Raw genomic sequence first — 57,671 nt, forward strand, 5'->3', positions numbered from 1 at the left:
CGCTACCGGGGGGGGGGTGCGAGCCGCGCGCCCAACCCCCCCGGCCCCCCCCGCCCCCCCCCCACCCCCCCGCCCGGGGCCGCAAACCACTCGCCCCGGCCTGCGCCGCCCCCCCCCCCAGCCCCGTCCCATGCTGAAACGAAACCTTTCCGCACCAACGACGAGGGGAAGCGTCCATGAAGGCCGCGGTGCGCCGCGTGTGGCTGGCGTTCAATGTGCCGCTGGAAGGCCGGGTGCCCTGGATGTACCTGGATTCCGAGGGTTTCGTGAGCACCGGTGTCGGCAACAAACTCGACGACACCACACGGGTGCGCGCCGCACCGACTCCGGCCGAGCGGGCCGCCTCGCTCATCGCGGCACGCAGATTGCCATGGCGCCGCCCCGACGGCTCGGCCGCCACCGGCGCGGAGATCAACGCGGCCTGGGACGCGGTGAAGAACCGGATGGACCTCGTGGCGGGCGGCAATCGCGCGTTCGCGGATGTCACCGCGCTTCGGTTGACCGACGAGGACATCGACCGCACCGTCTTCGCCCGGCTCGACGAGTTGGAGACCTTGCTGCGCGGCCGCATGGTGCGACACGGCAGCGGCGCGGTGGTCATGCCGTTCGCCGCCTTCGATTCCTGGCCCGCCGACGCGCAACTCGCCGTGCTCAGCATGTGCTGGGCGATGGGTCCGCGATTCAGCTTCCCCACCTTCCAGGACGCCGCCTTCGCCCGCGACTGGCTGCGCTGCGCGGCCGCCTGCCGGGTCAATCCCGAGATCGGCACCGTGATCCGGCGCAACGATCGCGATCAGGAGTTGTTCCGCAACGCTTTTCGTGTCGAAGAGGAGAACCTCGATCCGGAGGTCCTGCTGTTCCGCCTTCCCGAACTACCGTCGGGCAGGTGAGTTTCGCCGAGCGCTATCCGCTGCCGCACACCCCGCCCGCTGGGACGGGGCGGCCTCGACGTCCGCTTCCCCACCGACCGATCGTGGGTGAATTCCTGGCTCACCTGACCGAAACGCTCACCGCCGCGGGGCGACCCGGATAGTCTCGGCGGTGGGTCCGAAACCCGGACCCTTGCGTCACTGCCGGGAGCGTCCGATGGAGAAGGCTCTGGTCACCGACGGGGTGTCCGCGACATCCTCGAGCCCGGGCGGCGCCCGCATGCCCGACGAATCCCCCCGGCGGGCAACGGCTTTACTGCGGCCCGGGATTCTCGCTTTCGGCGGCGCGATCCGCCCCACCGCATTGCACGCCCACCACACCGTCCAGGTGCTCGCCGCGCACACGCCGATCACGGTGATGGACGCGGGCGGGGTACGGCATCGCGGCACCAGGATCATCGTGCCCGCCGACGCGCCGCACCGGATCGAGACCGCCGCCGAGGGCGCCGCGCTCTACCTCGATCCCGACACCGCGGCAGGCGCCACCGCCGATCGGCGAGCGCACGCGGGCGGCTGGGCCGACGACCAGCAGGTCATGCCCGCGACGCTGGCCACCGCGCCGATCGCCGAGCAGGTGGCCGCGATCGTGCGCGAATTGCGCTGCGCGCCAACGGACGCCAACGGCTCGCACCGGCACGGCGCGGTGACCGAGGCGCTGCGGCTGCTGCCGAGTCTGGTGCCGGACCATTCGATGCGCGGCGCCGACGTGGCCAAGCGGGTCGGGCTCTCCCCCGCCCGGCTCTCGCACCTGTTCGCCGAACAGGTCGGGATGCCGTTGCGCCCGTATATCCTGTGGCTGCGGCTGCGCTTGGCGGTCAACCGGTTCCGCTCCGGCGACGACGTCGCCGCCGCCGCGCACGCTTCGGGTTTCGATGACAGCACCCAGCTCACCCGCACCTGCCGCCGCACCTTCGGGCTGACGCCCGCCGCGCTGCATCGCGCCGAACTATGGGATCTCGGCGACGGAGCGTGACAGCGCGCCGCCCGCACCCGGTACGCTCGATCCCATGTTCTCGCGGGTACAGCTGACGGCGTTCGCGGTCTTCGCGTGCCTGGCGCCCGCGCTCGCGCTCCTGGCCGCGCCCCTGCCCGAGCACGCGTCGCTGGCCGCGCTCGGTGTGCTCGCCGCCGCGGTGTTCGCGATGGTGGCGCTGCACGGCGCCGCGGTCGCACCGCTGGTCGTCGCCCGCGGCGGACCGCAGGCGGCGCAGCGCCGCAGGCGCGGTTCCTATCTGCGACAGAGCAATCCCGATACGGCGGGCCGTCCACGGCCGCGAGCACCGGGACTGGTCACGGGCTGATCGACGGCCCGCGCCGCGGCGCGGGTGTGGTCGGCCCGCGCCGTGACCATCTCCCGTTCGCGTGCGTGTGCGCGCACGTCTCACCGAATCAGGTGTCCCCCCATGCTCGATATCGTCTATTACCCTGTGTCCGCCGTGCTCTGGCTCTGGCACACCGTCTTCGCCGCGCTGCTCGGATCCACCAGCGGGCTGGCCTGGGTGCTCGCGGTGGTGTTCCTCGTCGCCACGCTCCGCGCCGCCATGTATCCGCTGTTCCTCGAACAGGTCCGCACTCAGGCCGTCGTCCGGCGGCTGCGACCCGAGACCGAGGCGCTGCGCAAGCGCTACCCCGACGACAAGCAACGACAGGCCGTCGAGATCCAGAAGCTGCACCGGGAGAATGGTGCCGGCGTGCTGGCAGGCTGCCTGCCGATGCTCGGCCAGGGGCTGGTGTTCTTGGCGCTGTTCCACGTGCTGCGCTCGTTCGACCGCACCGGAACGCTCGGCCATCTGCCCTTCCAGGCCACGCCGACGCCGATGACGCCCGAACAGAACGCGCAGACCCCGAACTACGTCTTCGACGCCGCCGACGTCCAGTCGTTCCTGAGCGCCAAACTGTTCGGCGCGCCGCTGTCGGCCACGCTGACCGGTCAGCCGAGCGCGGCGATCGCCGCGGTGGCCGGCACGCTGATGCTGGTGGCGGCCATCGCGACGCATTTCACCGCGCGCGCCGCGATCGCCCGCCAGGACCCAGCCGCGGCGCAGCTGCCGATGCTGAACACGATGACGCTCTGGGTCTTTCCGGCGGGCGCTCTCATCGGCGGCGCGCTGCTTCCGGTGGCGATCCTGCTGTACTTCGTGTCGAACAACGCCTGGACGCTGGCCCAGCAACACTTCGTGCACCGCCGCGTGGACGCCGAGGCCAGCGCCGCGGAGGCAGCGGCGGCCGTGGCGCGGCAGCACACTGTGCCGAAGCCAGGGATGAAACCGCAGCCGGGGGTGAAGCCGCAGCCGGGCGCGAAATCCCGGCGTGGCCGCCGGTAACGCGCCGGGGCACACCGTCAGGCAGCAGGTGTGGCCCGCAGATAGTGCTTGGCGCCGATGCCCCACAGCACCTGGCGCACGCCGAGCGGGGCCCAGCCCGCCGAGCGATCCTCCAGCACCACCGGATCCCGCAGTGTGACGGTGTGGCCTTTGGCATCCAGCTCGAAAACGCCGGCGGCGAGGACGTTCTTGACCCATTCCGACTCACGGCCGTAGGTCAGTGCGATGCGGTAGACCCCATCGTCTTCGAACACCCACACCGGTGTCCGGTAGGCGCGGCCGGATCGCCGTCCTTTGTGCCGCACCACCGCGAAGGGCGGCACCGTACCCGCGACCAGTCCCGCCACCGGGTTGGTCACGTGCCGGTTGAACCTCGCCACTATGCGCGGAAGCACCATCGGACGGTCCTCTCTCCAGGTGGAGTGCGCTGCCCAGGTTACCCTCGAGCGGTGTCTGCGCAGCCGAACTTCGACGGTCATTCCGGCGAGATGATCGCGGTATACGACCGGCGGGGCCGCGAGGTCGGCGCGGCCGATCGCGCCGAGGTCTACCGCGAGGGTCTGTGGCACGCCAGTTCCGGGGTGCTGGTGCGTTCGAGGGATGGCGAGCGGGTCTACGTGCACCGTCGCACCGACACGAAGATGGTGTTCGCGGGGATGCACGACTGCCTCGCGGGCGGTGTCGTCGCGCCCGGCGAGGATCCGGCGCGGACCGCGATCCGGGAGCTGGCCGAAGAGCTCGGCATCGTGCTCACCGAGGACGCGACGCCGCCGCTGCCGATGGCCAGCGCGTCCTGGGACGGGGAATGGGAGGGCAGGCCGATGCGCTGCCACCTGTTCGCCTACGAGCTGCGGTACGACGGCCCCATCCGTCATCAGCCCGAGGAGATCGCCGACGGCTGGTGGTGGACCGACGCGGAACTGCGCGCCCACCTCGCCGACCCGGATTGGCCGTTCGTCCCGGACACCCGGGTGCTGGTCGGCGATCTCCTGGCCTGAACCGGCTACGCCGCGCTGCCGCTGCCGAGGGTCAGCATCGTCTGCAGGATGTTGGCGAAGACTTCGAGCAGTTCCATGAAAGGCAATCCTTCGAGTAGTTCATCAAGTGGAGCGCCCAACATCACCGACGCGGGTGTCGGGGAGGTTACCCGGAGGTGAAGGACTCTGGTCGAAGTCCTCGCTGTGTGGTGCTCGCCGCGATCAGCTCGACGAGGCGCCGGTGCTGGCCCAGGAAAGGAACGCGCCGGGGTTGCGGGTCTGCAGCAGCACCCGGCCGGGACCTACGAAGTCGAAGACGAAGCCTTCGCCGGACTTCAGCGACTGGATGGAGCGGCCGGAGACGGCACGCCGGATGGTGAAGTTCATGGCCAGGTCGTAGGCCACCACGTGCCCTGTGTCGATGGTGATCGGTTCGCCCGGCTGCAGGTCGATCACGTCGATCGCGCCGAAGACGCCGACCACGATCTCGCCGTCGCCGTACGCGCGCAAGCCGAAGCCGCCCTCGCCGCCGAACAGATTCGCGAAACCGCCCCACTTGCTCTCCACTTGCACGCCGTGCGCATTGGCGATCCAGCCGCCGCGGCTGATGAAGAACGGCCGGTCCTGGGTGATCTGCAGGTTGAGCATGTCGCCGGGCAGGGCGGGGGCGACGTCGACCCAGCCGCCCTGCGGCGGAGCGGTGAAGGTGGAGACGAAGAACGATTCTCCGGAGAGCACCGAGCGCTTGAGCCCGGCCAGGATGCCGCCCTCGGCCTTGGCCTGCAACGTGACTCCCGCCGAATGGGCGACCATGGCGCCGCTCTCGACTCGCATCGGCTCCCCGCCCGCGAGGAAGCATCGGGCGACGGTGGAGGCGGGATTGTGGCGCAACTGTACCTTCATGCCGCCGACCCTACCGCCTGCCCGCGGCGGGCTGGAATGGTCGAATTCCGGCCGGGGAGACCGGGATTCGCGGGTCGTCAGTCGAGCGAGCGCAGCGCGTCCTCGGTGCGCGCGACCACCGCGCCACCGTCCCCGGTGAGCACGATCGGACGCTGGATGAGCTGCGGGTTCTCCGCCAGCGCCGCGATCCATCGATCCCGGTCGGCGGGCGTACGGCCCCAGTCCGCCATGCCGAGTTCCTTGGCGAGCTGCTCGCCGGTGCGGGTGATGTCCCACGGTTGCGCGTCCAGCCGCCGCAGCACCTCGCGCAACTCGTCCGCGGTGGGCGGGTCGTCCAGGTAGCGGCGCACGCTGTAGGTCGCGCCCGACTCGTCCAGGTGCGCCGTCGCGGCGCGGCTCTTCGAGCACCGCGGGTTGTGCCAGATCTCGGTCTGCCCAGATGTCATGCCTCCAGATAAGCACGTCCGGCTACAGATGCATCAAGTCCGGCCAGGTCTCGGCCCACGGATGACGCACGCCGGTGCACTTCCACACGGTGACGTCCTGGGTGTTGCCGGGGAAGCCGAGCCTGCTCTCCACCTTGCCGACCGGCTCGACGCTGTCGAAGTTCCAGTGCAGGAAGCTCTCGGCCACCCCGACGGCGAGCACAGTGCTCGCCTCGTCGAGCGGCCTGCCGAAGTAGCCGTAGCCGCGGCTCGGGCTGTAGATCGGCGGCAGCTCGTCGCGGGCGAACTGATCGAGCGCGCTGGCCTGCCAATAGGTGTCGGTGACGACGACGGCGTTCGCGTGTTCGGCCGGGGCGAGTGCCGCCGCGGCCCGCGATACCGCGGCGGTCAGTTCGGGCCAGCCGAATTCGCCGTACACGCCGATGTCGATCGCAGCCTCCGCGTCGTCGGCGGCCGGTGCGATGTCGTCGGGGTGCTGCCACGGCGTCGACCACAGCACGAGCGCGACGGAACACAGGACCACCGCCGACCCGCTCCCGATGAGCAGCCTGCGCCGCGAGGGACCCAGCCGGCCCGCCAGCTCGACCAGCCCGACGGCGCCCGCGGCGAGCACCACGCCGTACATGCCCGCCATGTAGTAGATGCGTCCGCCCGTCATCAGGAAGATCGCGACGAGCAGCAGCAGCGTCGCCCCGAGAAAGCGGTGCGGGCCCAGCGAGCGGTATCGGCCCAGCGCCGGAGTGCGCAGCAGCGCCCACACGCCGTACACCAGCACCACCGCACCCAGCACGCCCGCGGTCAGGATCGCCAGCGGCACGAACATCAACCGCCCGCCGAGCACGTCCTGCTCGCCGCTGATCACCTCGCCCATGCGCAGCTGCGGCCAGCCGTTGCCCGCCTGCCAGATCAGCGTCGGCAGCGTCGCGAGCAGGACGATCGCGCCGCCGAGCCACAGCAGCGGGCGCCGCACCAGTTCGCGCGGACCGAGCGCGAGCGAGGTCACGGCGACCGCGATCCAGAAGAACGGGATCAGCCATTTCACCTGCATGTCCAGCGCCGTCACCAGCGCCGCGCACAGCAGCAGCGAGTCGCGGCGGGTGCGCACCCATCGCACGACGAGCCAGGTGATGATCACCCACAGCACGGTGTCGATCGCGTTGGTGGTGAGCATCTTGCCCTGCAACAGCAGAAACGGCGAGGTCGCGTAGGCGGCGGCCGCGAGCAGTTGCGCGCCGCGCCCGCCGCCGAACTCCCTGGCCAGCAGCGCGGTGAACGCGACGGCGAGCGTGGTCAGCGCGACCGCGGGCAGCCGGAGCACGAAGAACGAACCGGGGGCGATGGTGTCCATGAGCCGGGCCAGCATCGGAAGCACCGGGCCCTGATCGGCGTAACCGAAGGACGGGTGGCGTCCCGCGGCGAGGAAGTACAGCTCGTCGCCGAAATAGTCGTAGCGGCTCGCCGAGAACAGCAGCGCCGCAAAGGCGATGCCCGCGACTACGGCGATACCCGCGGTCGCCGCCGGAGGACGCCCATCCCCCGCGGTGTCCAGCTCTTGACGCTCAACGGTTTCGGTCACGCAGCTCCTCGACGAGTTCGGACTCGGGCCGCCTCGAATCTAGCGAGAAACGGCCGCACGCCCATCCGCCCACGGAACGAGCCGAGATCAGCCTTTCGGCGTAGCCGACTGCGGTTCACCCATACTGGAAGGATGAGCGACACCTCGAGCCCCGAAAACCCTTACGGCACACCCACTACCAACGGTCCCAGCGCGATTCCGCGCTATCAGGCCGCGGTGAACCGCGTGGTGCGTGCGCTGCTGCGCGTCCCCGGACTGTCCAGGGTGGTCGGCAAACGACTGATGACGCTGCACGTCGTCGGCCGATCCTCGGGCAAGATCTACACCGTGCCGGTCGCGTACACCCCGCACGACGGCGCGCTGCTGGTCGGAACCGCGCTGCGACCGTGGGTGAAGAACCTGCGCACCGGTACCTCGGTCACGCTGACCCGCGGCGGGGCGCCCGAACGCTTCGATCCCGTGGTGCACACCGGCGAGCAGGAGGTGATGCGGCTGTTCGAGATCATCGCGAGGGACAACAAGACCAATGCCTCGTTCAGCGGCATCGGGTTCGACGCCGACGGCTCCCCGAACAAGGCCGACATCTACCAGACCTGGCGGCAGGGCGGTGTCGTCGTGGAGCTGCGGCCGGTCTGATCCCGCTTACACCGTCGTGGTCGCCGGCTCGGGCCTGCGACGGCGCGCCAGGAGGTAGGCCGCGGCGGCGGCCGGGATGTTCATCAGCACGCCGTACACCGCACCGGGAACCGCCATCGTGTCGTTGTGCAGTACCGAGACCGCGACGGCGATGGCGATCGCGCCGTTGTGGATGCCGATCTCCATCGCCGAGGCGACGGCCTGATCGTCGTCGACTCCGAACAGCCGCGGCGCGACGTACCCGACCGTCAGGCTCAGCACGGCGAACACCAGGCACAGCGCGGCCAGCTCGCCGAGGTGTTCGGTGAGCGTCTCGAAGTTCTTCGCCACCGCCGCCGCGACCACCAGCGCGAGCACCACGATCGACAGCACCTTGACCGCGCCGCGCATCCGCCGCGCCCAGTCCGTGAACCGCCGGTGCACCCACATGCCGAGCGCGACGGGCACCAGCACGATCGCGAAGACCTGCGCGAACTTGTCCGGCCGCAACCCGATCGAGCCCTCGCCGTCCAGGAACACGGTGTAGGACAGCGCGACGACCAATGGCAGGGTGAACACCGCGAGCACCGAATTCACCGCCGTGAGTGTGATGTTCAGCGCGACGTGCCCACCGGCGATGTGGCTGAACAGGTTTGCCGACGGTCCGCCGGGCGAGGCCGCGAGCAGCATCATGCCCACCGCGAGCGCGCCCTCCACCCGGAACAGCAGGATCAGCCCCAGGCACGCGGCGGGCAACAGCACCATCTGGCAGACCAGCGCGATCGCCGCGGCCGCGGGATACCGCAGCACTCTGGCGAAGTCGTCGACGGTGAGCGTCAGCCCGAGCCCGAACATCACCAGCGCCAGTGCCAGCGGCAGAAATACGGCGAAAGCCGTTGAACCCATGCGGATCTCCTTCCGAACCGACGCCCATGAGCGGCACGGCCGGAATCGACCGTATCGGCGGAAGACCCGCGAGGAAAGCCCGCACGGCGAATGTCTCACCGTCGCGGTGGGCGCTGCGCCTTCCGGTATTGGATCGCCCACCAGACTTGCAGCGCGGTGTGCGCGACGCGGAGATCGGCGCCGGTGAGTTCTTCGAAGCGACCGAGACGGTAGCGAACGGTGTTGGGGTGCACCACAAGTCGCTCGGCGGTGGCCTCGATGCGCATGCCGGTGTCGAGATGCGCCTCGACGGTGTCGACGACAGTCCGGGCGGATTCGCCGTCGCCGAGGGCCGCAAGATAACGCCGGACCAGTTCCGCCCCCAGGTCGGTGTCGGCGGCGATGGCGGGCAGCAGGCCGACGCTGTCCAGGTCGACGGTTCCGGTGCGGCCGAAAATCTGTGCGGTGGTCAGCATGCGGCCCGCCAGGCGGAACGAGCGAGCCAGGTCTTCCAGCCGGGCCGGCGGGCCGAGGCCGACGACGCCGCACCCTCCCGGGCTTCTGGACTTTTCCACAAAGCCGGCGACGTCGCCGTCCACCGTGGTCGCGAACCCGCTCGGGGCGATGTTCCGGCCCGCGTCGCGGGATTCGTCGGCCCTGGCGCGGTACGCGCGGTACTCGAGCTCCGGGTCGACGCCGAGTTGCTGGGCGCGGATCCGCAGGTCCGCGGGGCCGAGGGTGCCGAGCAGCGCGGCCCTGGTGAACTCGGCGCGGAACTGCTCGTCGTGCCGTGCCGCGGCGATCTCGACGTCGCGGTGCCCGGCGCTGTACGGGACGACCGCCGCGTCGACGAGGTCGAGCAGCGCGGTGGTCAGCCTCAGCAATGTCCGATCGGCGGCCTGGCTCTCGCCCGCGGCCGCGGACAGTTCAGCGAGGATCTCGCGGACCGCGATGCGCCACCCGTTCTGCACGTCGGCGAGCGAAATGCCTTGGCGGGCACGAATTTCGCCGAATTCGCGGAGCGCGGCCAGATCTTCGGAGGCCAGCGGGCCGCCATCGTGCAGCGCGGCGAGCAGGCGGTCGACGATCGAGGCGGTGGACGCGGCGATGGTCGCGGCGGGCAGCGGCGCGTACGCGGACATCTCCGCCCTGGCTCGCGCCACGATGCGGTCGACGAGTTCGGGCGACCGGTGCCGCACTCGCGCCACCGCCTGGCGTTCCGCGGCGGTCGAGAGTCTGCTCATGGCGCTCGACCCTACGGCCGGGGGTTTGGAGAAATCAACAAGCCGGCGACTGATAGTTCGACACGCCCTCCATGGCGCAGATCACATCGTCGGCCGAATACTCGTCGGGACCCACCACCGCTGTTCGACGAGGAATAGACGATGTATCTGACTCAGGGCCTGCACCGCGCCGCCCAGCACAACCCCGACGGCCTGATGACCATCTGCGGCCAGCGGAAGCGGACCAACCGGGAGGTGCTCGACCGGGTGGCCCGGTTGGCGGGCGCGCTGCGCGGCCTCGGCGTCGGCGCGGGCGACCGCGTGGCGATGCTGTCGCTGAATTCCGACCGCTACCACGAGTACTTGCTGGCGGTGCCGTGGGCGGACGCCGTACTCAACCCGGTCAACATTCGCTGGAGCCCGGCCGAAATCGCCTATTCCCTGGCCGATTCCGACAGCCGGGTCCTTTTCGTGGACGACGCGTTCGCCCCCATGGTTCCGGCGCTGCGGGCGCAGTATCCAGAGCTCCGCGCCGTCGTCCACTGCGGCGACGGCCCGGTCCCCGAAGGCGCGCTCGACTACGAGCGGATCGTCGCGGACGCCGCGCCCATCCCCGACGCGCGCCGCGGCGGCGACGCGCCGGCGGGCATCTTCTACACCGGCGGCACCACCGGATTCCCCAAGGGCGTTGTGCTCAGCCACGCCAACCTGCTGACCTCCGCGCTGGGCGCCGTCGCCACCGGATACCTGATGGCTCCCGGTGCGGTCTTCCTGCACGCTGCGCCGATGTTCCACCTCGCCGACCTGGCCGGATGGCAGGGTGTGCTGACGCTGGGCGGCACCCACGTGATGATTCCCGCCTTCGATCCGGTCGCTACGCTGACCGCGATTCAAGAGCATCGCGTGAGCTCGTCGGTGCTGGTGCCGGTGATGATCCAGATGCTGGTCGACCATCCGCGTGCGGCCGAGTTCGACCTGTCCAGCGTGGAGAACATCATGTACGGCGCGTCGCCGATCTCGCAGGCGGTGCTCGAGCGCGCGATGGCCGCCTTCGGGCGGGCCGGATTCGCCCAGGCCTACGGCATGACCGAGGTCGCGCCGATCGCCACACTGCTCGGACCGCAGGACCATCTGGCCGGCCGGCTGCGCTCGGCGGGACGGGCCGCCCCGCACAGCGAGGTCAGGATCGTGGATGCCGACGGCGTCGAGGTGCCGCGCGGCACGATCGGCGAGGTGGCGGTGCGCGGCGGCCACGTGATGCTCGGCTACTGGAACAAGCCCGCCGAGACCGCGGACGCGGTGCGGGACGGCTGGATGCACACCGGCGACGGCGGCTACATGGACGAGGACGGCTACGTCTACATCGTGGACCGGATCAAGGACATGATCGTCTCCGGCGGCGAGAACGTGTATTCCGCCGAGGTGGAGAACGCCGTCGCCGCGCATCCCGCGGTCGCCGCGGTGGCGGTCATCGGCATTCCCGACGACGAATGGGGCGAGCGGGTGCACGCGGTCATCGTCTGCAAACCGGGCCTGCAGGTGACGGCGGAGGAGATCCGCGGCCACGCCAAGGAACTGATCGCCGGATACAAGGCGCCGCGCAGTATCGAGATCGTGGACGCGCTGCCGGTCTCCGGCGCCGGGAAGATCCTGAAACGCGATCTGCGGCAGAAGTATTGGGACGCCGCGGCACGACAGGTCAACTGAGCGCGGCAGGTCGGCCGATCGGGCCGGATCGGAGCGGGGCGAGGTCGGAGCGTCCACCGGGTCGCCGCCGAGCCGCTCGGGCGCCGGGTATGCGGGGTCGCGGCGAAGCCGCCGGATCCGGACAGCGTCGTGGAATCGCCGGCGTCGCGATTCCGAAATCGAAGGGCCGAGCCCCCTCGGGAGGGCTCGGCCCTTGATCAGTCGCGCGACGATGCGCTCAGCTCGCGCTGCCCGACAGCAGCTGCTGGATGGTCTTGAACAGAACTTCGGCCAGGAAATCCGACGCAGATCCGGACATGGGGTGCTCCTCATCTCGATGCGGCGCGCACGGTCGGCGCGCCGTTAATCTGAAGCATGCATGATTCAGATGTTTGCCGGAGGCGTTTTCGGTCCGCCACAATTGGTGAAGCATCGCTCTAGCACCGAGAACAGGGCCTCTAGCTGGCGTTATCTTCTCAGACAAGCGTCCAGTGGGTTGGGTCACATTCCACTCAGTGGGATGCGGGATTCGTTCGCCAGACACAGCAAAGGCCGCGCCCCCTCTCGGAGACGCGGCCCTCACACAACCCGAACTACAGGTACTGACCCGTATTCGACTCTGTATCGATCGCACGGCTGGCACTGGCGTTCTTGCCCGTGACCAAGGTGCGGATGTACACGATGCGCTCGCCCTTCTTACCCGAAATGCGGGCCCAGTCATCGGGATTCGTGGTGTTGGGCAGGTCCTCGTTCTCGGAGAACTCGTCCACGATCGAATCGTAGAGATGCTGGATGCGCAGACCCGGGTTGCCGGTATCGAGCACCGCCTTGATGGCGTACTTCTTGGAGCGGTCCACGATGTTCTGGATCATGGCGCCGGAGTTGAAGTCCTTGAAGTACAGGACTTCCTTGTCACCGTTGGCGTAGGTGACCTCCAGGAAGCGGTTGTCCTCGCTCTCGGCGTACATCCGGTCGACGACCCGTTCGATCATCGCGGCGATGCAGGCGGCCTTGTCGCCGCCGAACTCGTCGAGATCCTCGGCGTGCAACGGCAGGTGCTCGGTCAGGTACTTCGAGAAGATGTCCTGCGCCGATTCGGCGTCCGGCCGCTCGATCTTGATCTTCACGTCGAGACGACCGGGCCGCAGGATCGCGGGGTCGATCATGTCCTCGCGGTTGGAGGCGCCGATGACGATGACGTTCTCCAGGCCTTCGACACCGTCGATCTCCGAAAGCAGCTGCGGCACAACGGTGGTCTCCACATCGGAGGACACACCGGAGCCGCGGGTGCGGAAGATCGAGTCCATCTCGTCGAAGAACACGATCACCGGCGTTCCCTCGGAGGCCTTTTCCCGCGCCCGCTGGAAGATGATCCGGATGTGGCGCTCGGTCTCACCGACGAACTTGTTGAGCAGCTCGGGGCCCTTGATGTTCAGGAAGAACGACTTGGCTTCCTTCGCGTCCTCACCGCGCGCCTCGGCGATCTTCTTGGCCAGCGAGTTGGCCACCGCCTTGGCGATCAGCGTCTTACCGCAGCCGGGCGGACCGTAGAGCAGCACGCCCTTGGGCGGACGCAGCGCGTACTCGCGGAACAGATCCTTGTGCAGGAACGGCAGTTCCACCGCGTCGCGGATCTGCTCGATCTGGCGTCCGAGACCGCCGATGTCGTTGTAGTCGACATCCGGGACTTCCTCGAGCACAAGGTCTTCCACTTCGGCCTTCGGAATGCGCTCGAAGGCGAAGCCCGCCTTGGTGTCGACCAGCAGCGAATCACCGGGCCGCAGTTTGCGAATGGGCGCATCGGGATCGTCCAGATCGTCGACCTCGGCGACCTTGGCCAGCGGGCCGGCCAGCCAGACCACCCGCTCCTCGTCGGCGTGGCCGACGACCAGCGCGCGGCGACCGTCGTCGAGGATCTCGCGGAGGGTGCCGATCTCGCCGACCGAGTCGAAGGTGTTCGCCTCGACCACCGTCAGCGCCTCGTTGAGGCGGACGGTCTGGCCGTACTCGAGGGTCGCGGTGTCGATGTTCGGTGAACATGTCAACCGCATCTTGCGACCCGAAGTGAACACGTCGACCGTCTGATCGTCGTACACGCCGATCAGAACGCCGTATCCGCTCGGCGGCTGACCCAGCCGATCGACCTCCTCGCGCAACGCGACCAGTTGCTGGCGCGCCTCTTTGAGTGTGTCCATCAGCTTCGTGTTGCGAATGGTCAGCGAATCGATGCGGGCTTCCAATTCCCGTGTGCGATCCGGCGAATCGGCGAGTTGCCTTCGGAGTGCAGCCGCCTCGGCGCGTATCGCCTCGAGCTCTCTCCAGGCCGCCGAATCCGAATTCTCGATGGGGCTCATGTGCTGCTCCTCCCAGTCCCGGTCTATCAACGCTACCGGGCGCGAACCGTTCTCGCTTTCCGACATGGTTTCGTCGTGATCACATCTGTGCTGCGATCGGCGGCCGAGTATCCATGTTAGCCTGCCCTAACCCGACACGGGCGAGGACCCTCGCCACCCGAGCCGAAAGGTTGCTAGAGAATGCTCCTTCCCGCCAAGTCTCTGCGCGTTTCCGTGGCTACCGCCGCGGCCGCCCTCGCCGTTACGGTCGGGCTGACCGCCTGCGGCTCGGATGACTCCTCCGATACCGCCGCGACCAGCGCCCCGGTGGTGGCCACCACCTCGGCCGCGGCGGGCACCGGCGCGACGGGCGGGCACGACCACGCCGCGGGCGACGCCCCCAAGCCCGAGGAGCTGCAAGCCACCTTGGCACTGGTCGCCGATCCCAGCAAGCCTACGTCCGAGAAGACCGCGGTGATCGTGGATGGCCAGAAGCGCGCGGCCAACATCGACCAGATGAACCAGCTGCTCGCGGGCTACGGCCAGCTCACCTTCGCGGTCACCGACGTCAAGACCGAGGGCGAGACCGCCACCGCGCAGGTCGTCATCACCTCCCCGCACGGCTCGTCCCCCGCCATGCCGATGACCTGGCAGCACGTCGACGGCAAGTGGAAGCTCTCGGACGCCACCGCGTGCACCATGCTCGGCTTCGCCCAGGCGCCCTGCACGCCCTGATCGCGCTCGGTCGTATCTCCACCCGCGCGCCCGTGCGCGGTTTCCCCGGCTCTCGTTCGGCGAAACCTCGCGCGGGGGCGTTCGGGTGATGCGGCTCGCGAGCGGGCTCAGCCCTTCGAGGGGCGGCGTTGCGGCTTGGGGGTGACAACACCCTCGGCGAGCCTGCGTGCGCTCACCAGGAAGGCCGTGTGGCCCTGCATGCGGTGCTCGGGGCGGACGGCGAGGCCGACCACATGCCAGCCGCGCACCATCGACTCCCATGACCTGGGCTCGGTCCAGCATTCCTGTTCGCGCAGCGCCTCGACCACCTTGGACAGCTGGGTGACGGTCGCGACGTACACGATGAGGACGCCGCCCGGCACCAGCGCCTTGGACACCGCGGGCAGCGCGTCCCACGGCGCCAGCATGTCCAGCACCACCCGGTCGACCGGCTCGCCCGCGTAGTCGGCGACGTCGCCGACGGTAAGACTCCAGTTTGCTGGACGTTCGCCAAAGAAGCGTTCTACGTTGCGAACGGCGTGCTCGGCGTGGTCGTCACGGATCTCGTAGGAGATAACCCCGCCCTCCGGGCCGACCGCGCGCAACAGCGAACAAGTCAGCGCGCCGGAGCCAGCCCCGGCCTCCAGGACGCGCGCGCCGGGGAACACGTCGCCCTCGTGCACGATCTGGGCGGCGTCCTTCGGGTAGATGACGGCCGCGCCGCGCGGCATGGAAAGCACGTAGTCGACCAGCAGCGGGCGCAGGGCCAGATACGGGGTGCCGTTGGTGGAGTGCACAAGGCTGCCCTCGTCGGCGCCGATCAGATCGTCGTGCTTGATCCCGCCGCGGTGGGTGTGGAACTCCTTGCCCGGCTCCAAGATCACCGTGTAGAGGCGTCCCTTGGCATCGGTCAGCTGCACCCGGTCCCCGGTGGTGAATGGCCCGGTCCGTCTGGCCGTCATGAATCTCCGTTCGCTGCTGGTCTTCGTGCTGTCGTCACGCTTCGGCACCGGCGTGTCGGTGCCGCCGGATAGCCTGCCAGGTATGCCAGCGCCCGTGTCCACGCCCCCTGCCGACGCCGCCTCCGATCCGGAGCCCGCGCCCGCCGACATGCGCCGCAGGCCCGCGCTGTCCCCTTCTCGGGCAATGGATTTCAAGCAGTGCCCGCTGAAGTACCGGCTCCGCGCGATCGACCGGATCCCGGAGCCGCCCTCGCGGCACGCGGTGCGCGGCACGGTGGTGCACGCGGTGCTGGAGGACCTGTACGGGCTGCCCGCCGCGGACCGCGGACCGGAGCGAGCCGCCGCGCTGGTGGCACCGGCATGGGCCCGGGTGCTGGCCGCGCAGCCGGAGATCGCGGAACTGGTCGACGCCGACGGGCTGACGTCGTTCCTCGGCGAGGTCGGCGCGCTGGTCGAGAGCTACTACCAGCTGGAGGACCCGACCCGGTTCGAGCCGGAGTCCCGCGAGGCGAGGGTGGAGGTCGAGCTGGACGACGGCGTGCTGCTGCGCGGATTCGTCGACCGGATCGATGTCGCCCCGACCGGCGAACTGCGGGTGGTCGACTACAAGACCGGACGCGCGCCCGGTCTCGCGCAGGAGACCAAGGCGCTGTTCCAGCTGAAGTTCTACGCGCTGGTGGTGCTGCGCACCCGCGGCGTGCTGCCCGCCCAGCTGCGCCTGATCTACCTGGCCGACCGGCAGATCCTCACCTACGCACCCGACGCCGAGGAACTCGGCCGCTTCGAACGCACCCTGTCGGCGCTGTGGACGGCGGTGCGCGAGGCGGGACGCACAGGCGAGTTCCCGCCGTCCACGAGCTGGCTGTGCGGCTACTGCGACTACAAGCCGCTGTGCCCGGAGTTCGGCGGCACCCCGCCGCCGTACCCCGGCTGGCCCGAGGGCGGCGGCGAGTCGCCGGACGAGACTTTGGCCGAAGCCGTCGCCGACTGATTGCCGGGCCGGATCACACGCTCGAGTCGCGGAACCGCTGCACCGAAAGACCAAGGCCGGCAAGGAGATTCACCGCGACCGGCGGAGCCGAAAACGTGCGACCGGACGCCAGCCCGCCTCGCGCAACCCGCCCAGCGAGAATTCCAGGCCGATCGGAGACGAAGGCGAGGATCAGGCCGAGCGCGATGGCGTAGACGGGTATTCGATCGACTTGGCCACCCGCTGGAAGGGTTGTCCAGGTGAACGTGCTGCCCGGACGTCCCTCGGGCGGATACACTCCGGTACCCGCCCGGCGTCCGGCGTCGTCAGAAGGCCCGGCAGGACCGGATGTCGGTGGCCAGGATGGCCTTGGCGCCGAGGTCGGCGAGCTCGTCCATCACCACGTTGCCCCGGTTGCGCGGCACCAGCGCCCGCACCGCGACCCAACCGGCGTCGGCGAGCGGGGAGACGGTCGGCGATTCCAGGCCAGGCGTGATCCGCACGGCCTGCTCGAGCAGGCCCTTCGGGCAGTCGTAGTCCAGCATCAGGTACTGCTGGGCGAACACCACGCCCTGGATGCGGGCAACGAGCTGGTTGCGGGCCCGGTCGTTCTGATCGGAACCGACCGCCTCGATGAGCACGCCTTCCGAATCGCACAGGGTCTCGCCGAACGCGACCAGGTTGTGCTGGCGCAGTGTGCGCCCCGAACCGACCACGTCGGCGATGGCGTCGGCGACGCCGAGCTGGATGGAGATCTCGACCGCGCCGTCGAGGCGAATCACCTCGGCCTCGATACCGCGGCGCTGCAGGTCCGCGAGCACCAGATTCGGGTAGGAGGTCGCGATGCGCTTGTCGTAGAGATCCTCGACCTTCCATTCCTGGCCCGCGGGCGCGGCGTAACGGAAGGTGGAGCGACCGAAGCCGAGCGCGAGCCGCTCCTGCACCGGCGCGCCGGAGTCCAGCGCCAGATCCCGGCCGGTGATGCCGAGGTCGAGTTCGCCGGAACCGACGTAGACGGCGATGTCCTTGGGACGGAGGAAGTAGAACTCGACCTGGTTCGCGGGGTCGAGCACGCTCAGGTCACGGGCGTCGGTGCGCTTGCGGTATCCGGCTTCGGCCAGGATGGAGGTCGCGGATTCGGACAGACTGCCTTTGTTGGGGACTGCGACGCGCAGCATGGGGTGGATGTCCTTTCGGGGAACGAAACTACGGGATGGACGCGACCGTCACAGATGTCGGTACACGTCGTCGAGCTTCAGTCCCCGGCCCACCATGAGCACCTGGACCCAGTAGAGCAGCTGCGAGATCTCCTCGGCCAGCGATTCGTCGCTCTCGTGTTCGGCGGCCAGCCAGACCTCGCCCGCCTCCTCGAGCACCTTCTTGCCCTGGGCATGCACACCGGCGTCCAACGCGGCCACGGTGCCGGAACCCTCGGGGCGGGTGATGGCACGATCCTGCAGCTCGGCGAACAGGGCTTCGAAAGTCTTCACGGCTGGTCATTCTTTCAGACGGCCATTCCCAGCTACCGTCCCGGTCCACCCCCGGACCGGCCGTGAGCCGTTCGTCGGACGCACGTCGGCGAAGGAGGCAGGCTGGGACCGGAGCGAACGCGGCCGGAGACCAGCACATCGACTGTCCTGGGGATGTCTCGGGGCCGTGCCGAACCGTTGTGACGGCTCGGCACGGCGACTCGGCGCGCGGGCCGCGCGATGCCGATTCAGCGCGGCCGATCGACGCGGTATACGAAGTGCGCGGTGCCGTTGGCCGGGTTGTCCGGCTCCAACTCGCCCTCGGCGACCCGCCGCAGACCCGCCTTCTCCAGCGCCCGCCACGACGCCGAGTTGGCCGCGGAGACAGGCACGATCACGCAGTCCGCTTCCGGATACGACACCCAGGTGTCGGCGAGGGCGGCGCGGATCATCGCCGAACCCACGCCCCGCCCGACGAGATCGGGTTCGCCGACGAGGTAGTCGAGGGTCATCGCCGACTCGGGCACCTCGGCGAGCTCGCGCAGCTCGTCGACGTACTCCGGGTAGTCGGCGATCCGGCACCGCTGCACCAGGCCGATCGGCGCGCCGTCGGCATAGGCGAGGAGGTCCTCGGCGGGTTCCTCACCGCGGGCGGTGGGGCCGAAATCGCGCCGCACCGCCTCCGGCGAGGTCTCGTGATTCCACCACTTCGCCACGTGCGGACGCGACAGCCAGCCGCCGAGCAGCGAGAAATCCGATTCGGTGACGCGGCGCCAGGTGAATTCCGGCGCGCGCACCTCCTCCGCGCTGGTCACTGTTCCGAGGCCAACAGGTCCGCCAGTTCCGCGACCGCGACGCGCAGGTGGTCGGCGAACTCGTGCATCTGGTCGGCCACCGTCTTGGGCGTCGCCAGGTAGAGGTTCCAGCGGTCGGGCAGCAGCACATAGGCGACGCCGATGCAGCGCGGGCTGGTCGAGCCGAAGCCGAAGTACTGGATGTTGACCGAGGGCGCGGAGCTGGTGCTGAGGTAGTCGTCGCGCATGATCACCCAGCCCGGGCTGTTGTAGAGCGAAATCGGTTCGGTGACACCGAGTTCCGCGCCGCGGCGGCGCTGAATCCATTCCAGCTCCCACAGGTGCTGTTCCGGCGCGTCGCCCGCCTGGCACTGCTTGGCCCGCTCGACGTGCTTGGCCGCGGCGGTCCGCGCGGCGGCGAGCCGGCCGGCAGTGTCGCTGGCGGGATCCTGCATGGCGTCGACGAAGGCGATCATCTCCGGCGTCACCACCCGCATGGCCTCGGTGCGGCCGTTGCGGTACTGGCGGGTCGCGATCGATTCGTAGGTGGCGCCCGTGATGCCCTTGCTGCGCCGGTGCGCGAGCTGGTAGGCCAGCTGGGCGAAGGCGTCCGGCGAGATGCCGAGCCGCTTGGCCCGCGCGGTGCCGAAGTCCTCGAAAGAGACGGTCTGCGTGGCATTTTCGGCCGCGTAGCGGGCGAAGGCGGCGCCCGCCGACGCGATGTCGGTGCGCAGCGCGGCGTCGAGGGTGAACTCGATCGGCTCCACCGGCGGCAGCCCCTGCGCCTGCGCTCCGGAACGTTCCGCGTGCTCGGCGGCCGACGCCTCCAGCAGGGTGTCGACGAAGGACAGGATGGTGGTGCCGTCCAGCCCGCAATGCTCCACGTTGATGCCCGCCTGGCCGTCGCCGAAGACGATGAACGAGACCGCCTTGTCGAACCAGCGATTCGCGCTGTCGCCGTGCAGCAGCTGGTCGCAGGCGTGCAGAGTATCGCGCGGGGCGAAATCCTCCAGGCACACGCAGAACAGCGCCGTCTCGATGGTGTCGAGCGCCGCGACATTGGCGGGTTCGGCGCGCAGCGCGGCCCGGCTCGCGGCCCATTCGGCGCGCGCCTTGGTGGTGAGGTGGCCGACGGCGGTGTCGGTGCGCGCCGAGCGCGACCCGGCCTTGAGCACCGCGCGCAGACCGTCGGCGAGGTCGTCGAGCGAGTACGGCGCGCCGCCCGCGCCGATCACGTCCATCCGGAACATGCTGCCGCGGTAGAACACCACGATGTGCCGCTCGCGTGAGGGGCCAGGCCACTCCGGGCTGTAGGGCACCCGGACGCTGTCCTGCTGTTCGCCGGGAATCCTGGTCTCGGAGAACAGGTACTTGTTCTGCCACATGGACAGCTGCTGCCCGCGCTGGGTGACCGGCGGGATCGCCTCCTCGTCGAGGGCGAGCTTGTAGGCGACGGCCGCCGAGACGATGGCCGCGGCCCGCTCCACCTGGTCGGCCGCGGTGGCGGCGGCCAGCGGGGTGTCGTCGCGGAAGAGGAAGAAGAAGTTGGCGTTCAACGCGATCCGGTCGCGCCTGCCGAGGTAGCGCGACGGCCAGAACAGGTCGAGCCAGCTGCCGACGCCCGGCGTGGCGTCGTAGTCCGCCAGTGCCGCGTGCAGCGTCCGGCCCGGGCCGTCCGGCCGGAGCAGGTCGGCGACCGCCGCCTCGGTGGTGGCGAGTTCGTCGTCGGTGAGCAGCGGGCTGCACCACTCCAGGAACCTGGCGCAGCTGTCCTCCAGCGTCGGCAGCGGTACCCGGGGCAGGTGGTCTTCGGCGGCGAAGGTGCGGTCGGTCAAGTCGGGGTCCTCGCGGTTCGGGTGCGTTGGGTGAGACGCGCACGGCGGGACGGCATCCGTGCGCGGGAGTTCGTGGAGTGCGTCGCTCCACTACAGATCCTCGGCGACGAGGCCGAGTTTCGACAAGAGGCTGCCGGGGTTTTCGAACGAAAGGCTCAGGCTCGGCCCTTCGGCTCCGGACGCGACAGGTAGAGGTGCGCGTACAGCCAGCCGTCGGCTTCCCGGCCGCTGGTGTCGATTCCCTTGTCCGACAGCGAGTTCAGCACGCGCTGCCGTTCGTCGGCGGAGGCGAACCTGCGCTGCGCGTACAGACCGGTCATCCGCTCGGTGCGATAGCCGAGCGCGGCCAGCTCCTCGGCCATCGGATCGAAATCGAACATGCGTAGCACGAAATGCGCCATCCACGGCCTGCGCCGTGGATGCGCGGTGGCGATCCGCAGCAGCGTCTTCTCGGTGACGTAGCCGATACAGCCGGTCGAGAAGACGAGGTCGGCGGCGGCCAGCACCTCGCGCTGCTCGTCGGTGGGGTCGGCGGATTCGAGGTCGGCGTGCACGATGTCGTGCAGGAACCCCGCGGCGTGCGCGTAGTCCAGCGCGGGGCTGGAGATGTCCATGCCGACGAAGCGCACGTCGGACTGCTGATCGCGGCCGGCGAGACGGTCGCGATCGCGCGCGACGAGCTGCTCGCGGTCCGCCGCGGCGGCGGTGCGGTAGTGCTCGGCGAGCTCGTCGATACCGATGTCGAAGCGCAGCAGCGCCGCGTTCACGCCGTAGGAGCAGCCGATGTCGAGCACGGTCGGCGTCGCCACGCGCGCGGAGGCGCGGTACTCCCGAATCTGCTGCTGGAAGAAGGGCTTCGCCAGTTCCGGTATGCGGTAGTCCAGTTCGGACATCCGTGCGTAGTACTCGCGGGGATCGGGACGGTCGTAGATGTCGTCGAAGGAGGCTTTCCCGGTCGTGTGTAACGGTACTGGCACGTGTGTTCGTTCCTCTCGGGTCGAGCTGAGCTCAGTCGAGTAGCCGGTCGCCGCGGACCAGGCGGTCCTCGGCGACGTGTTCGGCAAGGACGCGACCGAACAGCTGGCGGGTCCGCTCCACGGTGCCGATGACACCGGGCCGGTCGGTGTAGGCAAATATCGCCGAATGTCGTTGCCTGCCACCGGTAACCGGGGACACGCGATGGAGGGAGAAGCGGCCTTGGAACAGTTGCAGGTCGCCGGGGCGCAGTTCGAGCCTGCGGATCAGGCGCTCGCCGTCACCGGTCAGCACGTCGCGCACGTCGGCGAGGTTCTCGGCGTGCGGCGAGCGGATGTCGGGGCAGTATTCGAAAACTCCGCCCGATTCCGGCAGTTGGGTGAGCATGCTGACGGTGAACTCGTTGGTGTCGAAGTGCCACGGATGCGACATGCCGGGCGCGACCACGTTCAGGCACAGTCCGGCCAGCGGATCGGCGTATTCGTGCAGTTCGGACAGGCCGAAGCAGTCCGCGACGAAGCGCTGGAACGCGTCGCTGGTGTAGAGCCGGTGGATCAGCGCCTCGGCGGGGATCCGGTCGCGGGGCACGAACGCGTTTCCGCGTTCCATGACGATGCGGCCCGGATGATCTTGGGGCAGCGCGGTGTCCAGCGGAATGTTGTAAGCGTTGACCCGCTCGATCTCGTAGTGCGCGTGCGGCGCCATGTCCTCGCCCTGCGCGCGCAGCGTCTCGGCCAGCTCGGGGCGGATGAACTCGCGCAGGACCGTGCAGCCGCCGTCGGACAGGTCGGCCCTTGCCGCGTCGACCGCCGCCCGCCATCCCGCCGATCCCGGCGAAGCGAGCGGATACCTTGCGGTATCGACGATTTCGTCCAGCACACCCGTCGCAGCCATGGCGTCATTTTGGTGCAGCGCTCGGCGACACGCCCGGGTATTCGGAAAAGTTGCCGGTGAGTGCAGTCACACTTACTATCTGCGCGCACTTGCGTTGCAGCACAGTAACTCCCGAGCATTTGCTCGGTGCTCGGAGCGCGACCCGACCGACCGGTCCCGCGTTCGCTACGCGGCGTTTTCTCGCGCGTTCCCGCCCCGCCCGGAGCGATCGTGGCGCCGCGGAAGCACGTCAGCCGCGGGCGTGCAGGGTGCGTTCCAGATCGGCGTGCGTGAGGCCAACCAAGGTGTCGCGGAATACGAGACCGGGAGCCTCGGGAACCGGGATCTCGCAGGGGACTACGAGGACGGCGCAGCCCGCGGCCGCGGCGGCGCTGGCACCGGTCGGCGAATCCTCGATCGCCACGCAGTCGCGCGGGTCGACGCCGAGCAGCTCGGCGGCGCGCAGATACACGTCCGGCTCGGGTTTACCCTCCGCCACCTCGTCACCGCAGACGGAGACGTCGAAGAAGTCGCGGCCGAGGGTGTCCAGGCCGTACTCGGCGAGCGAGCGTTTGGTGTTGGTGACGAGCGCCGAGGCCAGCCCCGCGTCGCGGACCAGACCGAGGGCGTCCTTGGCGCCGGGTCGCCACGGAATCGGGCCGGTCATCAACTCGGTCACCCGCCGCTCCAGGAAGCCCGCCGCGTCTCGCAGCGCTTGCGGTGTCGGGTCGAGGCCGAGCCCGTTGAACAGGATGCGCAGGGCGTTCGGGCCGGACGCACCGATGAGCGCGTGCCTGATCTCGTCGGTCATCACGCTGCCGAGCGCCACCGCCAGCTCCCTGACCCCGACGTCCCAGAGCTTTTCCGAGTCCAGCAGCGTCCCGTCCATGTCCCACAGCACCGCGGCGAGTCGCGCTGTCACGTGCGGTCGTTCTCCTCGTGTGCCGATCGACTCGGCGGACCGTGCGCCCGCCGGGAAACCGACGTCCAGCGTAATGGGCGCCGCCCGAGCGTCTTCCGTCGAGGAGTCGCGCACGGGCGGAGCGTCACACGCCGGAGGCGGTGATGACCATCCTGCCGCCCTCCTGGCGGACCTGGATCCAGCGGTTCTCCCGATCGACGGCGCCGTTGGTCTTGACGTAGGTCAGCGCGACCGTGGCGCCGTCCTCGCCGCGTGCGGTGATCCCGTTGACCTGGACCGAGCGGATGGTCGACCAGAACGACGCGTAGGAGTTGTAGCCACCGGTTTGGGACTGGTAGCCCGGCGCGAGCTGCGACCACGCGCCGGACACGTTGCCCGGCAACATGCCGTAGTAGCCCTGGATGAACTGGGCGATCCGGTCCGGCGTCGGCGGGCCGAACGGCGTCGTGGTGATCGTGGTCGTCGGCGGACGCGTCGTGCTGCTCGGGGCGCCCGACGGGCTGGTCGACGGCGTGGCGGACGGGGACGCACTCGGCGGCGCGGTGGTCGGGGCCCCGGTCGGCTGCGCGGCGGTGGGGACCTGAGCCTGGGGCGCCTCGGTCGGCTGCCCGCCCTCGGCCGCCGGGGGCTGCACCGGCTCACCGGTGCCGGGCGGCGGCGCCGCGGTGGGACCGTCCGAACCACCCCGGTCGCCGCCGGAGAGGGCGAACACCACCACGACGACGACCAACACGGCCACCGCGGCGGCCGCGAGGGCGAGGATCTGCTTGTTCGGCCCGCCACCCGGTGCCGCGCCGGGCAGCGTCCCGCCGCCGGACGGCCTGCTCGGCGGTGCCGGGGCGAGCGCCGCCGTCGGCACGAATTCGGTGGCGTCGGAAGCGTTCCCGGTGCTCGCGGTGGCGGCGGAGGTGGCGAGCACGGTGGTCGCGTCCGCACCGGGCGCAGGCAGCACCTTGGTCACCACCGGCGCCGCGGCCAACGCCGGAACCCGGCCCGCCGCAACGGCTTCCAGCGCCTCCTTCGCCTCGCGCATGGTCGGGCGGGCGTCGATGCTCGCGGCCAGCAGGTGCATCAGCACCGGTCCGAGCCCGTCCGCCCGGCGCGGTTCGGGAATGTCGGCCCGCGCGACGGCGTGCAGCACCGCCAGCGCGTTGTCACCCTCACCGAACGGCGGCGCGCCCTCCACCGCGGCGTACAGCGTGGAGCCGAGGGCGAAGACGTCGGACGCCGGTTCCGGGTTCTCGCCGCGCGCCACTTCCGGCGCGAGGTAGGCGGGGGTGCCCGCGAGGAATCCAGTCGCGGTGACGGTTACGTCGCCGACCGCGCGAGAGATGCCGAAGTCGGTGATCTTCACGGTGCCGTCGTCGGCGACCAGGAGGTTGGCGGGTTTCACGTCGCGGTGCATGATGCCCGCGTCGTGCGCGGCGGCCAGCGCGGCGGCGGCCTGCGCGCCGATCTTGGCCACCTCGATCGGCGACAGGGTGCGCTGCCCGGACAGCTTGACGGCCAAGCTCGGCGCGTTCATGTATTCCATGACCAGCCACGGCTGGCCGTCCTCTTCGGCGACGTCGAAGACGGTGACCGCGTTGGGGTGGTGCAGCCGCGCCGCGATCCGCCCCTCGCGCATCGCGCGCAGTTTCGACTCCAGGGCCTGTTCCCGGGAGAGCCCGGGGCCGAGCAGCAGCTGTTTCACCGCCACGGTGCGGCGTAGCCGCACGTCGGTCGCGCGCCACACCACACCCATCGCGCCGGTGCCGATCGGATCCGTCAGCCGATACCGTCCAGCGATCAACCGATCCGCCGTCATGAGGTCGTGCCCCTCCTGCTGTGCGCCGAGCCGTCGAGCGCTCCGGTGCGCTCGACGGATTTCCGGCGAAACCCGTACGCTCCGAAGTGCTTCGCACCCGTCAGCAGCGAGACGAACGCATCCGCCGACTGCTCCGGATGCAGTTGCAACTCTTCGACAATGGCATACCCACCCGACAGACATCCAGCCGCGTGACCGGACGCCGCGGACCGGACGGTTGATTACCCAGGTCGTCCCGAAGCATCAAGCGTACCCGTAAGTAACAGATATTTCGGCGACATCCGTTCGGCGACCCGACCGTCCGCGCGTCTCAGCAGGTCAGAGCCTATGACGCGGGCCTGTCCGGCGACAAAGCGACGCCGTCACGGTGAGTACCGTCACATCTCCCGGGCATGAGTAGAACGGCGGCTCCGAACCGCGCGGAGCCGCCGTTCTCGCCAACGGATCAGGCGTTGAAGTACTTTGCCTCCGGATGCAGCAGGACGAACGCGTCGGTGGACTGTTCGGGATGCAGCTGGAGTTCTTCCGACAGGACCACGCCGATCCGGTCGGCTTCGAGCAGGTCGACCAGCTTCGCGCGGTCCTCCAGCTCGGGGCAGGCGCCGTAACCGAAGGAGTAGCGCGCGCCGCGGTAGCCGAGTTTGAAGTAGTCCAGCACGTCGTCTGGGTCGGATTCGGCCACCGAATGCCCGTCCAGCACCAGTTCTTCGCGGACGCGGCGGTGCCAGTACTCGGCGAGCGCCTCGGTGAGCTGGACGCCGATGCCGTGCACCTCGAGGTAGTCGCGGTAGTTGTCGGCGGCGAACAGCTCGTTGGCGAAGTCGGCGATGGGCTGGCCCATCGTCACCAGCTGGAACGGCAGCACATCCACCTGACCGGTGGCCTTGGCGTGCTCGCGCGAGCGCAGGAAGTCGGCGATGCACAGGAACCGGTCGCGCTGCTGGCGCGGGAAGGTGAACCGATACCGTTGCGGCGCATCGGGATCCGGCTCGGTGAGCACGACAACGTCGTCGCCTTCCGACACCGCGGGAAAGTAGCCGTAGACCACGGCCGCGTGCTGCAGCACGCCCTCGGTGGACAGCCGGTCCAGCCAGGCCCGCAGCCGCGGCCTGCCTTCGGTTTCCACCAGTTCCTCGTAGGAGGGTCCGTCGCCGCCGCGCTGGCCGCGCAGGCCCCACTGGCCGAGGAACAGCGCCCGCTCGTCGAGTAGTCCCGAATATTCGTGCAGTGCAAGGCCTTTGACCACGCGGGTGCCCCAGAACGGCGGCACCGGTACCGGCAGGTCGGCGGCCACGTCCGAGCGGGCGGGCACCTCGACGGGGGTCTCGGCGGCCTTGCGCTGCGCGGCGATCCGCTTGGACCGTTCGTGCCGGGCCTTGCGCTCGGCGGCCTTCTCGCGTTCGGCGACGGCCTCGGGGCTGTCCGGATCGGGTCCGCCGCCGCGCTTGCGGGTCATGATGTCGTCCATCAGCCGCAGGCCCTCGAAGGCGTCGCGGGCGTAGTGCACGTCGCCCTCGTACACCTCGGTCAGGTCGTTCTCGACGTAGGCGCGGGTGAGCGCGGCGCCACCGAGCAGCACGGGGAACTGATCGGCCACTCCCCTGGCGTTGAGCTCCTCCAGGTTCTCCTTCATCACCACCGTCGACTTCACCAGCAGCCCGGACATGCCGATCACATCGGCCTTCTTGTCCATCGCGGCGTCCAGGATGGTCGCGATCGGCTGCTTGATGCCGAGGTTGACCACCTCGTAGCCGTTGTTCGACAGGATGATGTCGACCAGGTTCTTGCCGATGTCGTGCACGTCGCCCTTGACTGTCGCCAGCACGATGCGGCCCTTACCGGAGTCGTCGGTGGCCTCCATGTGCGGTTCCAGGTACGCGACCGCGGCCTTCATCACCTCCGCCGACTGCAGCACGAACGGCAACTGCATCTGCCCGGAGCCGAAGAGCTCGCCGACGGTCTTCATGCCTGCCAGCAGGGTCTCGTTGATGATCTTCAGCGGCGGCACCTCGGCCATGGCCGCGTCCAGGTCGGCCTCCATACCGGCCTTCTCGCCGTCGACGATGCGGCGCTCGAGCCGCTCGAACAGCGGCAGCGCGGCCAGCTCCTCGGCGCGCGACGCCTTCGACGACGACGTCGAGACGCCCTCGAAGAGCATCATCAGCTTCTGCAGCGGGTCGTAGTCCGGGGTCCGGCGGTCGTAGACCAGGTCGAGCGCGGTCTCGCGCTGCTCGTCCGGGATCCGGCTCATCGGCAGGATCTTGGAGGCGTGCACGATCGCCGAATCCAGTCCCGCCTGCACGCATTCGTGCATGAAGACCGAGTTCAGCACCTGCCGCGCGGCCGGGTTCAGTCCGAAGGAGATGTTCGACAGGCCCAGGGTCGTCTGCACCAACGGGTGCCTGCGCTTGAGTTCCCGGATCGCCTCGATGGTCTCCAGCCCGTCGCGGCGCGACTCCTCCTGACCGGTGCCGAGGGTGAAGGTCAGGGTGTCGATGATGATGTCGGACTCGGCCAGGCCCCAGTTGCCGGTGATGTCGGCGATCAGGCGCTCGGCGATCTCGACCTTCTTCTCGGCGGTGCGGGCCTGTCCCTCTTCATCGATGGTCAACGCGACCACCGCGGCGCCGTGCTCGGCCACCAGCCGCATGGTCTGCTGGAACCGGGACTCCGGTCCCGCGCCGTCCTCGTAGTTCACCGAGTTGACCGCGCAGCGGCCGCCGAGATGCTCGAGCCCGGCCTGTAGCACGGGCGTCTCGGTGGAGTCCAGCATGATCGGCAGGGTCGACGCGGTCGCCAGGCGCGAGGCCAGCGCCTCCATGTCCTTGGTGCCGTCCCGGCCGACGTAGTCGACGCACAGGTCGAGCATGTGCGCGCCGTCGCGGGTCTGGTCCTTGGCGATGTCCAGGCACTTCTGCCAGTCCTCGGCCAGCATGGCTTCGCGGAAAGCCTTGGAGCCGTTGGCATTCGTGCGCTCGCCGATCATCAGGACCGAGGCGTCCTGTTCGAACGGCACCGCGGTGTACATGCTCGACACGCTCGGCTCGTGCACCGGCTCACGGCGCTCGCCGATCGGCGGCAACGCGGGCTCCACCTCGCGCACCGCCTCGCGCACCTGGCGGATGTGCTCCGGCGTGGTACCGCAGCAGCCGCCGACCAGCGCCAGACCGAACTCGGAGACGAAACCGCGCAGCGCGACCGCCAGCTCCTCCGGCGTCAACGGATACTCCGCACCATTGGCGCCGAGCACCGGAAGGCCCGCGTTCGGCATCACCGAGACCGGAACCCGCGCGTGCCGCGACAGATGCCGCAGATGCTCGCTCATCTCGTCCGGACCGGTCGCGCAGTTCAGGCCGATCATGTCGATGCCGAGCGGCTCGATCGCCGTCAACGCGGCGCCGATCTCGCTGCCGACCAGCATCGTGCCGGTGGTCTCCACCGTGACGTGCGTGATGATCGGAATCCGCCGGCCTGCCCGCTCCATCGCCCGTCTGCTGCCCGTCACCGCGGCCTTCACCTGCAGCAGGTCTTGGCAGGTCTCGATCAGGATGGCGTCAGCGCCGCCCTCCAGCATGCCGAGCGCCGACTCGGTGTAGGCGTCACGCAAGATCGTGTACGGGGCGTGCCCCAGCGTCGGCAGCTTGGTGCCCGGCCCCATCGAACCCAGCACATACCGCGGCGTGTCGTCCTCGCTCGGGCCCATCTCGTCGGCCACCTCGCGGGCCAGCCGGGTGCCGCGCTCGGACAGATCGCGAATCCGGTCGGCGATGTCGTAGTCGGCCAGGTTCGGCAGATTGCAGCCGAAGGTATTGGTCTCGACCGCGTCCGCACCCGCCTCGAAGTACGCGCGATGGATGTCGCGCAGCACGTCGGGCCGGGTTTCGTTCAAGATCTCGTTACAGCCTTCCAACCCGCGAAAATCGTCCAAAGTCAGATCCGCGGCCTGCAACATGGTGCCCATCGCGCCGTCACCGATGACGACACGCCGACGGAGTGTGTCGAGAAGCGTGGTATCGAACGCGGCGGAGCGGGACACAGACATGTGTACAAGCGTAAAGGCCCGGTACGACTGGCAACGAACAGCCCGCGAATGTTCACGGCGAGCGTGTGCGGCGCCACATTCGGGTACGAGCCGCACCGCAGTCTCATCCAACACCGAACACCCACCGACGGGCGGCCCGGTCCGGCTCCAGTTCGGTGGGACCACGAATCGATCCGAATCGCGAGAAGCAGGGCGACCCGTCCCGTACTCGGTGACCATCGCGCGGGCGATCTTGGTGACCCCGCGACCAGACCTCACATCCCCGCACTCCCAGCCACCTCGAGGGCGAGTCTTACGAGCCCGTTCGCGGCCCGTCTCGCGTCCGAGTCCTCGTGGCGCATGCGCCGCAGGCGCGAGACACGAGGACTCGGACGCGAGACACAAGGGGGCCGCGAACACGCGCGCGCCAGCGCGCAATAGATACAGCACCATGCGAGCGCAACCCGTAGGCTGACCGGGTGAACCCCAGTGAAACTTCCGATTCGGAACTGCCGACGTTGCGGGATCCGGTGCTGGTTGCCGCCTTCGAGGGCTGGAACGACGCCGGTGACGCGGCGAGCGGCGCCGTCGAGCATCTGGAACTGATCTGGGATGCCGAGCCGCTGGCCGAACTCGATTCCGAGGATTACTACGACTACCAGGTGAATCGGCCGACGGTGCGTCAGGTCGACGGCGTGACCAGGGAGATCCAGTGGCCCGCCACCATGCTTTCGGTGTGCTCCCCGCCGGGCAGCGACCGGGATGTGGTGTTGCTGCGCGGGATCGAACCGAATATGCGGTGGCGCAGTTTCTGCGCGGATCTGCTGGAGTTCATCGAGCAGCTGGGCGTGCAGACCGTGGTGATCCTGGGTGCGCTGCTGGCCGACACCCCGCACACCAGGCCCGTTCCGGTGACCGGTTCCGCCTACAGCAAGGAGGCGGCCGAGCGCTTCAGCCTGGAGCAGACCCGCTATGAGGGCCCGACCGGCATCACCGGTGTGTTGCAGGATCAGTGTGTGAAGGCGGGCGTGCCCGCGGTGTCGTTCTGGGCGGCCGTGCCGCACTACGTGTCGCAGCCGCCGAATCCGAAGGCGACGATCGCGTTGCTGCATCGGGTGGAGGACGTGCTCGACATCGAGGTGCCGCTGGGCGAGCTGCCCAAGCAGGCCGAGGATTGGGAAGCCGCGGTGAACGAGATGACCGTGGGCGACGAGGAGATCACCGAATACGTGCGTTCGCTCGAGGAACGCGGTGACGCGGCAGTCGATTTGAACGACGCGATGGCGAAGATCGACGGTGACGCGATCGCGGCGGAATTCGAAAAGTATCTGCGCAGAAGGGGTCCGGGCAGTTTCGGGTTGTGATCGTCCGGTCGCGGCTGCGCGGGCCCGGTCCCGGCGCGAGCAACACCACACCGAGGTGTTGCTCGCCGCGCTCGGGGTCGGTGGTTCACGCCACGGAGGGCGGCGCGTTCACCTCCTCGACGGTCCAGACCTGGGCCGCCGCTTCCTGAGCCAGTTTCGCGATCAGGATGTCTCGCGGAATCGTCTGGCCGGCAAAGTGATCGAGTGACGGCACCACCACGTGGTGTGCGTCGGCGCGCTTGAGTTCCTGCGTCAGCTCGGCGAACGCCGTACCGTCGCCCGCTGTCGATTCATGGAATGTTGCGGCGAAGCAAAGCCCTTCGGCTCGGGCGAACATACTCATCGCGCGCTCGAGTTCCTCGCTGTGGCCGTCGGCCAGATCATCACGCAAGTATCCATAGATCAACGCTTCCACCCGAACCTCCATTGGATTGGGCCGCTGTTCTCTCGTTTGGATCTTCCCGTGCAGGGTACTGCGACGAGGGCGATCACGGATCTTGCATCTGCACTTACATTTGCAAATCCGCAAACCTGACCGCACCCACTTCAGGATCGCTGACGCCAAACCGCGAATGCAGGTGTCAACCCACTGACATCTAGATGCCCTATCCGGGCCACCAGACGTTAACTGGTGCGATACTACAACCGTGGCCGCTGGAGACGATCGACCCGTCTGGGCAGTCCGGATGCGTTCCGAGCGCGATGCGAGGGGGTGGTCACAGGCAGACGCCGTCCGCGTGATGCGCGCGAAGTCATCGCACAATCTGCCGACAGACAGCACGCTGCTACGCAATTGGCGGCGTTGGGAGTCGGGCGAGTCGCGACCCGACGACTTCTACGCCCCGATCATCGCCGCCGCCTTCGACACCGTCACCGCGGCGTTCTTCCCCAAGGCCAGGCCGAATCGGGACGACGAACTGCTGTCGGCAACGGGGATGGACACTTTGGAGTTCATCGGCAGACTGCGCATGTCGGATGTCTCGGCGGCGACGCTGGACGCCGTCCGGATCACCGCCGAGCGTCTGTGCTGCGAGTACCCCTACGCCGACCCGCACGCATTGCACGTCGAGGGCACCTCGTGGCTGCGGCGGATCACCTCGCTGCTCGACGGGCGGCTGACGCTGGCCCAGCACCGCGAGATCCTGGTGCTCGCAGGCTGGGTCGCGCTGCTCGTCGGTTGCGTGGACTACGACCTCGGCCGCCGTACCTCGGCGGAGGCCACGCGGCGCGCGGCGTGGTCGCTCGGCAAGGAGGCCGACCATCCCGAGATCACCGGGTGGGCAGCGGAAATGGCGGCGTGGTTCGCGCTGACCCAAGGTAACTACCGGGGTGCTGTAGAAGCCGTCGACGGTGCGCTAGAGGACAGCTGTCATCTCGGGGTCGGCGTGCAGCTGGCCGCGCAGCGGGCCAAGGCGTGGGCACGGCTCGGCGACCGCGCCGAGGTGGAACGGGCACTCGGCAAGGGCCGAGCGATCCTGGAGCGACTCGACCATCCGGCGAACCTGGACAACCACTTCGTGGTCGACCCGCAGAAGTTCGACTTCTACGCGATGGACTGCTGCCGCGTGGCAGGCGAGGACCGCCTCGCGGAATCCTTTGCCCGCGAAGTCATCCGGAACTCCACCCGGGCCGATGGCACAGTGCGCAACCCGATGCGCGTCGCCGAGGCGCACCTGACGCTGGCCGTGGTGGCGGTGCGCGGCCGCGATCTGGAACTCGCGCTGGCCGAGGGCATGCGCGCCTTCTCGGGGAAGCGCCGCTCGCTGCCTTCGCTGATGTGGATCGCGGGCGAGGTGGCCCGCGAGATCATCGAACGCTATCCGGGCGATCCGCGCACACGCTGTTATCTCGAGCAGCTGCGCGCACTGTCGACCGAGTGAGCGGCCCGCGTCCGGGCGCGGGCGAACCGGGGGACGGCGGACACAGCCACGCCGAACGGGGGTCGGTCGTGCCGGCGGCGACCGGCCCGCTACTACCCTGTTCCCGGTGACCGACTCCGACGACGGCTCGCCCTTCGGCGATGAGCCCGGCTCCGCCGCACTGGGTGACCAGGTCGGCTCCGCCGCACTGGGTGATCAGCCCGGCCGCGCCGCACTGGGTAGTCAGCCCCGCCGCGCCGCACTGGGTAGTCAGCCCCGCCGCGCCGCACTGGGTAGTCAGCCCGGCTCCGCCGCACTGGGTGATCAGCTCGTCTCCGCCGCCTTGTGGGACGAGCGGCTGCGACTGTTCTCCTTCGCGACGGCGGAGAAGCGCGCCGACTACCTGTGGGTGCTGCGCGCGTTCGACACCGCGCGGGCCGCCTACGTGGTGCTGCTGCACGCCGACGATGTGGCGGAGTGGATTCGCCGCAACGGCGGACGCGCACGGGTCGCGGAGAGCGGACCGTCGCCGGACCGGATGGCGTCCGGCCCTGCCGAGGCGCAGCCGGGTCTGTTCCGGCGCAGCGACGCCGCGCCGCTGAGCGCCGCCGAGATCGGGCCGCTGCTCGACCAGCTGCATCAGTGGGGCGTGCTGGAGCGCAGCTACGACGGCACCAGGGCGGCGACGCTGGCCGAATACCGCAACCGGCACTACGTCTACCAGTTCTCGCAGGCGGGCTTCCAGGCCTATCGCGCGGTGGCGGGTGTGCTGGAGGCGCGTCTGGACGAGGCGTCGCTCTCGCGACTCGTGCTGCCGGAACTGCTCGCCGACCTGCACACCCTCGCCGAGGCGAATCGGGCAGGCGACGCCGAGCGCGTCTATCGCACGCTGCGCAGGCTGGACGCGGCGCTGTCCGACATGGCCGCGCGCGCCGCCCATTTCTATCTGTCACTGGGCGATCTGGTGCGCACCACCGAGATCACGCCGGAATCCTTCCTCGCGCACAAGGACGCGCTGCTCGCGCACATGCGCGAATTCAGCATGGACCTGGCGCGTTTCGCGCCCCGGCTGGCCGCCGCCATCGGCGAGATCGAGGAGACCGGCGTCGACGACCTCGTCGCGCGCGCCGCGAGCTGCGACGAGCGGGTGCTGTTGAGCGCCGCCGAACGCGAGGCGGATTGGCGCGCCCGCTGGCAGGGCTTGCGCACCTGGTTCGTCACCTCGGACGCCGAGGGCGAGTCCACCGAGGCGGATCGGCTGCGCGAGGCCACCATGAGCGCAATCGCGGCCGTGCTGTCGCTGCTGCGGCGGGTCACCGAGACGCGCCGCGGCGGGGTGAGCCGGGAGTCGGCGCTTCGCCACCTCGCGGGCTGGTTCACCGCCGCGCCGACCGCCGACAGCGCGCACGCGCTGTTCGACGCCGTGTTCGGGCTCGGCAGGCCGCGCCACCTGGCCATGGAACATCCGGACGCCGACATCGTGCCCGCGACCCGATCGTGGTGGGAGGCACCGCCGCTGGAGATCTCCCGCACCCTGGCCGAGACCGGACGGCCGCCCACGGCGGGCGCGCCGGGCCGAATCCAGCGCAACGACGCGGGAATTCGCCGTCTGCGCGAGGCCCAGCTGGCCGCGCAGCGGGCCAGGGCGGAGGCGGCGCAGTCCTTGGCCGCCGCGGACGTTCACGAACGGGTGCTCGACGAGCGCGAGACCGAGGTGCTGCTGCGACTGCTGGACGCCGCCTCCACCGCGTGGGTGCCGGTCAGCGGACGGGTCGGCGGCACCACCGGTTCGGAGAGCGGCGTCACCATGACGGTCTCCGAGCATCAAGGGCCGACCGTGGTCAGGACCTCGCGCGGGCTGCTGCACCTGAACAACCGCAAGCTCGACGTCCGCGCGACCAGGTCCCGCGGCGGCAACGCGGGCCGCGGGAAGGCCGCCGAGGTCGTCTCCGATGCCGAAACCACAGGGGGCGGAGCATGATTCACGCCCGACGCATCGACGCGCTCGCGCTGGACAACTACCAGCGCGCCGCCAGGGTGATCCTGGCCAACCACCTGGTGACCCGCACCTATCCCGATCGGATCGCACTGCCGCTGATTCGCCGGTGGGCCACCGAACTGCGCGAGGATCTCGCCGAACTGTTCGGCTACCGGCTCGAGGTCACCGAGACCACTGCGCGGGTCTACCCCGTGATCGATCGGCTCGACCGCGGCAAACCCGCGCGCAGCGTGAACGACCGCGTCTTCGACCGCCGCCGCTACGCCTATCTCGCGCTGGCGCTGGCCGCGCTCGGCCGCGCCGGCGATCAGATCACGCTCTCGGAGCTCGCCGATCAGGTCGCGGCATACACGGCCAGGATCGACGGGCTCGAGCTCGCGCCGGATCGCGCCGCGGACCGCGACGCCTTCGTCGACGCCGTCGGCTGGCTGGCCGCCCGCGGCGCGGTCACCCTCGCCGACGGCGACGCGGGCCGCTGGGCCGCCGATCCCGAGGCGGGCGAGGCGCTTTACGACATCGACCGGCCGGTGGTGTTCGCGCTGTTCCGGCCGCCGCGCGCCCTACAGCATCTGCACAGTGTGCGTGGCCTGCTCGCCGAGGATCCCGCCGTCACCGCAGGGCAGCCGGCCGCGGCGTCCGGCGAGATCGCCCGCCGGGTGCGCCGGGCGCTGGTGGAGCGGCCGGTGGTCTACGCCGAGGATTTGACGCCCGAGGAGCGTCCGGTGCTGACGCAGGACCGGACGGTCGCCGACGTCGAGTTGTTCACGGGTCTGCGCGCCGAACGCAGGGCCGAGGGCGTCGCGCTCATCGATACGTCAGGGCGGCTGTCCGATGTCCGCTTCCCCGGCACCGGCACGCTCGCCCAAGTGGCGCTGCTGCTGGTCGGCGAGATCGCCGATGTGGTCCTCGACATCGATCACCCGCTCCCCCAACGCTCACGTGCCGCCGATCCCGATGCGGCGCTGGCCGATCGGCTCGACGACGCCATTCCCGAATCCACGCTGTTCGCGCCGATGGCCGATCCGCCGTTCGCCGGAACCGAAGCGGCCGAGGCGGATTCGGCGGCAGACGAGGACGAGACCGAACCCGAGGCGACCTACCCGTTCGTCGCGGCCGACTGGGTGCGCGACACCGTGCAGGCGCTCACCGACCGCTACGGTGTCACCTTCGCCGCGCAGTGGCAGGCCGACGTACCCAGGCTCACCGCGGAGGTCACCGCGCTGCTCACGCGGCTGCGACTGGTCCAGCCGCTGGACGACGGATTGCTCGTGCTGCCCGCACTGGCGCGCTATCGGGGCGCGGTGGTCACCGTGCGGACCAAGCGGGCCGCGGAATTGTTCGTCACCGCCGCCGACACGGTCGGGGCCGCAAGCACCGGTACGGAAGGGATCTGAACATGTCGGTCATTCACGGCGGAGTGCGTTTCCTCCCGACCCGCGCCGGAATAGTCAACCTGTGGGACTACCGGGACCAGGAGTTCTGCTTCGCCGACGGCAGGCTGGTGCTGCGCGGACCGAACGGCTCGGGCAAGACCAAGGCGCTCGAGGTGCTGTTCCCGTTCGTGCTCGACGGCCGCATCGAACCGCGCAGGCTCAACCCGTTCGCGGGCGAAGAGCGCACGATGAAGTCGAATCTGCTGTACCGCAAGCAGGAATCGGCCTACTCCTATGTCTGGATGGAGTTCGCGCGCGGGAAGTGGGACGACCCCGAGGTGGTCACCGTCGGCATCGGCATGCGCGCCACCCGCTCCTCGGACAAGGTGACGCGCTGGTATTTCGTCGCCGACGGCCGGGTGGGCGTCGACTTCTCCCTCATCGGGCCCGACGACCGCCCGTTCACCCGCAAGCAGCTGGCCGAGCAGATCGGCACCGACTCCATCGTGGACCGGCCGGTCGAATACCGGGCCGCCATCGACGCCCGCATGTTCGGGCTCGGTGCGCAGCGCTACGACCAGCTCATCAATCTCATTCTGACGCTGCGCCGCCCGCAGCTCGCCAAGAACCTGGACCCGCGCGGGCTCTCCCAGGCGCTCACCGACGGCCTACGCCCGCTCGACGAACAGCTGATCCTGGACGCGGCCCGCTCCTTCAGCGATATGGAGGAAGTCGGGCGCACCCTCGAGGGCTTGGTGCACGCCGACACCGCGACCCGCGCCTTCGTCGGCGTGTACCGGAAATACCTTGCGGTGCAGGCCAAGACCGATGTCGACCAGGTGCGCGTCCGCTTGGACGCGGTCACCCACGCCAGCACCGCGCTCTTCGCCGCAACCGCGCTGCGCGAACGCCGCGAGGCCGAGCGCACCGCCGCTGAAGCCCGCGCCGACGACGCCGACCGGGCCTACGAACAGGCCCTCACCGACCGCGAGACGCTGCAACGCTCCAGCGCCTACGAGGGCAAACAGCAACTCGACGACTTGGCCGACGCGGTGCGCAGGCTGGAGACCTCCGCGGCGGTGCACCGCGACAAGTCGCTGAAGGCCCGCCAGACCCTCGACCAGCGGGCCGAGGAGGCCGAGCGGGCGCGCGCCGCGGTGCAGCAGGCCGCCGCCGCGCTGTCCCGCGGCGAGGACGAGTTGCGCGCCGCCGCCGAGGAGGCGGGCATCGCCTGGACCGCGCTGTCCGACGACGCGCGCGGCGATCAGCTCACCGCGACAGTGCGAGCACGCGCCGAGGAGCGCGACGCCGACGTGCGCGCGGTGCGTAAAGCGTTGGTGCTGATGGATTCCGCAGGCGCCGAGCGGTCGCGGGCGGAGCGGCTCGCCGAGCGGGCGGTGGGTTCGCGCGAGGCGGCGGCCGCCGAGGTGGCGCACGCCGAGGCGGCGGTGACGCTGGCCCGCGCCGAGGCCGCGGCGGCGCTGCGCGCGTGGTGGGAAGGGCGCCGCGAGTGTTACGCCCCGCTCGGCGGGAACCTGTTCGACGCGCTCGACGCGGCGCTGGCCAAGGTCGGCTCCGACGACGCGGCGGGTGTGGCGGAGGTGCTTGCCGAACGCGCCGAACCGCTGGTGAACGAGTTGCGCGACCGGCGGCTGGCGGCCAAGGCGCGCGCCGCGGCGGCGGCCGGCCAGATCGCCGAGCTCGCCGCCGAGCGCGACCGGGTCGGCGCGCAGCGCGACGACGCACCGCCCAGCACCGCGGCGCGCACCGACGACCGGACCGGACGTCCCGGCGCGCCGCTGTGGCGGCTGATCCGGTTCGCGGACGACACCACCCCCGAGACCGCCGCCGGTGTCGAGGCCGCCCTGCAGGCCGCCGGGCTGCTGGACGGCTGGGTGTGCGCCGAAGACGAGCTGCCCGCCGACTACCGCAGCGACCAGTTCTTGGTTCCATTGACGCCCGCCGCGCGCCCGGCCGGACGCACCCTGGCGGACGTGCTCGTGGTGGAGGACGACACCGAGGGCCTGACCGTCCCGCGGCAGGTCGTCTCGGACGTGCTCGCGTCGATCGCGCTGCTCGACGAACTCGACGACGCCGCGGGCGTGGCGATCAGCGGCGCGGGCCGGTTCCGGCAGGGCGTGCAAATGGGCAGGCATTACAAGCCCGACGCCGAGTTCATCGGCGCGACCGCCCGCGCCCGCCGCCGCGAACTGCGACTCGCCGAGTTGGCGACCCAGCTGGACGCCGCCGCCGAGGTCGAGCGCGCCGCCGACGAGGAAGCCGGCGCGGCGGAGGCGGAACTGGCTCGGATCACGGCCGCCGCCAAGGCACTTCCGCGCCCGGCCGCGGTCAGCGCCGCGCTGCGTTCGGTGTCGGAGACCGCGGGCGTCATGCGGTCCCGCTCGGAGGCGGCCGCGCAGGCCGAGAAGGATCTGGACCAGGCCGTCACCGAGGTCGCGGCCATCGAGAAGAAGCTGCGGGCCGCCGCCGTCGCGCACCGCACGCCGCGCGAACCACGCGAACTCGACGCGCTGGCCGCCGCCATCCGGCATTTCGAGAACACCGGCACCGGGCTGCTCCGGCTGCGCGCCGACCACGAGCGGGAACGCGAACGCGAACGCGAGGGCGCCGACCGCTACGACGAAGCACGCGACCTGGCCGAGGCTTTCGCCGAGGAGGCCGAGGTCGCTCAGGCCGGTTACCAGGAGCAGTTGCGCAAACTGGAGACATTGCGCGAGGCGCTCGGCGCGGGCGCGGCGGACATCGACCGCGAACTCGACCGGGCCAGGCAGCGCATCGAGGCGACGAGGGCCGAACAGAAGGCCGCGCGTAAGGCCGCCAACGAGGCGATCGAGGCGGTCGGTGACGCGGAGGCGGCCTACCGCACCGCGCACGAGTCGCTGGGCACCGCGCTCACCGAGGTGCTCGCCGACGTGAAAAGCCTTGCGCCCTATGCCCAGCCGGATCTGCTGTCGCTGCTCGGCGCGTCACCCGAGTGCCGGTGGCCGAGCAGCGACGCGGCCTGGTCGACACCCGAACAGCTGCTCTATCGGATCACCCAGGCGGGGCCGGAACACGAACCGCAGGTGCTACCCGAGGAGGTCGCCGAGCTCTTCGCGAACCTCACCGAGGCCACCGCCGCAGTGCGCGCGGGCGATGCGGCACGCAAGTCCACCCGCAGTGCGGTGACCGCGGCGCTGCAGGAGTTCGACGCCGCGCTGGCCGCCTCGGGCCGCGACTACCGCTTGCAGTGGGACGCGGCCGACGGGCTCACCGTGGTGCAGGTGCAGGACGAGCACGGGATCGCCGCACTCGCCGACTTCGCCGGACGCATCGACCAGGCCAGGCACGACCAGGAACTGCTGCTCACCGACGCCGAACGCCGCATCCTGGAGGACGCGCTGCTCACCGGCCTCGCCCAGCAGATCCACGAACGCACCAGCGACGCACGCGAACTCATCGCCAAGATGGGTGCGGAGATGAAGCAGCGGCGGATGTCCTCCGGCAACACCATCGGCGTGCACTGGGTGCTCGCCGACAACCTCTCCGACGCCGCGAGGGCCATGTGCAAGCTGCTCGACCGCGACGCCACCACCCTCGGCTCCGAGGATCTGGCCGCGATCCGCTCGCACTTCGCGGCCGAGATCCGCGCGGCGCGCGCCGCGCACCCGGAACGCTCCTACCCCGAGATCCTCGCCGCCACCCTGGATTACCGCACCTGGCGGGTGTTCTCGTTCACCCTCATCTCCGGCGACGGCAGCGAGGACAAGCTGACCGTGGCCAGGCACAGCGCGCTCTCCGGCGGCGAGCAGTCGGTGTCGCTGCACCTGCCGCTGTTCGCGGCCGCGCACGTCATGCTCGACTCCGCCGATCCGCAGGCGCCGCGCCTGCTCGCGCTGGACGAGGCGTTCGCGGGCGTCGACGACAACGGCCGCAGCGAACTGCTTGGCCTGAGCGTGCAATTCGACCTCGACCTGTTCATGACCGGCTACGACCTGTGGATCACCTACCCGCACGTGCCCGGCTGCGCCCACTACGACCTGGCGCACTCCACCGCCGAGAACACGGTGAGCGCGACGCTGTTGGTGTGGGACAGCGGAGATCTGCTCGCCGAACACGACGGCGCCGATCTGACCACCGCGCTCGGCTCCCCCAACCGCCGCCGGGTGCCCGCCACCATCGAGGGCGGGCTCACCCTCGACGACATGCCGGGCGCACCAGCGCCCGTCGGCTGAAATGGATTGCAGTGAACTCGGTTCCACCCCGCTCCACCGCCGTGTCCGCCCCGCGCCGGGTCGCCGCGGCCACCCTGATCGGCACCACACTCGAGTGGTACGACTTCATGCTGTACGGCACGGCGTCGGCGCTGATCTTCGGTAAGCAGTTCTTCCCCTCGCTTAGCCCGGCCGCGGGCACCCTCGCGGCCGTCAGCACCTTCGCTGTCGGCTTCGGCGCGCGCCCGATCGGCGGGTTGCTGTTCGGGCACTTCGGTGACCGGTTCGGGCGGCGCACCACGCTGGTGGTGTCGCTGATTCTCATGGGCGTCAGCTCGACGCTGATCGGTCTGCTGCCCACCTACGCGAGCATCGGATTCTGGGCGCCGGTGTTGCTCGTCGTCCTGCGGCTCGTGCAGGGCGTCGGGCTCGGCGGCGAGGGCGCGGGCGCGACGGTGCTTTCCATCGAGCACGCGCCGCCGGGGCGGCTCAACCGGTACGCGAGCTTCCCACAGATGGGAACGCCCGCCGGGTTGATCCTGGCCAACGCGATGTTCCTCGGCGTGAGCGCGCTGCTGCCCGATGCGGCGTTCCAGTCCTGGGGATGGCGAATTCCGTTCCTGTTCAGCGTGATTCTGGTGGCTGTCGGCTTGGTGGTGCGGCTGCGCGTCACCGAATCCGAGGAGTACGCGGGGCTGGTGCGGCGCGGGGAGATATCGGCGTTTCCGCTGCGCGATGCGCTGCGCGTCGGAGTTACGCGACTGACGCTGATCCTGTGCGCGGCGGTCGCCACCTCGGCCGTGGTGTACATCTTCGTGGTGTTCACGCTCACTTACGGTGCCAAGGCGCTCGGGTTCAGCAGGGACTTCCTGCTGGCGGGCGTCATCGTGGCCGCGGTCGTCTGGTGCGCCACCATGCCGCTGTGGGGCGCGCTCGGCGATCGGATCGGCACCGAGCGGGTCTTCCTCGCGGGCACCGCGGCACTGCTGGTGTGGTGCGCGGTGTATTTCCCGCTGTTGAACACCGGCAACCGAGTCGTCGCCTTCGTTGCGCTGCTCGGGATGGGTGTGGTCCTGCCGATCAGCCACAGTGTGGGCGGCATCATCATCGCCGAGCTGTTCCCCGCCGCGGTGCGGTACTCGGGGACCTCGCTCGTCGTTCAGATCTCCGTGATTCTCGGCGGTGGGCTCGCGCCGCTCGTCGCGACGGCGCTGTGGTCGATGGGATCGGGATCCGGGTCGGCCCCGGTCGCCTGGTACATCGTCGCGGTGTGCGCGATCAGCTCGATCAGCACGTACGCGCTGTTCTGGGTGCTGCCGCGGCCCGCGGGCAACTCGGACCGACGGACCACGACGCCCGAGCCTGCGCCGGTGCGCTGACCGTGGGCCGGACGTCCCCGTTGCCGCTCACGACTCGGCGGCGAGACCGGATCGGAGTTACCGTGAAGTGCTCACTCCCCGACGGCGACGCAATGGAGGAACCGGACATGCACATGACCTACGACCCGGCCGCCGACGCCGCCTACTTCACCATCGCCGACGAGGTAGCCCCCGGCGAGGCGACCCGCCAAGTCGTCACCCCGGTCGAGGGCGGCACCGTCGTCCTCGACTTCAGCGCCTCCGGCACCCTGCTCGGTTTCGAGGTCCTCGGCGCCCAGCGCCTGGTTCCGACGGAAGTCCTCGGCCGAGCCCCGAGCCCGCCGTCGCACTCTTGAGCCGCAGCCTCGCTCAGGGCGGACCTGCGGCCATGCGCGGGCCGATGATGAACCTTGGCCAGCACGCTCTACACCTCGTCGCCGCCACCCCCGCCATGCGCGAACTCCGCCCACCAGCACAGGCATACCAGCTTCCGCTCGGGTCCAGCTGAGGCTGACGACCGACACCGGCACGCAGCGTGCCAGACGCTCCGGCCGTGCACGAGCCGTGACCGGACGCCGACCACCAGTACGCCGCTCCAGCCCCTGCGGAGGCTGACGACCGACACCGGCACGCAGCGGCGCAGGCGCTCCGGCCGTGCACGAGCCGTGACAGAACGCCGACCGGCAGCGGCGGCTAGCGTTCGCTGGCGTCCGGGCGGAGGGGCGGGCAGGGGGTGCCGGGGATGGTAGCCAGTTCGAAGTGCCACCATTCGTTGGCGTAGGTGCGGCAGAGGCCCCAGCGGTTTCCGTTCTGTTCCAGCCACTGTGCGCCCGGCTGCGGGCCGACATCGATGGCCCGGCCCGCGACGTGGGTGGACTCTTCGGGTGGTAGCACCCAGCGGCGCGCCTCCTCGGGACTGCCGTAGGTGGCGATGCCGTCTTCCCACAGGGCCTGCTGTTCGGCGTAGCTGCGGTACCCGGAGTTGATCCAGAGCGCGACACCCTCGGCGTGCGCCGCATCCTCGGCGAGGGAGAACGCCACCGCGAGCGCCGGATCGAGTCCCTCGGAGCCGGTTGCCGAACCGACGACTGCTCGCTGTTCGCTCGGCGTCGCCAGCGCCTGCGGCGCACCCGCGGCGCCGATCGCGGCCGCCGCCAGCACACCGACTGCCATCCGCTTCCCGAAGCCCTCGCTCGTCACCAACATGCGCGCCATCCTAACGGCGCCCCGCCGACCCCCTCTCGAAACCGACCGTCACCAAGCGATCCACCTCGACCAGCACCGATCCGCGGAAAACAGGCCACAACACCATCGCAATCCGGTTCCATTCGAACGCGACAACCCGACCTGCCGCGTACCCCGGCGTCCACATCCAGCGCACCACCGTCGACCCGCTCAGCGATACAGACCACCGCACCTCGATCGCCACGCCACGTCGTCCAGCGGCGGCACCGAACATATCGACGGGAGAGAAATGGTTGTCCAACAATCGTATTCAGCCACCGTTTCTCTCCTGCCGAAACCATTTCTCTCCGCTCGACAGTGAAATGGCGGCCGAGCCGACCCGATAGTGGACAGCTACTTCAAGTGCACGCAAGAGACCTGATCAAGTGCGCCGACGCCGTGCATCGCTGCACCGCGTCGGCTGGCAGCCAGCGCGCCGGGACCGCTCACTTGGCAGTGCATCGACCGCATTTCGACCGCCACACCACCTCGCCCGCCAGAGCATCGAAATGATCGCCGGGAGGCAAATGGTTGTCCGACAACCATATTGAGCCGCCATTTTCTCTCCGCCGAAACCCATTTCTCTCCGCTCGCCAATGGAATGGTGGCCAGATAGCTCGAGACTGGACGGTCCCTTCACGCACACGCGAGGAACCCGACCAAGCGCGCGGAGGCCGTACCGCCACGTACAGGGAAGCGGCAGCTCGTGCCAAGTTGCCATCAGGCACCGGCGATTTCATGTGGATCGCCTGTGGACAGATGCCCGTCGAGGACTCCACAGGTCCCGCGAATCCACAGGCATGTGGATAACCAGCGGTGATAGCTTTTGGCTACATCCCAGCCCCAGATCGCCCCATCGGATCCCGAACCCGCGTGCCCGGCAAACTTGGTATCCACAGGAAAGATCGCTGTCCACATAGTTATCCAGTGCTGTGGATCACATTGGGAGCTGGCTTGCTACCAATCCCCCACTGCGCCCGGACGACACGCGCCAGACCACCGTCGGCGTGCTCCAAACGGACGCGGTCACCGACGCGGACCGGAATGTCCGTATCCAGCAGCACATCTCCCACGCTGACCGATTCACAGGCCGAGGTGATCACCTCACCGAAGCCCGCCGCCGGAACCCCGCACCCAGGTCGCCACGACCGGCGACACCGGCTCGACCCCACACCCAGCGTCGATTACGAGCGGTTTGTCCGAATCATCCGCGCCGCAAGCTCTTTTCGTTCACCAGAGCACAACACGAGCCCTGACCAACGACAAGCGCCGAGGCCGTTGAACGGCCTCGGCGCAGCGACCGACCGGTCGGCTTTCCTGGTCTAGATCGCCTCGCCCCGTTGAATCGCTTCGGCGGCTTGACGATTGCGACCGATCCTGGCGCCGATCTCCATCCCGTAGTCCCGCGCGTAGGCGAGCGCGGTCCTGATCTTGCGGGACTGCAGATCGGATTGCCCGCTCAGCACGGCGATCCGGCGTTCCATCGGACCGTCCAGCTCGAGCAGACGGGCCACCACCTCCCAGACATCGGGTCCGGCGGCCAGCGCGGCCCGCCGGTCGTGGATCGGCCCACGGAACACGATCCCCGGGTGTTCCAACTGGTCGACCCCCTCCCGAATCAACCTGTCGAGCAGTGCGGTCGAACTGGTTCCCTCCAGTGTGGCTCGCGCGACAAGCCGTCGCCCGGCCGATTCCGAGACGCGAAACGACGTACTCATTGCCCTCCTCGGCTCGAACTCACCGACCCATATCGCTAAGAGTGCCTGGGAGGGCGGCGATGTCACACCGGTGATCATGGTGACATCGCCGTGTCCGCACCACTGCCCGCGCGGGCCGTGACTGCCGGACGGCTCCGCCGACAGCCACGGCCGCAGCGAAAACGAAGGTACGCCTAGACGCGTTCCTTGGACCGGGTACGCACGCGCAGCGCGATGGGCTTCTGGGTCTCGGCGAAGAAGTCGTTGCCCTTGTCGTCGACGACGATGAACGCCGGGAAGTCCTCGACCTCGATCTTCCAGACCGCCTCCATCCCCAGCTCGGGGTATTCCAGCACCTCGACCGACTTGATGCAGTCCAGCGCGAGCCGGGCCGCGGGTCCGCCGATGGAACCGAGGTAGAAGCCGCCATGTTCCTTGCACGCCTTGGTGACCTGCGCCGAACGATTGCCCTTGGCCAGCATGACGAACGAGCCGCCCGCGGCCTGGAACTGGTCGACGTAGGAGTCCATCCGGCCCGCGGTGGTGGGGCCGAAGGAACCGGAGGCGTAGCCGTCGGGGGTCTTTGCGGGCCCGGCGTAGTAGACGGCCATGTCGCGCAGGTACTCGGGCATCGGCTCGCCCGCGTCCAGCCGCTCCTTGATCTTGGCGTGCGCGATGTCACGCGCGACGACCAGCGGTCCGGTCAGCGAAAGCCGGGTCTTGACAGGGTATTTCGACAGTTCGGCGCGGATCTCCGACATCGGCCGGTTCAGGTCGATCTGCACCACGTCGCCACCGAGAATCTCGTCGGTCTGCTCCGGCAGGTACTGCGCGGGCTCACGCTCGAGCTGCTCGAGGAACACGCCCTCCGGGGTGATCTTGGCCAGCGCCTGCCGGTCGGCCGAGCAGGACACCGCGATCGCCACCGGACAGCTGGCGCCGTGCCGGGGCAGACGCACCACGCGCACGTCGTGGCAGAAGTACTTGCCGCCGAACTGCGCGCCGATACCGAACGACTGGGTGAGCTCGAAGACCTCTTCCTCGAGCTCGAGGTCGCGGAAGGCGTGCGCGGCGAGCGAACCCTCGGTGGGCAGGTTGTCCAGGTAGTGCGCCGAGGCGTATTTCGCTGTCTTGAGCGCGAATTCGGCGCTGGTGCCGCCGATCACGACCGCGAGGTGGTAGGGCGGGCAGGCCGCGGTGCCCAGCGAGCGGATCTTCTCGTCCAGGAACTCCAGCATCCGTGTGGGGTTCAGGATGGCCTTGGTCTCCTGGTAGAGGAAGGACTTGTTGGCCGAACCGCCGCCCTTGGCCATGAACAGGAACTTATAGGACGGGTGCGCGGGATCGCCCTTGGTGGAATACAACTCGATCTGCGCGGGCAGGTTCGAACCGGTGTTCTTCTCGTCCCACATGGTGATCGGGGCCAGCTGCGAGTAGCGCAGGTTCAGCTCGGTGTAGGCGTCGTAGACGCCGCGGCTGATCCATTCGGCGTCGTCGACGCCGGTGAGCACGCCCTCGGACTTCTTGCCCATCACGATGGCGGTGCCGGTGTCCTGGCACATCGGCAGGATGCCGCCCGCGGAGATGTTGACGTTCTTGAGCAGGTCCAGCGCGACGAAGCGGTCGTTGCCGGAGGACTCCGGGTCGTCGATGATCTTGCGCAGCTGACCGAGGTGCGCGGGCCGCAGGTAGTGGCTGATGTCGTGCATCGCCTCGGTGGTGAGCAGCCGCAGCGCCTCGGGATCCACCTGCAGGAACGTGCGTCCGTTGTGCTCGAAGGTGCTGACGCCCTCGGTGGTCAGCAGCCGGTACGGCGTGTCGTCGGCGCCGGTCGGCAGCAGATCTGAATAGCGGAATTCCGGGGCGGTCACGGATCGCACTCCTTCGGGTGAGACTGGGGCTCGAGCGGACCGTCGGCCGCAGCGGGCTGAGCCGGGCTGGTCACAAGCACAGGGAGCCTATCCAGCGGTCCGGGACCCATCCCGGGTTAGGCAAACCTAATTGTGCAGGCGGACACACCACCGCCGTACCGAACCCCTAGCGCGAGTGCGCGACTCGACGGCCGAGGCATTGGTAAGCCGCACAAAAGGTTGCACGTTCAACCCCAGTGGTGCTACCTGTCATGTCCCTGCAGTTTGTCGCGCTCGACACGACTACAGCGGGGCAATTTGGCTGACACGTCAGAGGCTTGGAGGCAGCCGTGACCGATCCGCAGTGGCTCGACGACGTCGAGATGCGGGCCTGGCTTGGATTCGTGCGCACGCGAGATCTCATCGCCGCCGCCGTGGGACGCGACTCATCGCGTGAGTCGAACCTCACTTACGTCGAGTACTCGGTACTCGCGCGGCTGGCCGCTACCGACGACCACCGGCTGACCTTCGCCGATCTGGCCGAGGCGCTGGAGTGGTCGCAGAGCAGGCTCTCCCATCAGATCACCCGGATGGAGAAGCGCGGATTGGTGCTGCGCGAGCCGATCCCCGACGACGCGCGCCGCACCGCCGCGCGGCTCACCCCGCGCGGCGCCGACGTGCTCGGTACCGCGGCGCCCGCGCACGTGCGCAGCGTGCGCAAGCACATGATCAACGCGCTGGACCGCGAACAGCTCAGCGCGCTGGCCGATATCTACGACACGCTGCTCGCGCACCACCGGACGAGACCCCCGGGTTGAGCGTGGTCAAGACGAAGTCGGCGCCTTCGTCGCCGCGGGCACGCCAAGCGCCCGTTCGAAACCGTCGGGCACCACGAGGTCGCCGCGGTTCAGATCGGTGATCGCCGTCTTGCGCAGACCGAGCAGGGCCGAGTCGATGCCGCCGCGCAAGATGTCGAGCACGTTCTCCACACCCGCCTGCCCGTTCGCGGCGAGACCCCACAGGTAGGCGCGGCCGATCATCACCGCGCGGGCGCCGAGCGCGACCGCCTTGACCACGTCGCTGCCGCGGCGGATGCCGCCGTCGAGCACCACCTCGATCTGGCCGCCGACGGCGTCGGCGATCACCGGCAGCGCACGGATGGCGGCCGGGGTGCCGTCCAGGTTGTTGCCGCCGTGGTTGGAGACCGAGATCGCGGCGACGCCCGCGGCGACCGCGCGCTGCGCGTCGTCGACCCGCATCACGCCCTTGAGCATCACCGGGCCGTCCCACTGGTCGCAGATCCAGCGCACGTCGTCCCAGTCCGGCGCGGGCGTGCCCATCCATTCGCCGTAGGCGCCGAAGAAGCCTGGCGCCGGGCCGTCGCCCACCGCCATGTTGGGCGCGGTCAGATCGGGGATGTGCCCGGAGCGGGCGTAGGTGGCCAGCCAGCGCGGCCGGGCGAGGGTCTGCGGCGCGAACTTCAGCATGGTGCGCAGATCCAGCTTCTCCGGGATCACCGGGCTGCCCCAGTCGCGGCCGTGCGAGAAGGACCAGTCCAGCGTCAGGATGAGCCCGACCGCGCCCGCCGTCTTCGCCCGCGCCATGCGCTGCAGGATCTCGTCCTTGCCGCCGCACCAGTAGAGCTGGAAGAAGGTGGCCGGGTTCGCCGCGATCACTTCTTCGATCGGCTTGCTGGCAAAGGAGCTGAGTCCCATGGCGATACCGCGCGCGGCGGCCGCCCGCGCGACGGCGACCTCACCGTCGGGGTGCACGGCCTGCACGCCGGTCGGCGAGATCAGCACCGGCATCGCCAGCGGCTGACCGAGCACCGTGGTCGACTGGTCGCGCTCGCCGATCGGACCGGCGACGTGCGGCGCGAAGCCGAGTTCGGTGAATGCCTTCTGGTTCTCCTCGATGGTCTGACCGCGCTCGGAGCCCGCGATCAGCGCGCCGTACACCGATTTCGGCAGCCGCTTCTTCGCGCGGCGCTGCGCCTCGGCAACGGTTTCGAACCAGGGATTCATGACGGGAGTCCTTTCGGGGCGTGCACCGGCCACCAGTGCCGGGTCTTCTGGGTCAGGTCGTCGGTCAATCGGGCGAGCAGGTCGCGTCCCTCCTCGGCGTGCGCGCCCGCGGGATCGCCGAGCACGCCGTTCGGGCTCACCGCGCGTACTCCCCCGGCGCGCAGCAGCGGCAGCAGCTCGTCGAGCGGGCGGGTGTCACCCTTCTCGGCCCGATCGGCGCGCACCAGATCAGGACGCAGCGCGAGCTGCAGCGCGGTCTCGGCGCGACCCGCGTGCAGGCCGCCCGGATAGTGCGGCAGGTACACCCGCACGTCGCGGGATTCGCGGCGCAGCAGCTCCTCGGCGCGGCGCAGCGGTTCCAGGTTCCCGCCGTGCCCGCTGACCACGAGGACGCGGTCGAAGGTGTCGGTGGCCGAGCGGCACAACTCCACGATCAACATCTCCAGCGCGGCCTGCCCGATGGACAGGGTGCCAGGGAATCCCGCGTGCTCGCCGCTGGATCCGTACGGAATCGTGGGCGCCACAAGCACTTCCGGGCGCGCGGCGGCCAGGCTCGCGCACAGCGCGACGGCGATGTCGGTGTCGGTGGACAGCGGCAGGTGCGGTCCGTGCTGCTCGGTGGCGCCCACCGGCACGGCGAGGATCGCACCGGCGGCACGCGCGCCCGCCTCCGGCCATGTGAGATCCGCCATGCTGCGCATGCCACCGAGATTAACGTCACCGAATGACATAATCAATACTTTCATGGACTGACAAAATTCGACCGGACGCCGTCCATAATGACTACGTGACCACGCGGACCACCCGGGGCCGACCCCGCGGCACCACCAAGCGCGAGCTCGAAGTCATCGCCATGCGCCTGTTCACCGAACAGGGCTTCGACGACACCACCGTCGACCAGATCGCCGCCGCCGCGGGCATCAGCGGGCGCACCTTCTTCCGCTACTTCCCCACCAAGGCCGAGGTGCTCTGGCACCAGTTCGACGACGAGGTGGCCGCGCTGCGCGCGGACTTCGCGACGGTGCCCGACGACGTGCCGATGATGACCGCCGTGCGCCGAGTCGTGGTCAACGCCAACCGCTATCGCGCCGAGGACGTGCCGGAGTTACGCAGGCGCATGTGGTTGGTGGCCACCGTGCCCGCGCTCTCGGCCACGGCGGGCGCGCACTACGACGCCTGGGAGCGCGCGGTGAGCGCCTTCGCCGGGCGACGGCTCGGCGAACCCGAGGACGGGCTCATCCCGATGGCCGTCGGCCGCACCACACTCGCGGCGGCCCGCGCCGCCTTCGACGCCTGGTTGCGCCGGGCGGACGCCGATCTCACCGTCTACCTGGACCAGGCCCTGCTCGCGCTGGAGCGCGGATTCGTGACGCCCACATGAATTGTGCGCGAGCTACCCATAGGTTTCAGCGCCAATCGGGATGGGGTATGACTAGGCTCGGACTCGGCCACGGCCGAGCGCACGACGAATCACCGACCTACCCGTCGAAAGGGGCTGGAATTTCCATGTCCGAGGTGTCCATGAGCCTTTCGGCGGACTCGCTGGCCGCGGGACCGGTCGACAACCTGCTGCCGCAGCTGGTCGAGCACCTGCGCCAGAACCGCACCGCGCTGCGCGAGGAGTGGGCGCGCCGCATCACCGACGCCCAGCTGCTCACCGCCATGACCCCGGAGGAGATCTTCTCCGAGGCCACCTCCATCTACGACAACTACGTCGAGGTGCTGGAGACCGGTAGCGTCGAAGCGCTGCAGGCCTACGCGCGCGACCTGTCCGAACGCATCATCCCGAGAGGAGTCGAGACCGACGAGGTGCTCGGCATCGTGCTCCTGCTGCGAGATGTGCTGGCCCGCTCGCTGTTCGAGAAGTACCAGTCCAACTTCGAGCTGCTGAACCACGCCCTCGACGCCTACGAACCGGCCGCCAACCGCATCGCGAGCACCGTGGCCATCTCGTTCGTGCAGGAACGCGAACGCGTCATCCGCCAGCAGCAGGAAGCCATCCGCGAGCTGTCCACCCCCGTGCTCCAGGTCCGCGAACAGCTGCTGATCCTGCCCATCATCGGCGTGCTCGACAGCCAACGCGCCCGCCAGCTCACCGAACAGCTGCTCCGCGCCATCCGCCACAACCGCGCCAAGGTCGTCGTCATCGACATCACCGGCGTCCCCACCATCGACTCCACCGTCGCCAACCACCTGGTCCAAACCGTCGACGCCTCCGGCCTGATGGGCGCCAGCGTGATCATCACCGGCCTGTCCTCGGAAATCGCGCTCACCCTGGTCACCATCGGCCTCGACCTGTCGAAGATGAACGCCGTCGGCGACCTCCAGGGCGGCATCGAGGAAGCCGAACGCCTACTCGGTTACGAGGTGACCCGCGTGACCGATCGGGCGGCCGAACGCGACGGACGCTGATCGAGCGCCCGCGATGCCGGTTCCCATTCTCAAGCAAGGCACCTATCTCATCGCGTCGGTCCAGTCCGCATTGACCGACGCCGATACCGAGCGCCTGCAGGACGACCTGATGAAACAGGTGAGCAGATACCGGGCGCACGGCATCATCGTCGACGTGACGGCGATCGACGTGATGGATTCCTTCGCCGCGAGATCGCTGCGCACCATCGCGCACATGACCCAGTTGCGCGGGGCGGAGACCGTCATCGTCGGACTTCAACCCGAGGTCGCGTTCGCCATGGTGCAGCTCGGACTGACCTTCGAGGACATGCACACCGCCCTCGACCTCGAAGAAGGACTGGCATGGCTGGATCGAAAATCTTCCGTACGCCGCCAGCGAGACGGTCGTGACAGTGGCCGCTGAGAACGTGGTGATCGCGGTCAAGCTGTCCGCGGACATCGTGACAGCACGACAAGCCGGACGGGAATTGGCAGCCAAGCTCGGCTTTTCCCTGACCGACTGCACCATGATCTCGACGGCCATCTCCGAAATCGCCCGCAACATCACCAGTTACGCGGGCACTGGCGAAATTCGCCTGCTGGTCGGCGATCGCGAGGGCCGCCAGGCGCTCGTGGTCCAGGCCAGCGACCAAGGGCCCGGCATTCGCGACATCCCCCGCGCACTGGAGGACGGCTATTCGACGGGTCGCGGACTCGGGCTCGGACTGCCCGGCGCGCGACGGTTGATGGATCGGCTCACGATCGACTCCGCACCCGGCCGCGGCACGTTGGTGGAAATGTGGAAGTGGGTACCCAACGGTGCATGAAGACGGGTTCATCGGCCGAATCGAGTGGGCGGTGGCCGGTCGCGCGTTACCGGGGCAGCACATCTCCGGCGACCGCTGCGTCGTCCTCGACGCGGGCGGCGGCGCGGTGCTGTTCGCGGTGCTCGACGGGCTCGGCCACGGCGCCGCCGCGGCGGATGCGGCCGACCGGGCCGCCCAGGTGCTGGCCGAGAACCGCTCCGAGCCTTTGGATGTGCTGATGGTGCTGTGTCATCGGGCCATGGCCGACACCCGCGGCGCCGCGGTGTCGCTGGCGCTGTTCGACGTCAAGGACACCGTCCGCTGGCTCGGCGTCGGCAATGTCGATTCCCGGGTGCTCACCGCGAGCCCCGCCGGACTGACCGTGCGCGCTGCGGTACTGCTGACCGGAGGCATCGTGGGATATCGGCTACCGCAGAACCTGCAACCGCAGACCGTGCAGGTGCGCGCGGGCGATCTGCTGCTGATGACCACCGACGGCATCGTCACCGAAGCCGCCGAGGGCATCGACCTTTCCAGGTCCACCGCCGAGATCACCGCCGACATCCTGGCCCGGCACGCCAAGGACACCGACGACGCCCTGGTGCTGGCCGCCCGGCACCGCGGCGGGACCGCGAACGGGGTGTCATGAGCGCCAGCGAGGTGGAGGCATGAACGCATGTAGTGGCGGTCGCCGATGAGCACCGTGCTCGCCGAATTCCTGGACGCCTACGCCGACGCCCTGCGACGCCACCTGGCCTCGCCCGGTCAGGACAGCCTGTCCGAGGGCTACGAACTGGGCAGGCGAGCCCTCGTCGAGAGCATCAGCCTGCTCGACCTCACCGAGAACCACTTCCGCCTGGCCACCGAGGCCGAACAGGCCGAGCACGCGTCCGAGGGCGCGCCGCGGATCGCCGAGACCGCACTCGAATTCCTCTTACAGACCCTCGCCGCGCTCGACATCGCCACCCGCGGCTATCTCGACGGCACCCGCCGCTACGAGCAACAGCGTTCGCGCGCCGACGATCTCGCAGGCCGCGACGCCTTCCGCACCGCGCTGGTCGAATCGCTGCAGGACGGGTTCTTCGTCGCCGATGCGCGCGGCACCATCGTCGAGGTGAACTCCGCCTTCGGCGCGCTCACCGGCTACGGTCCCGCGGACGTGCCGTATCCCGTGCCGCATCCGTGGTCGCTGCCCGCCGGACCGCGCTACCCGGATCTGGGCACCGAGGCGCTGCGCTTTGTGCTGCCGATCCGGCACCGCGACGGGCGTCAGCTCTGGCTTGCGGTGAGCACCAGCGCGCTGGTGAAACCGGAGAACAACGAGCTGATCTACGTCGGCACCATCCGCGACGTGACCGCCGAGCACGACGCGCAGGCCCGCGACCAGGCCGCGTCCCGGCTGGCGACCGCGGTGGGCGCGGCGACCAGCGTGGTCGAGGTGCTCGCGGTGGGTCTGGACGAATTGCGGCGCACCGTCGGCGCGGAGTCCGCGGTCGTCACGGTGTGGCCGAGCCGCAATGCCGACCCGGAGGTGTACGTCTCGGGGTCCGTCGAGCGGCCTGGCGATTCGGCCGCGGGCATCGAGACCGACCCCGTGGCGCTCGACAAACCGGCGCGAGCTTTGCTCGAGCGCGCCCGGCGCAGACCGCCGCGCAGCCTGTTCGCGATCCCGGAGGGCGCGGAAAGCTCCGAGGGCATCGTCGCTCCGCTCGGCGAAACCGGTGACGCCGCACTGTGGTTGCGCTTCGCCGCGCCGCGCGCGATCAGCGCCGCGGACTGGACGCTGTTCTCGCTGCTGATCGGGCACCTCAGCCTGGCGGTGCAGCGGGCGCGCAACTTCGATCAGGCCCGCGCCACCTCGCTCACCTTGCAGCGGGCCATGCTCGGCCCCATCGAGCTGCCACCGCGGTTCTCGGTGCACTACGAACCGGCGCTGCCGCCGCTGGAGATCGGCGGCGACTGGTACGACGTGGTGCCGTTGCGCGACGGCACCATCGGCATCGTGGTCGGCGACTGCGTCGGCCGCGGTCTGTCCGCGGCCGTGGTGATGGGCCAATTGCGCACGGCGGGAAGGGCTTTGCTGTTGCGCGGGGCGGGCCCCGCGCAGTTGCTCGCCGAGCTCGACACGGTGGCAGGCCGCATACCCGGCGCCATGTGCACCACGGTGTGCGCCGCGGTGCTCGACCCGGTGCGCGGACTGGTCCGCTACAGCAGCGCGGGCCACATGCCGCCGATCCTCGCCGACGTCGGCACGCCGGGCAGGCTGCTGGAGGGCGGGCGCTCGGTGCCGCTGGCCACCTTCGAGATGCCGCGCAGGCCCGAGGCCACCACCGCGCTGACGCCCGGCTCGACGCTGGTGCTGTTCACCGACGGTCTCGTCGAACAGCGCGGGGTCGACATCGACGACGGTTTCGCCAAGATCGCGACCGTGCTCGCCGACACCGCGGGCAAACTACCGCGCGAGGTGGCCGACGCGGTGCTCTCCCGGCTGCGCCCCGCCGCGGGCTACGACGACGACGTCGCGATGGTGGTCTACCGGCAGCCGCCCGCGCCGCTGCACATGGACGTGCCCGCCGACGCCGACGAGCTCTCCGGCATGCGCCGCAGGCTCAAGGCCTGGTTCGCGGCCGCGGCCGTGCCGCACGATCTCGCCTCCGACCTGGTGGCCGCGGCGAACGAGGCGTGCAGCAACAGCATCGAGCACGCCTACCGCAATGGCGCGGTCGCGACCGAACGCGTCCGGGTGAGCGCGGAATGCGACACCGAACGGGTCGTCATCGAGGTCACCGACACCGGTACCTGGAAGCCGCGCTCCGCCGATCCCGGCCACCGCGGCCGGGGCATCGATATGATGCGCGCGCTCACCGAGGAACTGGAGATCGACCACAACGGACAGGGCACGCGGGTTCGCATGTCGGTCACCCTCCCGGCGATCAAATCGCCCGTGGCGAACCCGCTGCGCGGAGCCAACCGCCGAATCGCGGGGTGACGCGAGGGGCCGGGACGCAGGACGGTCATTCCGCTGTGTCCGAACGGCCGGAAGCCGGTGTGGTGACACCGAACCGATCGCACACCATCAGCGCGATCTCGACATCGAGGCGGTTGGTGCCGAGCGAATGACCGAGCAGCTCTTCGGCTTTGCGCACCCGGTAGTGCACGGTGTTCTTGTGGACGTGCATGCGGGCGGCCGCGTCGGTGAGGCTGCCGCGCGCGTCCAGGTACACCTGGGCGGTCTCGCGCAGCCGGGCCGTCGACTCGTCGTCGCGCATCAGGTCGCCGAGCACCCGATGCGCCCAAGCCCGCACGTCCGGCAGGCGGTCCATCAGCAGACCCGCAACGGCGACTCGCGAATACAGCGTCAGCTGACGGACTTTGGCGGCGGCCACCGCCACGCCGCGCGCGCCTTGCGCGTCGCGGAACGTCTGCCGGAACCCGGCGAGCCCGGACCCGCGATCGCCGACCGCCATCCGTAGCGGCGGTTGCTTGCGCAGCTCGGATTCGAGCGCTGACACGTCGAGCGAGGGTCTGCCCGTCGAGGAGATCCACGCCCAGCAGTTGTGTTCGTCGACGAGGATCGTCATCGGTTCCTTGCCGGTCGCGTTGCCGAGCATGCGCGCGCCGGTGCGCAGCAGGTCGTCGGAGGCCGGGGAGCCGGGCGGTGTCCAGATGATCGCGGCGAGGTGCCAGCCGCGCAGCGAGGTGCCGAGCATCTGTTCCGCCGAAGGCAGGTCCAGCCCCTCCCCCTCGAGAACGGCCCTGACCTGTGCCGCGCGCGTCGCGTCCGTGCGCGCGTGCCAGCGGCGGCGTTCGTTCTCGTAGATATCGATGAGGCCCTCGACGACCCGGTCGATGTAGCGGTTGATCAGCAGCGCGATCCGGCTGGTCGTCGCCAGGGCCAGCTCGGCCGAGGGTTCGAGCGTCCGCAACACGGTCATCGCCGTCTGCGCGAACATGTGCTCCCCCAGGCGATATGCGCGCAGCAATGCCTCGAGCGACATTCCGTGCTGGGCGAACCGGCGGGCGTACTCCGCGGCGGCGGGCGGCACGGTGACATCGTCGAGCGAGATACCCAGCGTCAGCAGATCGAGGATCGCGGCGAGGTTCGAGGCCGTGCTGGCCACCATCAACCTCCGCACCTCGTCGTCGTGCCGGAACTCCGGAATCATCTCGGCGAACATCGAGGTCATGTCCGCGAGCAGCCGAGGAAGATCGGCTTTGATGTGTTCGGCCACCTCGCGGACGGTCGACTCGACCTCGTCGTTCATGCCCGCGCCTCGCAGGCAGGCCCCGGCACGGCTGTCGCACGCCCGGCCATGATTCCCTCACTGCGCTCGCTCATTGGCCCGGACGATACTCCAGGTCAGCGGTCCGGACGGGCGCTTGCGGACACTCTTTGTGCCACTGGCACAACGCACCGCGAAAACTCTGGGATACCGGCCCGTAGCCCTGTCTCGGCTATTTCCCTACCGTGGGTTTTGTAATCCCCGTCACATACCATACGCATTCGATGGTGAGGAAATGGCGCAGCACATAGCCGAGACACCCCGCGTCCGGGCGCTCCGGAATCCGACCGGCCCCTGCCTCGCGGACGATCACGAAGAACTCGACAACGCGACTTTCGCACGCCGCGTCCAGATCGCCGCGGCAATTCTGCATGCGCACGGTGTGCGGCGCGGTGATGTGGTCGCGGTGGTTTTGCCGAACCGACTGGAATTGGTGATCATCCTTTTCGCCGCCTGGCATCTCGGCGCCGCGGTCACTCCGGTCAAACCGGATTCGACTTTCGATGAACTGCACTATCAGATTTCGGATTGCGCCGCGAAAGTCGTGATCACCGAAGGCGGCCGCGGAATCGGGTCGCTGGATGTGGCCGATGTGGCGGGCCGCGCCGCGACGGCCACCGGGCCGGTGCCCGCGGTCGTCACCGAGGACGACGCGACCGCGCTGATCATCTACACCAGCGGCACCACGGGACAGCCGAAGGGCGTGGTGCTCGATCACTCGAACATCGCCGCCATGTGCGCCATGCTCATCGAGACGCTCGGCCTGGACGAGACCGATCACAGCCTGCTGATCCTGCCGTTGTTCCACGTCAACGGGATCGTGGTGAGCGTGCTGTCGCCGCTGCTGGCCGGGGGCAGGGCCACCATCGCGGGGCGGTTCTCCGCGTCGACCTTCTTCGACGTGGTCGAACGCGTCCGGCCGACGTACTTCTCCGCGGTGCCTGCCATCTACGCCATGCTGGTGACCCAATCCCCCGAGCGGACACCGGACACCTCGTCACTGCGTCGGGTCGTGTGCGGCGCGGCGCCGATGCCCGCCGAGCTCATCGCGCGGTTCGAATCGCGTTTCGGCGTCCCGATCGTCGAGGGCTACGGCCTCTCCGAGGGGACATGCGCGTCGACGGTGAACCCGCCGGACGGGCCGCGCAAGCCGGGCACGGTCGGGGTGCCGCTGCCCGGTCAGACGATCGCGATCATGCAGGCCAACGGCATCCTCGCCGACCCGGGCGAGCCCGGCGAGGTAGTGATCAAGGGCCCGAACGTGATGCGCGGGTACCTCGGCCGCCCGCAGGCGACCGCGCAGACCATCGTCGACGGCTGGCTGCACAGCGGCGATGTCGGCTACTTCGACCAGAACGGCTACCTGGTGCTGGTCGACCGCATCAAGGACATGATCATCCGCGGCGGGGAGAACATCTACCCCAAGGAGATCGAGAACGTCCTGCACGCCCACCCGGACGTGCTCGAGGCTGCCGTGGTCGGCGCGCCGCACGAGGTGCTCGGCGAGGTGCCGGTCGCGCACGTGGTCGCCATGCCGGGGACCACGGTCACCGCCTCGCACTTGCTCGAGCATTGCGGCATCTCACTGGCCAGGGTAAAAATCCCGGTCGCCATTCATCTCACGGAAGAGCTGCCACGCAATCCGGTGGGCAAGATCGACAAAAGAAAATTACGCACGATGCAGGCCTGAGCATCGTCCGAATTCGGCGATAAATCCACGAAGGCACAGTCCGCCGTCCCAGCCGCGCGCTCACGGACGTCGATGTCGTGCACCCGAAAAACGACAGCAAGAAAGGCTCGTAACCATGGGGTTCAAAACGGGAGATTTCCCGCCCGTCGACGTGGATACATTTCTCGGCAAACCATTGCGGGAACGCATGCACGCCCTGGCGCTGCACTGGGTGAATTACGGCTTCGGCAGCCCGAGAATGATCCACACCATCTACCTCGTCAAACTCCTCATGCTCTACGTCCTGGGTGGCACGGCGCT

50 protein-coding genes (1 of these 50 cut by a window edge) are annotated in these 57,671 nt (G+C 69.5%); 25 read left to right on the plus strand and 25 right to left on the minus strand.

Annotated features, from left to right (window positions below; translation table 11 throughout):
* Positions 1-176: 176 nt before the first annotated feature.
* The 4 genes from AB0H50_RS29470 to yidC all read left to right on the plus strand — a co-directional run bounded on the left by AB0H50_RS29470 (position 177) and on the right by yidC (position 3,253).
* Complete coding sequence (locus AB0H50_RS29470) at positions 177-890, plus strand: hypothetical protein (RefSeq protein ID WP_357458915.1); 714 nt, start codon at positions 177-179, stop codon at positions 888-890.
* A gap of 196 nt (positions 891-1,086) precedes the next feature.
* Positions 1,087-1,902, plus strand: coding sequence for a helix-turn-helix transcriptional regulator (locus AB0H50_RS29475; protein WP_357458918.1), 816 nt, complete (start codon positions 1,087-1,089; stop codon positions 1,900-1,902).
* Positions 1,903-1,936: 34 nt separating this feature from the next.
* Entirely contained in the window at positions 1,937-2,230 is a 294-nt protein-coding gene (locus tag AB0H50_RS29480) for a DUF6412 domain-containing protein (protein ID WP_357458921.1), read from the plus strand.
* Between the two features lie 102 nt (positions 2,231-2,332).
* On the plus strand, positions 2,333-3,253 hold the full coding sequence (gene yidC / locus AB0H50_RS29485; protein ID WP_357458924.1) for a membrane protein insertase YidC: 921 nt from the start codon (positions 2,333-2,335) through the stop codon (positions 3,251-3,253).
* 17 nt (positions 3,254-3,270) lie between these two features.
* On the opposite strand, the gene AB0H50_RS29490 is transcribed toward yidC, so the two are convergent.
* Positions 3,271-3,651: a nitroreductase family deazaflavin-dependent oxidoreductase gene (locus AB0H50_RS29490; protein ID WP_357458926.1), complete on the minus strand. Its 381-nt coding sequence runs from the start codon at positions 3,649-3,651 to the stop codon at positions 3,271-3,273.
* Between the two features lie 90 nt (positions 3,652-3,741).
* Here AB0H50_RS29490 and AB0H50_RS29495 point away from each other — a divergent pair, with 90 nt between their 5' ends.
* The gene (locus tag AB0H50_RS29495) at positions 3,742-4,251 is read left to right on the plus strand and encodes an NUDIX domain-containing protein (RefSeq protein ID WP_357459364.1); all 510 of its coding nucleotides are present in this window, start codon (positions 3,742-3,744) and stop codon (positions 4,249-4,251) included.
* 201 nt (positions 4,252-4,452) lie between these two features.
* Here the strand turns inward: AB0H50_RS29495 and AB0H50_RS29500 are convergent, their stop codons facing one another.
* The 3 genes from AB0H50_RS29500 to AB0H50_RS29510 form a co-directional block, all read right to left on the minus strand.
* Entirely contained in the window at positions 4,453-5,133 is a 681-nt protein-coding gene (locus tag AB0H50_RS29500; RefSeq protein WP_357458928.1) for a TIGR00266 family protein, read from the minus strand.
* Between the two features lie 77 nt (positions 5,134-5,210).
* Positions 5,211-5,579: an arsenate reductase family protein gene (locus tag AB0H50_RS29505; protein WP_357458929.1), complete on the minus strand. Its 369-nt coding sequence runs from the start codon at positions 5,577-5,579 to the stop codon at positions 5,211-5,213.
* Between the two features lie 22 nt (positions 5,580-5,601).
* Positions 5,602-7,155 carry a glycosyltransferase family 39 protein gene (locus AB0H50_RS29510; RefSeq protein ID WP_357458932.1) on the minus strand — a complete coding sequence of 518 codons (1,554 nt, stop codon included), beginning with the start codon at positions 7,153-7,155 and terminating at the stop codon, positions 5,602-5,604.
* A 132-nt stretch (positions 7,156-7,287) separates the two neighbouring features.
* Here AB0H50_RS29510 and AB0H50_RS29515 point away from each other — a divergent pair, with 132 nt between their 5' ends.
* Complete coding sequence (locus AB0H50_RS29515; RefSeq protein ID WP_357458934.1) at positions 7,288-7,791, plus strand: hypothetical protein; 504 nt, start codon at positions 7,288-7,290, stop codon at positions 7,789-7,791.
* A gap of 6 nt (positions 7,792-7,797) precedes the next feature.
* Here AB0H50_RS29515 and AB0H50_RS29520 read toward each other — a convergent pair whose 3' ends face one another.
* Together AB0H50_RS29520 and AB0H50_RS29525 are read right to left on the minus strand one after the other, a co-directional pair.
* Positions 7,798-8,676: a bile acid:sodium symporter family protein gene (locus AB0H50_RS29520; protein WP_357458936.1), complete on the minus strand. Its 879-nt coding sequence runs from the start codon at positions 8,674-8,676 to the stop codon at positions 7,798-7,800.
* Between the two features lie 95 nt (positions 8,677-8,771).
* Positions 8,772-9,899, minus strand: coding sequence for a helix-turn-helix domain-containing protein (locus AB0H50_RS29525; protein ID WP_357458937.1), 1,128 nt, complete (start codon positions 9,897-9,899; stop codon positions 8,772-8,774).
* Positions 9,900-10,040: 141 nt separating this feature from the next.
* Here AB0H50_RS29525 and AB0H50_RS29530 point away from each other — a divergent pair, with 141 nt between their 5' ends.
* Positions 10,041-11,585, plus strand: coding sequence for a long-chain fatty acid--CoA ligase (locus tag AB0H50_RS29530; protein WP_357458940.1), 1,545 nt, complete (start codon positions 10,041-10,043; stop codon positions 11,583-11,585).
* Between the two features lie 572 nt (positions 11,586-12,157).
* Here AB0H50_RS29530 and arc read toward each other — a convergent pair.
* Positions 12,158-13,918, minus strand: a complete 1,761-nt coding sequence (gene arc, locus AB0H50_RS29535) for a proteasome ATPase (RefSeq protein WP_357458943.1) — start codon at positions 13,916-13,918, stop codon at positions 12,158-12,160.
* Between the two features lie 180 nt (positions 13,919-14,098).
* Here arc and AB0H50_RS29540 point away from each other — a divergent pair, with 180 nt between their 5' ends.
* Entirely contained in the window at positions 14,099-14,632 is a 534-nt protein-coding gene (locus AB0H50_RS29540) for a hypothetical protein (RefSeq protein ID WP_357458946.1), read from the plus strand.
* Positions 14,633-14,739: 107 nt separating this feature from the next.
* On the opposite strand, the gene AB0H50_RS29545 is transcribed toward AB0H50_RS29540, so the two are convergent.
* Entirely contained in the window at positions 14,740-15,573 is an 834-nt protein-coding gene (locus AB0H50_RS29545) for a tRNA (adenine-N1)-methyltransferase (protein ID WP_357458949.1), read from the minus strand.
* A gap of 148 nt (positions 15,574-15,721) precedes the next feature.
* On the opposite strand from AB0H50_RS29545, the gene AB0H50_RS29550 reads away from it, so the two are divergent.
* A complete protein-coding gene (locus AB0H50_RS29550; RefSeq protein ID WP_357459367.1) occupies positions 15,722-16,564 on the plus strand; it encodes a RecB family exonuclease in 843 nt (280 codons plus the stop codon).
* A 305-nt stretch (positions 16,565-16,869) separates the two neighbouring features.
* Here AB0H50_RS29550 and hisG read toward each other — a convergent pair whose 3' ends face one another.
* The 9 genes from hisG to metH form a co-directional block, all read right to left on the minus strand.
* Positions 16,870-17,721, minus strand: a complete 852-nt coding sequence (gene hisG / locus AB0H50_RS29555) for an ATP phosphoribosyltransferase (protein WP_357458952.1) — start codon at positions 17,719-17,721, stop codon at positions 16,870-16,872.
* A gap of 48 nt (positions 17,722-17,769) precedes the next feature.
* Complete coding sequence (locus tag AB0H50_RS29560) at positions 17,770-18,033, minus strand: phosphoribosyl-ATP diphosphatase (RefSeq protein ID WP_067847679.1); 264 nt, start codon at positions 18,031-18,033, stop codon at positions 17,770-17,772.
* A 227-nt stretch (positions 18,034-18,260) separates the two neighbouring features.
* On the minus strand, positions 18,261-18,827 hold the full coding sequence (locus AB0H50_RS29565; RefSeq protein ID WP_357458956.1) for a GNAT family N-acetyltransferase: 567 nt from the start codon (positions 18,825-18,827) through the stop codon (positions 18,261-18,263).
* A complete protein-coding gene (locus AB0H50_RS29570; RefSeq protein WP_357458958.1) occupies positions 18,824-20,641 on the minus strand; it encodes a choline/carnitine O-acyltransferase in 1,818 nt (605 codons plus the stop codon). The genes AB0H50_RS29565 and AB0H50_RS29570 overlap by 4 nt, the downstream gene beginning before the upstream one ends.
* Positions 20,642-20,796: 155 nt before the next feature.
* A complete protein-coding gene (locus AB0H50_RS29575; protein ID WP_357458960.1) occupies positions 20,797-21,618 on the minus strand; it encodes a class I SAM-dependent methyltransferase in 822 nt (273 codons plus the stop codon).
* 31 nt (positions 21,619-21,649) lie between these two features.
* Positions 21,650-22,510 (minus strand): arpA protein, encoded by an 861-nt coding sequence (locus AB0H50_RS29580; RefSeq protein WP_357458963.1) that lies wholly within the window; start codon positions 22,508-22,510, stop codon positions 21,650-21,652.
* 229 nt (positions 22,511-22,739) lie between these two features.
* Positions 22,740-23,411: an HAD family phosphatase gene (locus AB0H50_RS29585; RefSeq protein ID WP_357458966.1), complete on the minus strand. Its 672-nt coding sequence runs from the start codon at positions 23,409-23,411 to the stop codon at positions 22,740-22,742.
* A 124-nt stretch (positions 23,412-23,535) separates the two neighbouring features.
* Positions 23,536-25,218 (minus strand): protein kinase, encoded by a 1,683-nt coding sequence (locus AB0H50_RS29590; RefSeq protein WP_357458968.1) that lies wholly within the window; start codon positions 25,216-25,218, stop codon positions 23,536-23,538.
* A gap of 445 nt (positions 25,219-25,663) precedes the next feature.
* A complete protein-coding gene (gene metH, locus AB0H50_RS29595) occupies positions 25,664-29,260 on the minus strand; it encodes a methionine synthase (RefSeq protein WP_357458971.1) in 3,597 nt (1,198 codons plus the stop codon).
* A gap of 458 nt (positions 29,261-29,718) precedes the next feature.
* Between metH and AB0H50_RS29600 the strand changes: the two genes are divergently transcribed.
* Positions 29,719-30,603: a PAC2 family protein gene (locus AB0H50_RS29600; protein ID WP_357458972.1), complete on the plus strand. Its 885-nt coding sequence runs from the start codon at positions 29,719-29,721 to the stop codon at positions 30,601-30,603.
* Between the two features lie 85 nt (positions 30,604-30,688).
* Here the strand turns inward: AB0H50_RS29600 and AB0H50_RS29605 are convergent, their stop codons facing one another.
* Positions 30,689-31,018: a hypothetical protein gene (locus tag AB0H50_RS29605; RefSeq protein WP_357458975.1), complete on the minus strand. Its 330-nt coding sequence runs from the start codon at positions 31,016-31,018 to the stop codon at positions 30,689-30,691.
* A gap of 325 nt (positions 31,019-31,343) precedes the next feature.
* Between AB0H50_RS29605 and AB0H50_RS29610 the strand changes: the two genes are divergently transcribed.
* The 6 genes from AB0H50_RS29610 to AB0H50_RS29635 all read left to right on the plus strand — a co-directional run bounded on the left by AB0H50_RS29610 (position 31,344) and on the right by AB0H50_RS29635 (position 41,762).
* Positions 31,344-32,483 (plus strand): XRE family transcriptional regulator, encoded by a 1,140-nt coding sequence (locus AB0H50_RS29610; RefSeq protein ID WP_357458977.1) that lies wholly within the window; start codon positions 31,344-31,346, stop codon positions 32,481-32,483.
* A gap of 337 nt (positions 32,484-32,820) precedes the next feature.
* Positions 32,821-34,443, plus strand: coding sequence for a TIGR02677 family protein (locus AB0H50_RS29615; RefSeq protein WP_357459370.1), 1,623 nt, complete (start codon positions 32,821-32,823; stop codon positions 34,441-34,443).
* Positions 34,443-35,855: a TIGR02678 family protein gene (locus AB0H50_RS29620; protein ID WP_357459373.1), complete on the plus strand. Its 1,413-nt coding sequence runs from the start codon at positions 34,443-34,445 to the stop codon at positions 35,853-35,855. Before AB0H50_RS29615 ends, AB0H50_RS29620 begins: the two co-directional genes overlap by 1 nt.
* A 2-nt stretch (positions 35,856-35,857) precedes the next feature.
* Positions 35,858-40,069 (plus strand): TIGR02680 family protein, encoded by a 4,212-nt coding sequence (locus AB0H50_RS29625; RefSeq protein WP_357458979.1) that lies wholly within the window; start codon positions 35,858-35,860, stop codon positions 40,067-40,069.
* Positions 40,070-40,080: 11 nt separating this feature from the next.
* Positions 40,081-41,427 (plus strand): MFS transporter, encoded by a 1,347-nt coding sequence (locus AB0H50_RS29630; protein ID WP_357458981.1) that lies wholly within the window; start codon positions 40,081-40,083, stop codon positions 41,425-41,427.
* A 62-nt stretch (positions 41,428-41,489) separates the two neighbouring features.
* Positions 41,490-41,762, plus strand: a complete 273-nt coding sequence (locus AB0H50_RS29635; protein WP_357458983.1) for a DUF2283 domain-containing protein — start codon at positions 41,490-41,492, stop codon at positions 41,760-41,762.
* A gap of 337 nt (positions 41,763-42,099) precedes the next feature.
* On the opposite strand, the gene AB0H50_RS29640 is transcribed toward AB0H50_RS29635, so the two are convergent.
* The 4 genes from AB0H50_RS29640 to AB0H50_RS29655 form a co-directional block, all read right to left on the minus strand.
* Positions 42,100-42,612: a M15 family metallopeptidase gene (locus AB0H50_RS29640; RefSeq protein WP_357458985.1), complete on the minus strand. Its 513-nt coding sequence runs from the start codon at positions 42,610-42,612 to the stop codon at positions 42,100-42,102.
* Between the two features lie 10 nt (positions 42,613-42,622).
* Positions 42,623-42,835 (minus strand): hypothetical protein, encoded by a 213-nt coding sequence (locus AB0H50_RS29645; RefSeq protein WP_357458988.1) that lies wholly within the window; start codon positions 42,833-42,835, stop codon positions 42,623-42,625.
* A 1,117-nt stretch (positions 42,836-43,952) separates the two neighbouring features.
* On the minus strand, positions 43,953-44,348 hold the full coding sequence (locus AB0H50_RS29650; RefSeq protein WP_357458991.1) for a hypothetical protein: 396 nt from the start codon (positions 44,346-44,348) through the stop codon (positions 43,953-43,955).
* A gap of 173 nt (positions 44,349-44,521) precedes the next feature.
* Entirely contained in the window at positions 44,522-46,198 is a 1,677-nt protein-coding gene (locus tag AB0H50_RS29655; RefSeq protein WP_357458994.1) for a fumarate hydratase, read from the minus strand.
* 329 nt (positions 46,199-46,527) lie between these two features.
* On the opposite strand from AB0H50_RS29655, the gene AB0H50_RS29660 reads away from it, so the two are divergent.
* Positions 46,528-46,995 (plus strand): MarR family winged helix-turn-helix transcriptional regulator, encoded by a 468-nt coding sequence (locus tag AB0H50_RS29660; protein WP_357458996.1) that lies wholly within the window; start codon positions 46,528-46,530, stop codon positions 46,993-46,995.
* 6 nt (positions 46,996-47,001) lie between these two features.
* On the opposite strand, the gene mftD is transcribed toward AB0H50_RS29660, so the two are convergent.
* Together mftD and mftE are read right to left on the minus strand one after the other, a co-directional pair.
* Entirely contained in the window at positions 47,002-48,201 is a 1,200-nt protein-coding gene (gene mftD, locus AB0H50_RS29665) for a pre-mycofactocin synthase MftD (protein WP_357458999.1), read from the minus strand.
* Entirely contained in the window at positions 48,198-48,902 is a 705-nt protein-coding gene (gene mftE / locus AB0H50_RS29670) for a mycofactocin biosynthesis peptidyl-dipeptidase MftE (RefSeq protein ID WP_357459001.1), read from the minus strand. Before mftE ends, mftD begins: the two co-directional genes overlap by 4 nt.
* Before the next feature lie 86 nt (positions 48,903-48,988).
* Here mftE and mftR point away from each other — a divergent pair, with 86 nt between their 5' ends.
* From mftR to AB0H50_RS29700, 6 genes are all read left to right on the plus strand, one after another.
* Positions 48,989-49,582, plus strand: a complete 594-nt coding sequence (gene mftR, locus AB0H50_RS29675; RefSeq protein ID WP_357459004.1) for a mycofactocin system transcriptional regulator — start codon at positions 48,989-48,991, stop codon at positions 49,580-49,582.
* Positions 49,583-49,707: 125 nt separating this feature from the next.
* On the plus strand, positions 49,708-50,613 hold the full coding sequence (locus AB0H50_RS29680) for an STAS domain-containing protein (RefSeq protein ID WP_357459005.1): 906 nt from the start codon (positions 49,708-49,710) through the stop codon (positions 50,611-50,613).
* A gap of 13 nt (positions 50,614-50,626) precedes the next feature.
* Positions 50,627-51,016 (plus strand): STAS domain-containing protein, encoded by a 390-nt coding sequence (locus AB0H50_RS29685; protein ID WP_067781095.1) that lies wholly within the window; start codon positions 50,627-50,629, stop codon positions 51,014-51,016.
* Positions 51,006-51,419 carry an ATP-binding protein gene (locus AB0H50_RS29690; protein WP_357410992.1) on the plus strand — a complete coding sequence of 138 codons (414 nt, stop codon included), beginning with the start codon at positions 51,006-51,008 and terminating at the stop codon, positions 51,417-51,419. Before AB0H50_RS29685 ends, AB0H50_RS29690 begins: the two co-directional genes overlap by 11 nt.
* Entirely contained in the window at positions 51,412-52,047 is a 636-nt protein-coding gene (locus AB0H50_RS29695) for a SpoIIE family protein phosphatase (protein WP_357459008.1), read from the plus strand. Before AB0H50_RS29690 ends, AB0H50_RS29695 begins: the two co-directional genes overlap by 8 nt.
* A gap of 45 nt (positions 52,048-52,092) precedes the next feature.
* A complete protein-coding gene (locus AB0H50_RS29700) occupies positions 52,093-54,387 on the plus strand; it encodes a SpoIIE family protein phosphatase (RefSeq protein ID WP_357459010.1) in 2,295 nt (764 codons plus the stop codon).
* A gap of 25 nt (positions 54,388-54,412) precedes the next feature.
* Here AB0H50_RS29700 and AB0H50_RS29705 read toward each other — a convergent pair whose 3' ends face one another.
* Entirely contained in the window at positions 54,413-55,663 is a 1,251-nt protein-coding gene (locus AB0H50_RS29705; protein WP_357459011.1) for a helix-turn-helix domain-containing protein, read from the minus strand.
* 253 nt (positions 55,664-55,916) lie between these two features.
* Here AB0H50_RS29705 and AB0H50_RS29710 point away from each other — a divergent pair, with 253 nt between their 5' ends.
* Together AB0H50_RS29710 and AB0H50_RS29715 are read left to right on the plus strand one after the other, a co-directional pair.
* Positions 55,917-57,371, plus strand: coding sequence for an AMP-binding protein (locus AB0H50_RS29710; protein WP_357459013.1), 1,455 nt, complete (start codon positions 55,917-55,919; stop codon positions 57,369-57,371).
* A gap of 115 nt (positions 57,372-57,486) precedes the next feature.
* Positions 57,487-57,671, plus strand: the start of a protein-coding gene (locus AB0H50_RS29715; protein ID WP_357459016.1) for a DUF3556 domain-containing protein. Its footprint extends 1,624 nt past the window's final position; the window shows 185 of its 1,809 coding nt (coding positions 1-185); the start codon lies at positions 57,487-57,489; its stop codon lies off the right edge, out of view.

The sequence above is a fragment of the Nocardia sp. NPDC050793 genome (genome assembly GCF_040654065.1).
GTDB lineage: Bacteria > Actinomycetota > Actinomycetes > Mycobacteriales > Mycobacteriaceae > Nocardia.

What these genes read in the sequence shown, in the direction of transcription:
- AB0H50_RS29470 (WP_357458915.1), top strand. Translation starts at nt 177, where the DNA reads ATGAAGGCCGCGGTGCGCCGCGTGTGGCTGGCGTTCAATGTGCCGCTG.
- AB0H50_RS29475 (WP_357458918.1), top strand. Translation starts at nt 1,087, where the DNA reads ATGGAGAAGGCTCTGGTCACCGACGGGGTGTCCGCGACATCCTCGAGC.
- AB0H50_RS29480 (WP_357458921.1), top strand. Translation starts at nt 1,937, where the DNA reads ATGTTCTCGCGGGTACAGCTGACGGCGTTCGCGGTCTTCGCGTGCCTG.
- yidC (WP_357458924.1), top strand. Translation starts at nt 2,333, where the DNA reads ATGCTCGATATCGTCTATTACCCTGTGTCCGCCGTGCTCTGGCTCTGG.
- AB0H50_RS29490 (WP_357458926.1), bottom strand. Translation starts at nt 3,651, where the DNA reads ATGGTGCTTCCGCGCATAGTGGCGAGGTTCAACCGGCACGTGACCAAC.
- AB0H50_RS29495 (WP_357459364.1), top strand. Translation starts at nt 3,742, where the DNA reads ATGATCGCGGTATACGACCGGCGGGGCCGCGAGGTCGGCGCGGCCGAT.
- AB0H50_RS29500 (WP_357458928.1), bottom strand. Translation starts at nt 5,133, where the DNA reads ATGAAGGTACAGTTGCGCCACAATCCCGCCTCCACCGTCGCCCGATGC.
- AB0H50_RS29505 (WP_357458929.1), bottom strand. Translation starts at nt 5,579, where the DNA reads ATGACATCTGGGCAGACCGAGATCTGGCACAACCCGCGGTGCTCGAAG.
- AB0H50_RS29515 (WP_357458934.1), top strand. Translation starts at nt 7,288, where the DNA reads ATGAGCGACACCTCGAGCCCCGAAAACCCTTACGGCACACCCACTACC.
- AB0H50_RS29520 (WP_357458936.1), bottom strand. Translation starts at nt 8,676, where the DNA reads ATGGGTTCAACGGCTTTCGCCGTATTTCTGCCGCTGGCACTGGCGCTG.
- AB0H50_RS29525 (WP_357458937.1), bottom strand. Translation starts at nt 9,899, where the DNA reads ATGAGCAGACTCTCGACCGCCGCGGAACGCCAGGCGGTGGCGCGAGTG.
- AB0H50_RS29530 (WP_357458940.1), top strand. Translation starts at nt 10,041, where the DNA reads ATGTATCTGACTCAGGGCCTGCACCGCGCCGCCCAGCACAACCCCGAC.
- arc (WP_357458943.1), bottom strand. Translation starts at nt 13,918, where the DNA reads ATGAGCCCCATCGAGAATTCGGATTCGGCGGCCTGGAGAGAGCTCGAG.
- AB0H50_RS29540 (WP_357458946.1), top strand. Translation starts at nt 14,099, where the DNA reads ATGCTCCTTCCCGCCAAGTCTCTGCGCGTTTCCGTGGCTACCGCCGCG.
- AB0H50_RS29545 (WP_357458949.1), bottom strand. Translation starts at nt 15,573, where the DNA reads ATGACGGCCAGACGGACCGGGCCATTCACCACCGGGGACCGGGTGCAG.
- AB0H50_RS29550 (WP_357459367.1), top strand. Translation starts at nt 15,722, where the DNA reads ATGCGCCGCAGGCCCGCGCTGTCCCCTTCTCGGGCAATGGATTTCAAG.
- hisG (WP_357458952.1), bottom strand. Translation starts at nt 17,721, where the DNA reads ATGCTGCGCGTCGCAGTCCCCAACAAAGGCAGTCTGTCCGAATCCGCG.
- AB0H50_RS29580 (WP_357458963.1), bottom strand. Translation starts at nt 22,510, where the DNA reads ATGGCTGCGACGGGTGTGCTGGACGAAATCGTCGATACCGCAAGGTAT.
- AB0H50_RS29590 (WP_357458968.1), bottom strand. Translation starts at nt 25,218, where the DNA reads ATGACGGCGGATCGGTTGATCGCTGGACGGTATCGGCTGACGGATCCG.
- metH (WP_357458971.1), bottom strand. Translation starts at nt 29,260, where the DNA reads ATGTCTGTGTCCCGCTCCGCCGCGTTCGATACCACGCTTCTCGACACA.
- AB0H50_RS29610 (WP_357458977.1), top strand. Translation starts at nt 31,344, where the DNA reads ATGCGCGCGAAGTCATCGCACAATCTGCCGACAGACAGCACGCTGCTA.
- AB0H50_RS29625 (WP_357458979.1), top strand. Translation starts at nt 35,858, where the DNA reads ATGTCGGTCATTCACGGCGGAGTGCGTTTCCTCCCGACCCGCGCCGGA.
- AB0H50_RS29640 (WP_357458985.1), bottom strand. Translation starts at nt 42,612, where the DNA reads ATGTTGGTGACGAGCGAGGGCTTCGGGAAGCGGATGGCAGTCGGTGTG.
- AB0H50_RS29650 (WP_357458991.1), bottom strand. Translation starts at nt 44,348, where the DNA reads ATGAGTACGTCGTTTCGCGTCTCGGAATCGGCCGGGCGACGGCTTGTC.
- mftD (WP_357458999.1), bottom strand. Translation starts at nt 48,201, where the DNA reads ATGAATCCCTGGTTCGAAACCGTTGCCGAGGCGCAGCGCCGCGCGAAG.
- mftE (WP_357459001.1), bottom strand. Translation starts at nt 48,902, where the DNA reads ATGCGCAGCATGGCGGATCTCACATGGCCGGAGGCGGGCGCGCGTGCC.
- AB0H50_RS29680 (WP_357459005.1), top strand. Translation starts at nt 49,708, where the DNA reads ATGTCCGAGGTGTCCATGAGCCTTTCGGCGGACTCGCTGGCCGCGGGA.
- AB0H50_RS29685 (WP_067781095.1), top strand. Translation starts at nt 50,627, where the DNA reads ATGCCGGTTCCCATTCTCAAGCAAGGCACCTATCTCATCGCGTCGGTC.
- AB0H50_RS29700 (WP_357459010.1), top strand. Translation starts at nt 52,093, where the DNA reads ATGAGCACCGTGCTCGCCGAATTCCTGGACGCCTACGCCGACGCCCTG.
- AB0H50_RS29705 (WP_357459011.1), bottom strand. Translation starts at nt 55,663, where the DNA reads ATGAACGACGAGGTCGAGTCGACCGTCCGCGAGGTGGCCGAACACATC.
- AB0H50_RS29710 (WP_357459013.1), top strand. Translation starts at nt 55,917, where the DNA reads ATGGCGCAGCACATAGCCGAGACACCCCGCGTCCGGGCGCTCCGGAAT.